This is a genomic window from Mucilaginibacter sp. KACC 22773 (assembly GCF_028736215.1).
In the GTDB taxonomy this organism is placed as follows: Bacteria; Bacteroidota; Bacteroidia; order Sphingobacteriales; family Sphingobacteriaceae; genus Mucilaginibacter.
Genome location: NZ_CP117883.1, coordinates 6919004 through 6976674, shown reverse-complemented (window position 1 = coordinate 6976674; position 57671 = coordinate 6919004). Strand labels below are relative to the sequence as shown.

Here is a 57671-nt window from a genome sequence, read left to right as displayed (position 1 = left end):
CGGCGCGGGTGCGGAAGTAACTGCTGCAGGTGTATTTGCTGATTTGATAAATTTGGGAGCGAATTAGAAGCCCCCTAACCCCCTGAAGGGGGAACTATAGTTTGATAAATTTATATGGAAGATAATAAGACATTCGAAACAACTAAACCCTCTTTGGCACCCCCTTCAGGGGGCGGGGGGGGCGTTCACGTTTTTGCCCCGGCAACGGTTGCCAACGTAGTTTGCGGCTTTGATGTGCTGGGCTTTGCCGTTAACGAGCCCGGTGACGAAGTGATTATGCGGATGACCAATAAGCCAGGCATCACTATAAGCAAAATTACCGGCGATGAGGGGCGTTTGCCAATGGATCCCGCTAAAAATACGGTGAGTGTGAGCGTTCAGCATTATTTGCAAAGCGTTGGCCGTACCGATGTCGGATTGGATATTGAACTGCATAAAAAAATGCCGATAGGTAGCGGGTTGGGTTCAAGCTCGGCCAGTACGGTTGCCGGTTTGTTTGCTATTAAAACCTTGTTAGGCGATGATAGCGATCCTGCAAAATTGCTGCCATTTGCTATGAAGGGCGAAGAGATGGCTTGCGGCCATGGCCATGCGGATAATGTTGCCCCGGCATTGTTGGGCGGTTTTGTACTTATCCGCAGTTACGAACCTTTGGATGTAGTGCGTTTGCCGCATCCGGCAGGCTTGTGGTGTGCCATTGTGTTCCCTGATGTAGATGTACCAACAAGAGAAGCCCGCCAGATAATCCGCAAAAACATCCAGATGAAGGATGCCGTAACCCAATGGGGTAATATTGCAGGGCTGGTAAGCGGCTTGTTTATGAATGATATTGACCTGATGGGCCGCAGTATGAAGGATGTATTGGTTGAACCGGTACGTTCCATGCTGATACCTGATTTTTATAAAATGCGCGAAATGGCGATGGAATTAGGCGCGGTTAGCTTTGGTATCTCCGGCTCTGGCCCCTCTGTTTTTGCCTTCACAAAAGATGAGGATACAGCGCATCGGATAACCCAAAAATTGCAGCATCATTTAACCGGTTTAAAAATAGGCTCTAATGGCTACGTATCAACTATAAATGATGCCGGGCCGAGGGTGCTGGGATAAGTCAAAAGTAAAAATTCAAAAGTAAAAAACTCACCCGTCATTGCGAGGTACGAAGCAATCCCCGATATGCCGGGCGAATAAGCTTGGTATACAACCAGTCCTAAAGAGATTGCTTCGTGCCTCGCAATGACAAGATGATAGTATATCAAAATGAAACTCTATAGTACCAATAACATCCAATCAGAAGTATCCTTTAAAGACGCCGTTTTTAACAGCATGCCGCAGGATAAAGGTTTATACATGCCCATTAGCATCCCGCGTTTAAGCGACGATTTTATCAATAACCTGGATAAATATACCCTGCCCGAAATTGCCTTTGAAGTAGCTAAAAATCTTTTAGGCGATGCGATGCCGGCTGATGATTTAAAAGCTTTGATAGATGACGCTATAAACTTTGATGCGCCGGTTGTAAAGCTGGATGATAACGTGCACGTGCTGGAGCTTTTTCACGGCCCATCTTTAGCGTTTAAAGATTTTGGCGCCCGGTTCATGAGCCGTGTAATGAGCTACTTTTTAGAGGAAGGCGAAAAACAGCTGGATGTATTAGTTGCAACAAGCGGCGATACCGGCGGTGCCGTAGCTTTAGGCTTTTTAGGCGTTCCTAATACCAGGGTTACTATCCTTTATCCTAAAGGTAAGGTAAGCGGCGTACAGGAGCAGCAATTAACCACAAACGGGCAAAACATTCGGGCACTGGAGGTTGACGGTACGTTTGATGATTGCCAGGCTTTGGTTAAACAAGCCTTTACCGATTCCGAATTGAACGAAAAATTCCGCCTGACATCCGCCAATTCTATTAATATCGCGCGTTTGGTACCGCAAACCTTTTACTACTTTAACGCTTACGCGCAGTTGCTAAGGCAGGGTGTTAAAAAAGTAATCTTCTCGGTACCCAGTGGAAACTTTGGCAATATCGGTGCCGGTTTGTTAGCCTGGAAAATGGGCTTACCTGTTGAAAAGTTTATTGCAGCTACAAACGCTAATGATACCGTTCCCGAATTTTTAAAAACAGGCATCTATCAGCCAAAACCATCTGTGGCAACCTTGTCAAATGCCATGGACGTGGGCAACCCAAGCAATTGGGTGCGCATTGCCGATCTGTTTAAAACAGATATGGATGAGCTGAAGAAATTGGTGATTGGCTTCACTTACAACGACGATGAAACCATAAAAGCCATCAATTGGGTATTTGATACTTATAATTATGTGGTTTGTCCGCATACCGCTATTGCCTGGCAGGCCTTGACAGATTATCAGCATGATCACGCCAGTGCAGATACCGCAGGCGTATTTTTATCAACCGCTCACCCATGCAAATTTCCCGATGTTTTTAGCGCCGAAATAACTGCTAAAATTGATGTGCCCACTCAGGTAAAAGAATTGGAATCAAAAACCAAACTGGCCATAGCGATAAGTAAAGACTTCGAAGATTTTAAAGGCTATTTGCTGAACGCTAAATAATAAGCGCTTAGACTTCCGATGCTATAAACTTCGGAAGTCTTGTTATTCATTCGTCAATTTTACTATTCGTAGTTATATTTGATCTGTGAAAATTACTTCAATGCGCAACAAAAAAAACATCATTCTTTTTTGTTTGATTACGCTGTCGTTTGCGGCCTGTAAAAGTCATTCTAAATTTAACCGGGACGACTGGAACGACGGCGATGGCCTTACATTTAGCTACCGCGATGGTATGGTTGACGATTTACTGCAAAATTACAAACTCAAAGGGTTAAAATACCAGGAGGTGATCCACCTGTTGCACCGCCCGCAGCAAAGCAATAAAAGCCAGATGATTTACGAAATTGAGGAACTAAGGAAGCCCGGAAAACCACACTATGTTAAACAGCTTGTCCTATCCCTTAAAGATTCAGTGGTAACCGATGCAAAAATTTACGAGCATACTGATAAGAAATGATCAACACCATCATATTCGACCTTGGCGCAGTTTTGATAGACTGGAACCCGCACTACGTTTACAAAACCATATTTGATGACGAGCAGGAAATGCACGATTTTCTGGCCAATGTTTGTACCTCCGACTGGAACGAAGAACAGGATGCCGGCCGCTCGTTACAAGAGGGTACCGATTTGCTGGTAGCCCGGTTTCCGGAACATGAGGCCAATATCAGGGCGTTTTATGGCCGGTGGATAGAAATGCTGGGTGAACCTTTTCATGGCACCGTCGAGATTTTTAAACAGTTAAAGGAGAGTAGTAAATATAAGATCTATGCGCTCACCAATTGGTCGGCAGAGACATTTCCTTTTGCACAGGCCCGGTTTGATTTTTTAAACTGGTTTGATGGTGTAGTGGTATCCGGTACTGAAAAAATGCGTAAGCCGGCACCAGAGTTTTTCCAGATATTGCTCGATAGATATAACGTTAACCCCGCCGAAGCTGTATTTATTGACGACAATTACCGTAACGTTTTGGCATCAGAAAAAATGGGCATCAAAACCATTCATTTTAAATCGGCCGACGAATTAGCGGAAGAATTGAGGGCGTTGGGTGTTTTGTAATCTATTTTAAAAAGCAATCATATCCTGATCAAATTGCGGCTTAAAAGTGTATCTTAATTGCACTAGGCCACTCGAAAAGGTTTCGGAGCCCAGGAACATCAGGTCGGTACGGCCTTTAACATCAAATAGTTGCTTGCCTGCGCCCAATATCACCGGGTGTACAGATAGTAAAAACTCATTAATTTGCTTTTTTGCCACAAATGCTGCCACCAGTTCGGCACCACCAAACAGCCAGATGTTTCCCCCTGTCTGATGCCTTATTTCGTCAACGCGACGGTCAAAATCTGCCGACCGAATGATTTCTGCATTGCCTGTTACTGAGGTTAGCGTATCAGTAAACACATACATTTTAAGCGCTGCAAACAGCCCCGGATCAGTGTCAATAAACATTTCATAGCTTTTACGGCCCAGGAATATGGCGTCTGCTTGGTTCAAAAATTCCGTCATTCCATAATCCTGATCGGCAAAACACCAGTCGTACTCGCCATTTGGGCCCTCAATGTAGCCATCAAGGCTCATGGCCAGGTTTAAAATTACTTTTCGCATGGGGGATGGATTTATGATTATTCTTCGCCCTGGTGTTTTTCCTGCCATTGCCTGGTAAATGACTTTTCGGCAACTTCTGGCATTTCCCTTAAATGGCCCCAGGTATTTTTGAAGAAAAAACGAAGGAAAAAGTTTTTCATTTTACCGCCAAAAAAATCTGTCATACTGCGTTTCAGCATTCCTTTTTTCCAGATGGCCCAGCCCCAGCGCTCTTTGGCGGTTACCAGGCCCCCGTTAACCGCGTCGCGGCGGTTAAGCAGCAGCATTTTGTGAATATCTATCTTAACAGGGCAAACCTCGGTGCAACGGCCGCAAAGGCTTGATGCGTAGCTTAAGTGTTTAAACTCCTCCATGCCGTCGGTATGCGGCGTTATAATAGCGCCAATAGGGCCACTGTAAGTAGTATTGTAAGTGTGGCCACCAACATTCTGATAAACCGGGCATACATTAAGGCAGGCCCCACACCGAATGCAATATAAGCCCTGTCGTTGCTCTTTTTGGGCCAGCAGGTTGGTGCGGCCGTTATCAAGCAGTACCACGTACATTTCTTCGGGCCCATCGGTTTCATTAGCCTGGCGCGGGCCGTTTAATATGGTATTGTAAACGGTAAGGTTTTGCCCCGTGCCGTGCGTTGACAGCATTGGCCAAAATAAGTCAAGATCGGTTATAGAGGGGATAACTTTTTCTATACCCACCACCGCGATGTGAATTCTCGGGAAAGTGGTACACAAGCGGGCATTTCCTTCATTTTCGCTGATGGCTACGCTGCCCGTATCGGCCAGCAGGAAGTTGGCGCCGGTTATGCCAACATCGGCCAGCAGGTATTTGTCCCGCAGTAATTCCCGTGCTTTGAGGGTTAACTCTTCGGCCGTGGCATCTAAAGGTGTACCGAAATGCTGATTGAATAGTTTGGCAATATCCTCCTTGCTCAGGTGCATTGCCGGGGTAACAATATGGTAAGGCGCTTGACCTAATAGCTGTACAATGTATTCACCAAGGTCGGTTTCTAATGATTCAATGTGGTTTTCCTTCAAAAATTCATTCAGATGAATTTCTTCAGTTACCATTGATTTGGACTTTACAACCGTTTTGGCTTTCGCTTTTTGTATAATGTTCAGGATTTCGCGGTTGGCCTCTTCGGCATCATTAGCCCAGATAACTTTGCCGCCCCTGCGCTGGAAATTGGCTTCAAACTCGGGCAAAAACTTGTCCAGGTTTTCCATCACCTTCCACTTAATTACATGACCTTTTTTCTTGGCGTTATCCAGATTTGCTATGCGCGATATGCCGCTTGCTGCAGCCGCGTTGTACTTATCAATGCTGTTATTGATAATACGGCGGTGGTCTGCATCAAATACCTTCTCCGCAGATGCAACCAAAAATTCCTCGGCAGTGCTTCCCATATATGCGAATTTAGGGATTTTTGGGTGAAGTTGATTAGGTGAGTGGTTGGATTAGGTTGATTAAGTTGAAAAAATAAATTGATAAAATAAAAACCGCCATTATTCCATTCCTGGCAATGACGGTTTTTTATTTTATGTAGCTTAAGATTAACTATTTCAACTCAATCAACCACTCTCCTAATCTAACTCAATCAACTATTTAGCCCCATCAACAACCGGTCTTTTATCACGATTGGCTAAGTCCCAACCGGTGTAAAACACCAATTGCGCGCGTTTGGCCAGTAACGGGAAGTTAATTTTGCTTACTTCATCGCCCGGCTGATGGTAATCGGCATGTACGCCGTTGAAGTAGAAAATGATTGGCACGCCATGTTTTGCAAAGTTGTAATGATCGCTGCGGTAGTAAAAACGGTTAGGATCATTAGGGTCATCATATTTGTAATCCAATTTCAGGTGGGTGTAAGTATTGTTTGCCTTTTCGCCAATATCGTGCAACTCCTTGCTCAACATAGCCGAGCCGATAGAATATACGTAATTTGCAGAATCTGGTTTGCCGATGTACTCTTCGCCTACACGGCCAATCATATCAACATTTAAATCGGTAATGGTATTGGCCAACGGATAAATAGGATGATCGGTATAGTATTCAGAGCCTAAAAGACCTTTCTCTTCACCAACGTTGCCTAAAAATAAAACACTGCGGCGTGGGCCATGGCCATCCTTTTTAGCTTTCGAAAACGCCCTTGCAATTTCGAGGATGCCTGTAGTGCCCGACCCATCGTCATCAGCACCATTATTTACCTTGTCTTTAGCATTTGGATCAGTTTCTAATCCAATGTGGTCATAATGAGCCGAAAATACCAGCACTTCATCTTTTAAATCGGTGCCTGGCATAAACCCTACAACGTCAACGGCTTTAACATCGGTGCGCTCATTCGAAAAATTGGCTGTAAAATCGGCCTTTGCGGTTACAACAGGTGTAGTGGCTGCTGCGGTTTTTAAATCGCCGTAAGTTTTTCCTGTTGATTTCACCAATTCATCAGCTATCGCTGTAGTTACATGAAAAACAGGCACACCGGCGTTGGCTTTGGCTGCGTCTTCTTTAATAGTTAAACGCGGGCTTGCGATGCTTCTGCCAAAACGTTTAAGTAAGGCAGTTAAATCGCCGTTGGCGGCCAAAATAATCGCGGGTTTTTTGCTTTGCAGGTTGGCAAACACTTTTAAACGGGCGGTGGTCATGCGTACGGCCACATTTGGTGTTTTACCTTCTTCGGGTTTGTCCTCGTTTATCCACAACACAACTTTGCCTGCAAGATCGGTTGATCCAATTTCGCTTTCTGTGCCGAAGCCTACAAATACTACTTCGCTGCCGCTTACATTTTTATCAGGCACAGTGCCGTTAGGTATAAAATCCTGCCCTAAAACAAATGGTTTGCCATTAACAGCAAAGGCCGATACTTTTAACGCGCTTTGTACCAGGGGTACGTTAAAGAAATACGATCCGTTTACCGGGGCCTGCAATCCTATTTTTTTAAATTCGCCCGCTATGTAGTTTGCGGCTTTCTCGGCACCAGGCTTGCCGGTTTCCCGGCCTTCAAATTCGTCGGACGCCAGGATACTTAAGTGTTTTTTGGCGTCCTCGGCCGTAATCAGCTTCCCGTACTTCATGGCAGTAGGGTTTTGCTGTGCACAGGCACTTACCGCAATCGCTGCGGAAAACGCCAGTAATGTTACTTTTTTCATGTATGATAATTAATTAAGTCAGTTTCTTTTTTAGTATCAAGTAGTAAGTATCAAGTATCAAGACAACTGCAGGTGAAATCATTAGTTACCTTTCACCTTTTACCTTTCTCCTTTTACCTTTACCCTTTCGCCTAATTTACCTTTTCGCTTAAAATTAACAGGAAATTTTCCCTACCCTGGTAGCGTGGCGGCCGCCTTCAAATTCGGTGGTGAAAAATGCTTCAATAATTTTTTTAGCCTCATCAATGCTGATGAAGCGGGCGGGGATACATACAATGTTGGCGTTATTGTGGCTACGGGCCAGCACAGCAAGTTCTTCGTTCCAGCAGATGGCGGCTCGGATGCCCTGGTGTTTGTTGGCTGTAATGGCTACGCCGTTGGCGCTGCCGCAAACCAGTACGCCCAGGTCGCACTCTCCACTTTCAACTGCCAACGCTACGGGGTGCGCAAAATCGGGGTAATCAACAGAGGTATTGGAATAGGTACCGAAATCTTTTAGCTGCTCAGCCGGAATATCGGCGGATAAAGCTTGTTTATAATCAAAACCGGCATGATCGGCGCCGATGGCAATTTTAAGCCCTTCTTTCATTGATATTGAATATTAGTAGTTTTTGCAAAGGTGCAATAAATGCGCAAATTTCAAATATGCCGATGTGCAGATTATTTGAGGGACGTGAGATTGTTACAAAGCTGCGGATGTGCAGATTTTAGATGTGCAGATTAACTTTCTTGGAGCTTAGCCGTTTTGAATGTGCAAATTTTTAAAAGATCGGGATACCCGGCTGCTATGATTGATTAATAACGGGGCAATTTTAAGCCCTCTCCAAAGGAGAAGGTTGCGTGAGGCTCTTTATATCGCCTTATCTTTGCAGCGTTCTACCACTTCAATGTAGTAATTTTCATAAAGTGGTAGTATGGTAGCCAGATCGAATTGTTTGGCGCGGGCAAGGGCATTGTTTTTAAAGGTTTCCAGGCGGGTTTCATCTTCCAGGATGTATATCGCCCGTTCGGCCATCCCGTCTACGTCGCCTACATTGTTCAAAAAGCCGGTTTCGCCGTCAACATTCAACTCCGGTAAACCGCCGGCGTTACTGCTGATAACCGGCACCTTACATGCCATAGCCTCCAGCGCTGCCAAACCAAAACTCTCGGATTGTGACGGCATCAGGAATAAATCGGCTACAGATAGAATTTCCTCAATGGCATCCTGCTTGCCTAAAAAGCGTACATTATCGGTAACACCCAGATCGCGGCATAACTGCTCGCAGCCCGAACGTTCGGGACCATCGCCCACCATGAGCAATTTTGAGGGGATGGTTTTAACCACCTGGGCAAATATTTTCACCACATCTTCGGTGCGCTTTACCTTGCGGAAGTTGGAGGTATGCACCAGTATCTTTTCGCCCGAAGGGGCTATAGCTTTTTTGAAGTGGTCTTTTGCTTTAAGGCTGAAACGGTTTAGGTCGATAAAGTTTGGGATCACTTTAATATCATTCTCTATCTCAAAGAACTGATAAGTATCCTCTCTCAGGTTTTGCGATACGGCTGTTACTCCGTCAGACTTGTTGATGGAGAAGGTAACCACCGGTTTAAAGGTGCGGTCTTTGCCAACCAGCGTAATATCGGTACCATGCAGTGTTGTAACTACGGGTATGTAAATGCCATAAGTGGCCAGGATTTGTTTGGCCATAAACGCAGCTGATGCATGCGGGATAGCGTAGTGCACATGCAGTATATCAAGTTGCTCGTGGCGTACCACATCAACCAAACGACTGGCCAGCGCCAGCTCATACGGTGGAAAATCAAACAGCGGATAATTGCTTACCGATACCTCGTGGTAAAACAGGTTTTCGGAAAAAAGGTCTAACCGTGCGGGCTGGTTATAGGTAACAAAATGTACCTGGTGTCCCCGGTCTGCAAGGGCTTTACCAAGTTCTGTAGCAACAACTCCGCTTCCGCCAAAGGTTGGGTAACAAACAATTCCGATCTTCATTGATGTGGGATAATTATCCGCAAGTTTAACAGCAATTTATGGCAAATGTGTTAACACTGTGTAAAATGATTTTGAATTTCGGACATTGGATTTGGCCTGTTATTGCAACCGCGCTACCTAATCAACGCCGCTTTTTTCGTTGCTGATTTTTGTTCCGAAATCGGCACATCATCAATCACCTGCACATCTCAAACGGCTAAGCCCTCAACGAAGTTAATCCGCATATCTGTACACCTACTTCGTATACCTGTTAATAATATCAACAATCACTTTGTTTTTTTGTAATTGAGGCAGGTAATCAAATAAAATATAGTGTTTTTCCGGGTCGCTGGTCAGGGCCATTTCCAGGTGGTTTAGCGCCTCATTGTATTCGCCTTTGGCAAACAGGTAGGCAACCATCCTGTAGTATAATTCTGCAGCTTCGGGGTTGTTTTTTATAGCTTGCGATATAATCTCGATAGCGCCAACCAATCGCTGCTGCTCATACAATATAGATGAGTAATCCAGCCAGGCGTCAATATCCAGCGGATTTAGTTCAACCACCTTTTCATAAGCTTGTTCGGCTTCGGTCATGTGGCCCAGTTTGTATTCGGCATCGGCAATGGCAAACCAGTAGTCGGCATTGGCAATATCCAAATCAAGGGCTTTTTTGTAAAAGTGCAGTGCTTCAAAATAGCGTTCTTCAAAGTCAAGCGTAACCCCGATACCAAACCAGGCATCTGCCAGTTTAGGGTCCATTTTCACCGACTTTTTATAAAAAGCCCGTGCATCATCCATTTGCTCCAGCTTTTCGTAGCACTCGCCTATGGCGCAATAAGTATCGGCATTGGGTTGCTCATACTCAAAGGTGTGGCGGTACACTTCAATAGCTTCGGCATATTTTTCCAGGTTAACCAGGGCATTACCCTTGTTAAAGTAGGCCGATGCAAAGCTGTCTTTAATCAGGATGGCGTAGTCATACGCGTCAATTGCTTTTTCAAACAAACTCAATTTAGTATAAGCGTTGCCCAGGTTGTACCAGGCCGCATAGCTATAAGGCTCGTTATCGATGTATTGCTGGTAAAACTGTACGCTTTCCTGCTGGTTGTCCATAACGTCGTAGCAAAAAGCCAGTTCATAAAGGGCATCCTGGTTTTCCATATTTTGCTTAAGGCAGAGCTTAAGATAACTTATGGCAGTATCGTAATCGCCCATGTTTTGGTAAACGTAGGCTATGTGCAGCAGTATCTCGTCGGTTTCTTCGGCCAGGCCAAGGGCTTTTTCGTAATTTTCCAGGGCCTCGCTAAAGCGCTCCATACTCTCGTACAGGTTACCGCGAATGATGTAAATATCGGCATCCGAGGCCTCCAGCATGGCTGCTTTTTCAAGCGCGGCAAAAGCTTCGGGCACCTTATTGCCTACTACCAGCAACTGGGCCTGCTTAATTAAAAATACTGCTGCAAAAGGGTGCTGATTGCGCGCATACTCTGCTACCTGTAGCGCCCTGGCCGGATCATTCTTTTCGATGTAATAGTCGATAATGTTCTCAAACGCCTGGGCATCAAAAAAGTACTGGTCTTGATTTCGAATCATTTCCTCGTACCGTTCTACCGAAAATTTGGGATCTTCAGTAAAACCAAATTCAAATTCTTCTTCCATTCAATTTTGTTTGCAGAACATCCGCTTTAGGTTAACAATTGTAATTGTCTTGTAAAGACTTATTGAAGTCAAAATACAAATAAGTAAGCAACCAATTTGCAAATAAGTTTTCAACATTCAAACATTGTTAACAACCGTTAATTACAAAGCATTGATAATTAACAGTAATCATTATAAACCCGCAATTCAAAAAATTGCTTCAAAGATTTCTACCTTTGGCAAAAGTAACAATTATGGGCCTTGATATAACAGACATTCTAAAACGTTTACATATAAACGATGTAAATGATGCTTTTAGTACAGGCAGTAACTGGGGCAGCAGCGCCGGTGCAGCAATAAAAAATATTACATCGCCGGTTGACGGCCAAAAAATAGCTTCGGTTAAATTTGCTACCGAAGCCGATTATAACCAGGTAGTTGAGCAAGCTGCCGCTGCGTTTAAAACATGGCGTACAATGCCGGCGCCCAAACGCGGCGAGATTGTGCGCCAGATAGGCGAGGCCCTGCGCGCCAATAAACAGGACCTGGGTACCCTGGTATCTTACGAGATGGGTAAAAGCCTACAGGAGGGCCTGGGCGAAGTGCAGGAAATGATTGATATTGCCGATTTTGCCGTAGGCCTGAGCCGCCAGCTGTACGGCTTAACCATGCACAGCGAAAGGCCTGAACACCGCATGTATGAGCAGTACCACCCGCTGGGAATTGTAGGCATTATATCGGCCTTTAACTTCCCGGTAGCCGTTTGGAGCTGGAACTCACTGCTGGCAATGGTTTGCGGCGATGTAAGTATATGGAAGCCATCTGAAAAAACACCTTTAACCGCTATTGCCTGCCAGCACATAGCGCAGGAGGTTTTAAAAAGGAACAACATAGCCGATGGCGTTTTGAATTTAATTAACGGCGACCGCAACATTGGCGAACTGATGGCCAATGATACCCGGATACCGCTGGTATCGGCCACCGGATCAACCCGCATGGGTAAAGCTGTTGGCGCGGCAGTTGGCGCGCGGCTGGGCAAAAGCCTGCTGGAACTTGGTGGTAATAACTCCATCATCATTACCGAAAATGCCGACCTGGATATGTCATTAATTGGTGCAGTATTTGGCGCGGTTGGCACCGCCGGGCAGCGTTGTACCAGTACCCGAAGGCTCATCATCCACGAAAGTGTTTACGATGCCTTTAAACAAAAACTGGTAAGCGCTTATGGCCAGATACGTATTGGCAACCCGCTGGATGAGCATAACCATATGGGGCCGCTTATTGATACCGATGCGGTAGCGCTTTACCTTGATTCGATTGAGAAATGTAAAGCCGAAGGCGGAAACTTTGTGGTAGAAGGCGGCAGGCTGGAGGGCGATGCCTATGCTTCGGGCTGTTACGTAAAGCCTTGTATTGCCGAGGTAGAAAACCACTATAAAATTGTACAGCACGAAACCTTTGCCCCAATATTATACCTGATTAAATATTCAACCATCGAGGAGGCTGTTGAATTGCAAAATGGGGTGCCGCAAGGCTTATCATCGGCCATTATGACCAATAATTTACGCGAGGCAGAACAATTTTTATCCTATGCTGGTTCTGATTGTGGAATTGCCAACGTAAACATTGGTACATCGGGTGCCGAAATTGGCGGCGCCTTTGGCGGCGAAAAAGAAACCGGCGGCGGCCGCGAATCGGGATCTGATGCATGGAAAGTTTACATGAGGAGGCAAACCAATACTATTAATTATTCAAAAACGTTGCCTTTAGCCCAGGGGATCAAATTCGACCTCTAATTTTTATTATTTTCTAATACTTGTACATGTTCAACTTTCGTTCATTTATTTTAAGCGGTCTTTTATTTTCGTCACTAACAATAACCGTATCGGTATCGGCCCAGGAGGCCGTGAAAAAGTCCGATCCCGAACCGCCAAAGTTCTGGCACCTGATGGATCTTAAAACTGATGGCTACTTTGGCGTCAGCTTAAAACAAGCTTATCTTTTTGTAAAAGGCAAGCAAAGTAAAACAGTGGTGGTGGCTACATTAGATAGTGGTATTGACACCCTGCAAAAAGACCTTAAAAGTATTTTATGGGTAAATAAAAAAGAAATTCCGGGCAATGGCATTGATGATGACCATAACGGTTATGTAGATGATATACATGGCTGGAACTTTTTGGGCGGCGCCGGCGGTAAGGCCGACTTTAACGAAACTACCGAGGAGGTGCGCGAGTACAATAAGCTTAAAGGCAGGTACGCAAATGTTGCCGATAGCACCGCTACCAACAAAAAGGAATTTGCTTATTGGCAGCGCGTTAAAACTGTTTATGATACAACCCTAAACAAAGCCACTACCGAAACCGCGCAGCTACAGCCTATTATGAACGCGCTGATGGCAACAAGTGGATATATTAAACAGGCGCTTAAAATAGGGGCAAGCGGCACTTTTAGGGAAGCGGATTTGGTGAACATGAAAACCGCCAACGATACTTTGAGCCAAAGTAAATATGTTTGGACAACCATATTTTCACAGGAAGGCGGTAATAAAACCAATGCCGAAATTATTAAAGATTTGAGCGAATACCTGGCCAAACTGAACAATGACCTTGCGCCCGACCTGGAAGCCCGTAAACGAATTGTTGGCGACAATGTGGATAGCATGGACCATAAGCCTTACGGTAATAACCTGTTAAAATTTGCCGATGCATCGCACGGTACAGGCGTGGCCGGGCTTATTGGCGCGGTACGTAATAACGGTTACGGAATCAATGGCGTAGCCGATAATGTGCGCATTATGGCCGTTAAAACTGTGCCTAACGGCGATGAATACGATAAAGATGTTGCCAACGCCATCCGCTACGCGGTTGATAACGGGGCCAAAATCATTAACATGAGCTTTGGTAAAAAACTATCTCCTCATAAACAATGGGTTGATGACGCGTTTAAGTACGCTGCCTCTAAAGATGTGTTGCTGGTACTGGCTGCCGGAAATGATAACGACGATATGGATAAGAACCCCGATTACCCGAATGATTTATTTGCCGATGGTTCATCAACAGATGCAGATAACCTGATCAACGTAGGCGCTTCATCAGCAAAATTGGGCGATCACCTGGCCGGCGACTTTAGCAACTACGGCAAAAAAATGGTAGATGTTTTTGCCCCCGGTGTAAAGGTTACCACTGTTGATACCGATGCGGAGTTTAACACCGAGGACGGCACCAGTTTTTCGGCACCTATAACATCAGGCATCGCAGCTCTTTTGCTGGAGTATTATCCTAGTCTGAGTGCCAAACAACTAAAACAGGTGATCCTGGCATCAGCCACCCCGCTTACCGGCACTATGGTTTACAAACCCGGCAGCAAAACAGATAAGGTTGATTTTACAACCCTAAGCAAAACCGGCGGCATTGTAAACGCCTATAAAGCATTGCAAATGGCGGCAACATTGCAGGGGGAGCGGAAGTAAAAGTTGGCTCCGGGGATTGACCCAACAGATACGGAAAAGAAAAATAAATTATGTCATTGCGAGGAACGAAGCAATCGCGAACTATGCATGCGACGGGATTGCCACGCTATCGCTCGCAATGACATAATATAACGGTGGCAGGTAAATTTTTCCGGGACCCTCCGCGCTTTTTTTTAAACCTTCGGAGGCATGTCATCCCAAAATCTTTGCCCGCTAAAAACTACTTTTTCTTATCGGCATTAATGGGTTTTACCACATTGGCTTTGCCCGATTGATAATCAGATGGTGCTTTTTTGCTGCCTTCGGCGGCAGGTTTCTTTTTTTCTTTTACGGCTTGTCTGTCCTTGCTCATGATGATTCTGTTTTATAGATGTTAATATTAGGCCAGCAAATTTGGCAGCCTGGTTTAATTTGTATTGGAAATGGTATTTAGCCGGGAGTTTCTTTTGCCCCGCCATTAAAGGAAGAAAAGGAATTGCTTTATTTTTTAAAACGCTTATCTTTGAATCGAATTACTAAAGCAATTAATTAAAGGTACTTGTTTTAAGTAATATAAAACGTTACAGCAGATTTTAAATATCAAAAAACTGCATAAATGTTTAACTTTGAAACGGTTTTTAACATACGTACATTAATATAATTACAACACAACAATAGCTACAACAATGAAAAGCTTCATTCCTACAACTACTTATGCAGTTTTAAATTATGTAATTGCCCTTTTACTAATTTCGACACTGTGGACATTTGATACCTTGCACATTGGTGGCGCGGCTTTATTTTTGCCATTAATTATAGGATGGTTACAATTGATCATGGCTATTTTTGCTAATAACAAACTGGGGTTTTTAAAGGTGTTCCCGATGAGCATGCATAATGTAAACGACGTAATTATGGGTTCGTTTTTAATGTGCTCGCCATGGGTGTATGATTTTCATTCAACAATCTGGATTCCGCAAGTGCTTTTTGGAGGCGCATTGTTCATCATGGGTATCTTTACCAAGGGTTCTCCGCTACTTAATAAAGAGCACACCTTACAACAAGGCGGTCTCACTTCAACCGATTCATTGTAATCCTGGTTAGATATATCATAAGATATTAAAAAAGGGGCACAACTTGTGCCCCTTTTTTATTCGGGAACTTTTTGTTCCTGTGCTTGTTCCCTTTCGCGCAGGTTGCGCATGATTTTGGTATATCCGCGATGCTTATGCTGATCATCATATAACGGAAATACCAGTCCGCTGCCCCAAAAACGGGTGCCATTTTTACGCATATGATAGCGTTCGTCAATGGCGCGGCCATCTTTCAGTGCTGTTTTTAATTCCTGTTCCGGTACGCCGGCTGCCACGTCTTCGGGGGTAAAAAACACATCGGCGCATTTGCCTAAAATCTCCTGTTCTTTATAGCCTAAAACCTTTTCGGCGCCGGTATTCCAGCTGTTAATGTCGCCATTGCTATCGGTAGTAATTACTGCGTAATCTTCCAGGCTTTCCAATACCTGCCTGAAAAAATCTTCGCTCATCCTAAAATAACGGTCGTCAAATAATTCGTCCTGGGTAATTGTATTATCAATAGTATGATATTCAATAAAAATGTTGCTGCTATCTACGCCACAGGCCAATTGCATTGGTTCGCGGGTAATTTTATAAAAGGTTTCGTAACCATCGGGCAGGTTGTTTAACGCCGGTTTTTGTTTTACCGGCATCATGGTAATGGTAACAGCTTCATCGGTAAGCTGACTGTTAATATTTACTAAAAGATAACCATATCCTTTTTCTATCAGGTTACCAAGCAGCTCGGGTGTAAATGGAACGCGCATTTTTTTAAGGTTAAAACTGTTCGCGTTACCCTCGCAAAAATGAAACCATTTGTTATTTATAGTTAACAGAGCTGGTTTATGTGTAGATAAAGTATTTAAAACACTTCGTTAAGCCCTAAAAAAAAGCCATTGGAACCATAGCTGCCGCGGGCATAATCAAAACACATGTTTGATCGGGTGTATTTGTTAAACAGCAACCTTAACCCAAAACCCGCGCCGGGTTCCCAATACCTGAATAATTTGATATCCCGCTGGTTATTGGCCGATTCGATATTTACAAAAGTAACGCCGCTTAGCAGTTTGTTTTTAGTTAGCGGGAAACGATATTCGGCCTCGTTGTAAACAAAGGAAGGCCCTTTGAACCGCCCTATTATAAAAGCCCGGCCAATGCGGCCGTAGGCATCGCTTGCAGTGCCGGGCAATTCAAGGTAAGGTAACGATCCGCTCAGAAGGTAGTTGGCCCAGTGCCAAAAAGCCAGCACGTTTTCTGGGTCGGTATCGCTCAGGCTCCAGTATTTCCTGAACTCGGTTTTTAGTTGCACTGCATTATGGTTGCTGCCCAGCCAGCCCTGGTTGGTACGCAAAATTATATCGGCATAAACACCTTTAAACGCCCGGTTGGGCTGATCGCGGCTGTTATACTGAAAATTTAACAGTACACCATTGGCATTGTATTTAAACGGGTAGTACCCTTTGCGGATGCTATACCTGTAGTTGTGCGTTTCTTCAACCGGGATGTTTTTGCGGTTGTCGTCGATGTTGTTATAAAGGTTAAAGCTAAGGCCGGCGCCCACATAAATATGGTCGGTTATTTTCCGGTAAATGCGTTCGTTTATTTTTAAGTAAGTATACCTGACAGGGAACTCGTTAGGGTTATCGCCAAAGTGCTGATCGCCCATATGAAAAGGGCCGTCGCCCACACTACGCCGCCCGGTGCCCAGGCCATTATCTTTGGCTATGGTTTTGCCTACCTGAAGGGTGCCCTGCAGGTTCCAGATATTTTTTGAAGTAAAGGCGTTATGTTTAAATTCAAGCGTGGAAAGGCCGTTTGTGGATATATAAGCCCCTGCATTCATGACTGATAATATGGTATTGCGCCTATCGCCAAAATATTTGCCGGCGGCCGATGTTGCGCCTATGGCAAAGCCCACACTTGGGTTGTAGGCGGCGGAGGGTAATACCGCCCAAAAAAAGTCTTTTTCCTGGAGGCTGGTATCTGCGGTAGCCGGTTTTTTACTGCTGAAAAAGGAGTTTAAAAGACCATTGGCGTCACTTTGGGTTTTTAACGAATCCTCTAAACTCATCCTGGTTTGCGCGCGAATGGCAGTTGTGGTTAGGATAAGAAAAAGTAGCGCAAGGGCAAACCTGCAAATAAGTGAAATCAATTTAGGGCATTAATTAGTGATTGCTAATATAAACTTATCATTTTGAAAATGCGCATGTTAAGCGCGATTTTGTTTGGTTTTTAGATAAACGGGCTGGTATATAAATGGGGCTTTAAAACGAAACCCGGATGCCGAATAAAAGAGGGTGGCGTTGCTTTATGCAGGCCACCCTCGGATGTTAAGTTTAACGTTGAGAAATGATTTTCGCAGGTAAAATGGAAATCTGCAAACGTACCTTAACAAGGCACAGTGGTTTAACTATTTTATTTTGTAGCTAAAAATCTCTGATTTTAAAATCACCTTGCCGCCGGTATTGGCATAAATTGCAACTACACCTATACCCTTGGCTACGTAAAACTCCTGGGTATACTGTGTTGTGTATGTGCCGTTAATTTTAACCTGCAACTCCACGTTGCTGTGAATTAGGTTTGTATAGCTTTTTCCCAGGATAACGCGCGAGATGCCTTTTTCGGCGATGGTGGTTTTTAAACGGGCGTCAATTTGGTTTTCGGCGTCGCTTAAATCAAGGGCGGTTGTCCAGCTTGTGCCGGCGGCAACATTGTCGTTAAGGTAAGGAAGGTCAAACTGTTTGTCGCTTTCATCGTCGAGCTGGATGGTGCTGTATACATGATCTTCAAAATTGAGATAAGTTTTGGTAGTACCATCGTTATCAACCGATTTTAATACATGATAATTTTTTGTGCCTATTTTTTTGATTTCGGCGGTCATCGTATTTTCGGTAGTATCAAGTGTTTCGGTATTATCGCCGGGTATTGGAGATACGGTTGTGGTGCGGTATTTCCAGGTTGAGCCGGCACTTAGCGGTTGATATGTATCGTTACCGGTGTTACCGCCGGGAGTATTGCTGTTGTCTTTTTTGCAGGCACCAAAAAATAAAATTAGCAGGGTGGTTAAGGTTAAAAGTGTCCTTTTCATTTTCGTAAATTAATTCGTGACCGTTTTCCGGTCATTTTTATGGTAAATATTTATTTGTTAAACCGGCAGCCGGGGCGCCTCCGTTTGCCGTATGTGATGCCATTGACGTGTAAAATATCCGTTACGTTACAGTGTCCCATAAATGTTTTTCGGAAAATCTGTTTTACACCTGGTGATTTATCCGGCGCATAACCGATTTTTTATTCTGTAATCTGTTGTTTATAAGTTATTTATGATGGTCGAACTTAAGCCTGCTACTTATTTAAAACAGATTGATTATTTTTTAGATAATTGCAATTAATTTAGCGTTCTGCAGCGGCGGCAGGAGGCGGTGGTGACTACTATGAGGCTTGATGAGCTTTTTAAACCCTTAAATCTGTAGGCTATTAAAGCGGCGCTTTAACGATGAAGACGTGGGCAATGCTATTAATTTTAACCGCGGGTACACCTGGTTGTTTGAGGCGGTTCAGCGGCATTTATTTACTTAACTGGTCCGGCCTGCCTGGCTATCATAACCCGAACCAATGAATTGTATTCACTATTTATTTTATAAAAGCCGCATGGTCCGTTTTGCTATTTGTATTGTTTTATTGCTGATATCCCTGCTCACCATTTTTAAGGCCTTTGAATACTCGATGTGGATGGTGTCTATCATAGCCACAGAGTTTTGCTGGGTGTTTATGCTGCTTACTTTGGCAGCGTTGTTATCGGGCTTTTTATCCCCCAGGTATCAGCTTGCGGGCACCATTACAGGCCTTATAGCATTAATTTTGTTTACAACGCCTATCATTAGGGCGTACCGTATTGCCGCGGGCCTGAATCAGGATTTTATAGCCGCATTTGGCCCGGGCGGCCCTATTGTTGATAGCGCCGGTACGCAACCGCCCTACAGCTTTTTTAATATGTTCAGGGGCAATAACGATGTTGCCTATAAAACCTATATCTACAACAAGTACCCGGATTTAAACCTAACTATGGATTATTTTCCCTCGCAAAAAAAGGGCAACAGGCCATGCGTGGTGGTTGTACATGGAGGATCATGGAACAAAGGCGACAACAAACAATTACCTGAACTGAACAGCTACCTGACCGGCATTGGTTACAATGTGGCGGCAATAACCTATCGCCTGGCGCCCAAATACCAATCGCCGGCACCGGTTGAAGATGTTTATGCCGCTATAGCTTACCTGCGCAAACATGCCGCAGCGCTAAATATAGATACCAACAATTTTGTGTTGCTGGGCCGGTCGGCCGGGGCGCAGATAGTTTTGCTTGCTGCTTATACCCAGCACGAGCCGGGTTTAAAGGCCGTGATTGATTATTATGGCCCGGCCGATATGGTTTGGGGATATTCTGTACCGGCAAGCCCCCTTATTATGGATTCGCGAAAGGTAATGTGCGATTATATTGGCGGAACGTATCAGCAGGTACCAAAAAAATTCGCGGCTTGCTCTCCGCTGGAATTTGTGAATAAGCAATCGGTACCTACTTTGATCATTCATGGAGCAAACGATGTACTGGTATCGCCCGACCATAGCAGGCGGTTGAACCTTAAGCTGGAACAAAACGGCATTAAACATTTCTATCTCAGGTTACCCTGGGCTACCCACGGCTTCGATTTTAACCTGAACGGGCCCGGCGGCCAGCTGGCCACTTATACTGTTGAACGCTTTTTAAATGCCGTCACAAAATAATGCTAACAGCAGGAATACCTTACCAGGCTCGTCAATACCGGCCTCAGCGTTATTTAGTTCCCAATCAGGCTTAATGCTTTTTTCAGGTCGGGATCGTTTTTTGTTACCACATCCAGCGGGGTATACAGCACGGCATACTTTGGTATAATACCCCTTGCATATAGCGGGTTTTTTGCAAAAGCATCTAATCGCATCCACGGAAACTCAACAACTATATGGGTATTTGGAAGCGTTAAATGTTGTAGCGTGCCCCCATTACAACCTTCCTCTGCGCCGGCTGTTTCACGGCCTATAAATGTCGCATTTTTACATTGCGCTTTTAGCGCTGCAGTAAACAGGGCAGCAGACGAAAAAGTAGCGCCATCAATTAAAACCAATAAATTCCCATTGTAATGGTTGGCCATTGCAAGCGGCAATGCGCCATATAACTTGCCGAATATTGGTTTAACACCAATGTGATACCATGAACTTTCTTTATTGCCCGGCTCAAAACCCGTTTTAAAACTTGCGGTCCGGCTTGTATCAAAGTATTTTTCAAAACTGTTTGCAGCCGGGTCAGGAATCCTCGATTTCATTTCCTTAACAATATGAAAAGGGGCATCGGCAAGGTATGATAATAGCCGGATAGCTATCCTGATATCGCCGCCGGTATTGTGCCTTAAATCAAGCACCTGGTTTTTTGTGCCCTGTTGATGGATTTGTTTGAATACCTCCTTGTAAAGCGTAGTATCGTCGTACTGAAATGTTGTTGCCTTAAAGTACGCGGTGGATTTATTTTTTAAAAAAAGCAGGGGAAGGTTGCCGGTGTTTTTTGCCTCGGCCCAGCCCGCAAAATTGTCAACCGGTTTCGGCTGGATGCTTGTATTGTTGCTGGCAGTATCCAACACTAAGTTTTTTACTACCCCTGCCTGTGTTTTAATGTTGATGTGATAGGGCCCTTTCCAGTGGTAATATTTATAACATGCATCTTCAAAGCCATCGTATTCGCTTAAAAATAATTCTTTAAATGTTTGGCCCTTGCCATCGGCGCAATACAAATCGGCCCCATGATCAATTATTTGTGCTGCCGGGATGTTATTCATACTTAAAATTTCGTCGCCGGTATTTAATTTATCAGTTTGGTGGGTTGTAACCCAGGCATGATGATCGCGAACCAATACTTCAAATGGTAAATGAGGTTCTTTATCAGCGCCTGTTTTTTTGTATCCTTCGGAATGCCTTAGCTGCGTATGTCCGCATTTTAACCTGCACAAGAAGGGGTAAATACTACTGATAAATTCGGTTTCGGTAAGCGGTCTGTCGATGGCCCCATAAGCCTGGTTATATGCCCTTTGTAAACTATCGGCTGAGGTATAAATTCCGTAAGCCGGGTGCATTTCTTTAATGGCCGCCCAAAGTACGCCAAGATCGGCCTGCATGTTTTTAACAGTAAGCTTATTCGCTGTTGTATTTGGAATTGCCAAAGCTTTAGGGCCATTTTGACGGCAAGCTGTAACTGCAATAACTAATGCCCATGGCATTAGCAGGAATAGGTTTTTCAAATTCATTGCAAAAAATATTATCTATTTACTCTTAACCCCTGATCCCGAAACCGCCTGAAATATTTTGTTTTTTCCTTCGCGCACGTCGGGCATTTCAACCATTCACCCACTCACCTTCGGCTCCCTGAACCGGCTAAAAAACACTATAGCCAACAGGCAAAGCACAGCGCCGCAAATACCATTAAGCCGCAGGCCGTAATCATGCCCCGGATCTTTACCATATACGGTTAAAAAAGCAAACAGGGCTATACCCAGTGTTTGGCCTAATTTTACAAACAGGTATTTAACGGCAAAAAACATCCCCTCACGGTTTTCGCCGGTACGCAAGGCCTCGCTTTGGGCAATCTCGGCAAGTATCGCGTTCGGGAGGATCCCTAATGAGGCCAGCGGAAAAGAGGCGCTTAAAACCAGGATATAAATTTGTACCTGGGGCGCAAATGGAAATTTACCCAAAAAAAATATCGCTACAAAAATGAGGCTCAACAAACCAAATGAAAAAAGCACAATTGTTTTTTTGCCGATTTTTTTTGACAGGTAATTAACAACAGGGTAAAACAACAGGGAAAGAAGCACCATCGACCCCATTAATATGCCACCCATTGATTTGGGCAAGGGCAGCAGTACTGTCAAAAAATATAATAAGCCACTGGATATGATGCTGAGCGACATGTAATACGAAAAATCGGATATGAGGTAGTACTTAAAATTACGGTTCTCGAAAGTTTTTTTGATAGCCGGAAAAAAGCGTAAATGTGTAGGCTTACTACTGGAGTATTTTTTTTCATCGATGGTTAAAACCGGTACCAGCATAATAAGGCCGGCAAAGCCACACAAGCCCCAGATGGTATACTGCACTGCCGAATTGCGGTCAAATACGTGGAAACTTTGCTGCACCAGGTCGGCAAAGTTATTTACCATAGCCGATATGATGATACCAATAACAAAACCCACCTGTTGAAAAGATGAAAGCTCTACTTTTTCGGCAGCGGTATCGGCCATCTCGGGTAACAGCGCGTTATACGGAATAATATAGCTGGTGGCAGCCATAAAAAAGCAAACAAGGGTAAACATGATCCAGGCCGCATTTTTCATGCTTTCCATTCGCATTACGGGATGAAAGGTAAGCGCGCAAAACACGATCGCGGGCAAAATAGCCCATTTCATGAAAGGGATACGCCGGCCTCCCGGGTTTTTACTTTTGTCGCTGAGCGAACCTATGAAAGGATCAAAAACAGCATCAACAAACCTGCCCGAGGCAACGATGATTGACATGATATTGAGCACCCCAAACACCAGCAATTGCGGCACCAGCGGAATTAAACCCGAGTTGGATGGCGGCAGGTAAAAATAAGGCAGCATCACGATAATGATATTAGTCATTACGCTCCAGCCTATCATCCCGCAGGCATATGCAAGTTGTTTTGAAAGTGGAAGTTTAGCTGCCGGCATGGTATGCAATATGCAAATATTAACTCAATGCCGCAAAGGGTGGGAGGGAAAAGGCGAAAGGTCAAAGGCAAAAGGTAGCTTCGGCGGCAGAGAGGGGGCAGATAAAAGGTGAAAGCCGAAAAGGTAGCTTCGGGTGAAGGAGATAAGCTACCGGAGGGTAGTGCTTAAATAAAGGCTCACCTTTCGCCTTTTACCTTTCGCCTTTTACCTTTGTCATGTCCTGAAAAAAGTAGACACTTTATTGTTTGTTACTTGAGGTGTTAATAAGTCGGAAACTCGTAGAGTTTTCGACTTATTAACACCCTTTTCTTTTTTTGCTTCTTTTTTTCTTTTAAAATTTCCTGTTGCTTGTTAATAACTTAAGCAGCAATATGCACCTGCTGCGGGGTTGCTAAATTCAGTGACCAGTGTGGCCGGTCCGTATTATACGACCATATCGCTTCTTTTACTGCCTTTACCGCATTGCCCTCAGATGTAAAAGCTTCATCTAAGCCATATTCCTGCTTTAGAATGCCGTTTATCCGCTCGGCTGTAGCATTTTCATAACAATGGTTCGCCTCAGTCATGCTGATCTTTATTTTGGCCTTCTTCAGCAGCTTTACATAATCCTTACTGCAATACTGAATTCCGCGATCTGAATGATGAATCAGGTCTTTGGTATCCGGGCATTGCCTGATGGCCATTTTCAAAGCATTAATAGCTCCTTTTATCTTTAAACTATCCGATAAATGCCAGCCCACGATCTTCCGTGAGTAGGCATCTGTGATCAGGAACAGATACACAAAGTCATCCTTTGTTCGGATATAGGTAATATCCGAAACCCAACCCTGGTGCGCCTTATGCAGCAGTTTATCTTTCAACAAGTTCCTGTATACCCTAAAACGATGGTAAGAATCTGTCGTTGAGATATATTTACGACGCCTCTTTACCAATAAACCGTTCCGCGCCAACAACTCAAAGAACTTATCCCGGCCAAGCTTTATTCCCGCTTGCTTCAGATCACCCTTTAAAACGGAGTACAACTTCTTGCCTCCTATACGCGGGTGACGCCTACGTACATCATGTATAAGCGACAATACCAACTGCTCATTTAACAGTTTCTTATCCGCTGACTCTACGGCTTTATAATAACCACTCCTGCTTACTTCGAAATAGCTACATAGCTCACTTAGCGCGTATCGCTTCCGGAGGAATCCGATGCTGCTGTGCCAAACTTTTTTTTTAAATCTGTCCCGTATAGTTTACCTGCCTGCCTGATCACTTCCTCTGCGCAATCTCTTGACAAATAGGCATCTGCCAAAGCTAATTTTAACTTCTTGACCTCTTTCTCTAACTCCAACAGCCGGTCTTTCTCATCTTTCGTTTCCACTCTAATTACCGTATTTAATAAATGTTGTTTCCCTAATTCTTTAAGCCATTTGTTTATCGTCTCTGCCCCACCTATGCCATAACGACGATTTGCTTCTGAGATCTGCAGACCCTCCTGTTCAATCTCATTGACTACTTTTTGTTTAAAGCTAATACTGTACCGAATTACTTTTCGCTTACTTTTTGTCATTTTTCCTGATTATTTAAGTTAACTATACTGTCAACCTATTTCAGGACAAGACACTTTCGCCTTTACCCTTTCACCTTTACCCTTTCACCTTTACCCTTTCACCTTCAACCTCCTTACAGTCCCGAATAATAATCGTAGCCTTGCTCGGCCCAGTAATCGGGCGGGCGGCTATCGCTAAAAGTCATGGTGCCTATGCGTTTCAGGTTTTTGATGCCATATTTAACCGGGATGATGAGCCTTAAGGGCGCGCCGTGTTTTGGCGGCAGCGGCTGTTCATTTACCTCGTAAGCCAGCAGGGTTTGCGGGTGCATGGCGCTCGGCATATCAATACCCACGTAATATCCTTTATCGGGCGTTGCCAGGCCTACATATTGTAGTTTTGCCTGGTCGTCTAATTTAAAGTGACTGATAAAATCACTGAATTTTACGCCACCCCAATGCGATATCTGGTCCCAGCCCTCAACGCATTTAAAATCATAAACAATATCGGTTTTTGGCAGGGCTTTAATATCGTCAATAGAGATGTTCAGCACCTCGCCCGAGTGTTTTTTTACCTGCAACCGCCAGGCGGCTATATCTATTTTGCCTTCGCTGCCAATATCTTCATTATGGCGTACGTTTTTGGCGGCCATTTCTTTGGGGTAAGTTTTTACCAGGTTATTATTGCTGAATACCCTGCGGAAGGCAAGCTCGGTTTTGTTTAAAGCCCTACGTAAAGGGGCCCGCGCCCCCGCGGTTACGGTTGCCGTTTCTTCGGGCGAATTATATAGCCATTTCCACCCACCATACGCTGCTCCGGCTGCTATAAAAAAGGTGCCAAATGATATAAAATTACGGCGGCTTATTTTTTGCTCAACCGTAAGGGGTTTTTTAGGGCCTTTATTTTTTTTATTGAACGGGGTTTTCATCGGTTTGTGGGGTTGGGGTTTCGGTAATTGGTTCAGGATCTTTCACGGTGATAACTTCAAAGCCGGATATTACCGAGCGGAAATTATTCCAGCCGGCAAGTATCACCTGTATTATATGGATCAGGAAGAAAAATACATAGCCAATAGTTAGGGCAAAGTGAAGTATGCGGGCAAAATGATAGCCGCCGCAAAGCCAGGTTAAATAATAAAACTGCACCGGTTTGTAAATAGCCAGCCCTGTTATCAGCGAGCCAAAACCCATTACAATAATTGCAGTGTACGCAATGCGCTGCGCGGCATTATATTTGTTTTGAGGCGGCGCCATTTTGCGGATGTGCAGATCATGCAGCAGCACCAGCCAGGCTTCTTTAAATGATTTTTTTTGCGGCACCAGTTCGCGCCACTCGCCCGATATGATGGTGTACAGTACGTAAACCAGGCCGTTAAGCGCAAAAGCCCACATAAACAGGAAATGGAAGGCCATCCCCTCAGATAACCGGTGGGTTATATTAAAGGCATGGTAAAACCCCTGCGGAAAAAAGCTGAAAAAAGTATGCCCAAACAGGGTGATGCTGTACTCATCATTGGCCCAGTAAATAAGCATCCCGCTCCATATCATAATGGTGAGGATGGGAAAATTTACCCAGTGCGTCCAGCGCATGACCAGCGGGTGTTTTTCTTTTATTGTTTTCATTGAGTATTATGTTTGACTTTGGAAAATTAAAGTGTTGAATGTTCAAATGAGTGTCGGCTTGTGCGATTCCTTCCTTGGGGAAGGAGGAGGCAGGGGTTAAATCAGGCGTTCAGCACCATTCTGCTTGTCGCTCGTATAACCCCTCCCTGCCTTTGCGCTCATTGTCAGCCGCACCACTCCCATTGGGAGGGAATAAAAAAAACTTTCTGAAATTCCTTGTTTGTAATCCACAACCCGTTTGTGAACAACAAAGCTTTCTTTTTAATTATTTACTCGCACCCATATCAAAGCCCGATTTTGCCGCAGCCAATATAGCACCGTTGCCGGTGTTTTGTACAAAGCCAATAACCTCATAGCCGGCAGCGCTAAAACCATTTGGCAAAGCAATATTTGCTGTGCCGGCGCCAGCTGTGTTTAATGGTACGCTTTGTAGGTTACGTACTATTTGCACGTGCGATAATGTGCGGCCGCCGTTTTCGCCACGCTGCACTTTGGTTTGCCCGTTTTTTTGCACCAGGGCCAATAGTAATGTGGTGTTCTTGCCTGCACCTTCGGCCTTGTACTGCACGGCAATATGGCCAGCGTTATTTTGCGCGTTAAGCGTTAGGCCGCCCGCCGGGGCGGCACGTAAGCCGGCGCTAATAGCATTACGCAAAGTACCTTCTTCCGATCCTACAAATTCCTTATGCCCGTTAACCACTACCTGTGGCGTATAAACCGATTGCAGGTTTAGCCAGTTAGCATATTGGTTTTGGCGTTTCGAGTAATCGGCACTGCTAAAAGGATCTTTCCAGCCCAGGCGGTTCCAATAGTCAACGTGGAAAGCCAAAATGTAAACCGGCTTATCAGCGTCTTCCTTCTGTATCCGCGCCACCAGCTCATCGGCCGGCGGGCAGCTGGAGCAACCCTCGGATGTAAAAAGCTCAATTACTGCAAATCCGTTGCCTGTAATTTCCCGATGTCTTTTGTTTGCTGCGCTATCGGAGATAGTAAATGCCAACGTTGCCAAAACCGTTACTGTAAGGCCGGCAGCGATAGCCAATATTTTAAATCGTTTCATAATCTTTATCAGTTTGATATACGTTTTTATGGCTTAGTCGGCTTGTTTTGGATATCCTTACAAAAAATTATTTTTTATTTGGCAGGCCCTATTGCAGGCAAATAAATGCGTAATTGAAATATAATCAACAGGATATATGTAAATTTAAGCAATTATAAACCGGTTTCGGGCAAGTAAAAAAAGCAATATTTTATTGTAAGGATTGGACGGCATAAACGACTAATAGAATAAAGGTTTTATGAAAATACTTATTTAATGGCTGCTGATAACCAACTTTTAAACCCCAGGCTTTGGGTTGAAACCCATGCCGATTATCTGTATGGCTATACGCTGTCGCGATTGAACGACGAAGAACTGGCTAAAGACCTGGTGCAGGAAACTTTTTTGGCCGCTTTACAAAGGGCCGATAAGTTTGAAGGCAAAAGCTCCGAACGTACCTGGCTAACAGCTATCCTTAAAAACAAAATCATTGATGTTTACCGGAAAAAATCATCGGGCTTAAAAAACACCGATGTTAAACAGGCCGAAGAGGAACAGCAGGATTTTTTTGACGAAGACAACGGGCATTGGAATAAGGCCTACCAGCCAAAGCCTTTTGGTATTGAAGACCATGACCCATTGGCAGGCAAGGAGTTTAACAGCATATTACAAAAGTGCATGCAAAAACTCCCCTCTCTTTGGATGGCTGTTTTTACCATGAAACATATTGATGATGCCAATACAGATATTATTTGCAGCGAGCTTAAAGTTACACAGGCCAACTTTTGGGTAATTATCCACAGGGCCAAATTGAACCTGCGTGCCTGCCTTCAAAAAAACTGGGTTTAAAAAATTAGCTATATGAGTCCACTAAAACATATTATATACAATTGCAGGCAGGCTACATTTTTGATTGAAAAAAAACAATACAAAAAATTAAGCTTCCGCGAATTTATCGAGCTGCGCATCCACCTGGCGGGATGCTCGGTTTGTACATTGTATAACAAGCAAAGCCGAGTTATTAACCAAATGGTGCAGCAGCTTTTTCATGACTCGATGAAAAACGAAGGGGCACATCTTGATGAGGGTTTTAAAAAAGACCTGCAACACCGTATTGACGAGGAACTGAATAAAAATTGAAATACTTTGTAAGGTATCATTAAGCCGCCCGACTAAGGTTGAAATGTTGGTATAAAACAACATGAAAACTAAAAATCAAAGTATGAAAACAATTATTTCAGGCGCATTGGCAGCAACAGTAGTTGCACTATGTTTAACCCTTAACGTGCAGGCTAAATCATTAACTCCGGCAAATTTAAAAGCACCGGTTACCGCAGTAAGCGATACCGGCAAAATGGCCAAGGGCAAAATGAAAATGGCTAAAATGGAAAAGAAAAAAATGGCCAAAATGGAAAAAAGCAAGATGAAGATGGATAAAATGAAAAAAGACACAGCAGGTAAAATGTAACCTGGTTTTGGTTTGTTGATCGTTTAGAGGGAGGTGATGCTCCCTCTTGTTTTTTAATCCTATTTTATAATTCTTAATTAATTCAATGATGAAAAAATACATTTTAATGTTAGTGCTTGCTTTTGCGGGCTTACAACTTCGGGCGCAAACAGGGCTTAATAAAGGGGACGACGCCCCCGTTTTTAGCACTACCGATAATGCGGGCAAAGCCGTTGATTTGAAAGCTTTATTAAAGGCGCATAAATCTGTGGTGTTGTTTTTTTATCGTGGCGAATGGTGCCCTTATTGTAATAAACACATTGCCCAATTGCAGGATTCTTTACAACTGCTGAGTGCAAGGGGAGCCTACGTAATTGCGGTAACTCCCGAAACTAAGGAAGGGATTGGCAAAACCGTCCAAAAAACACTTGCGTCATTTTCGATAGTGCAGGATAAAGGGTACACCATTATGAAAGATTATAAGGTTAATTATGTACTTGATGATGCCACCGTAGCTAAATACAAAGGCTTTGGCCTTGATTTAAATGTAAGTAACGGCAATACCGACCATGTACTGCCGGTGCCTGCTACCTATGTAATTAATCAATCGGGAAAAATTGCTTTTGTACATTTTAATAAGGATTATACCAGGCGGGCATCAATAAGCGATATTATGCGGGCTTTGTAATGGCAACGCTGATTGGCAGGTCATGGATAGACAGTAAACGTATCTAATGGCTTATAAAATGAGCTTATGGCGCCGGGAAGATAAAAGCATAAAATGACGCCCGATCCAGATGCCGAAGGGCCCCTTTTATCTGGTATAAACAGGCACAAATATTTGGATGCGCCTAAATTACGCGCTCAGTTTAGTGTTAACCATGATTAAATATAAAATATTGACTATCAAATATTTATAAATATTTTATCTGAAATATGTTAAGTTATGTTAACCCAATTAGATGCGTTTGACCCGTCCTGAAATAACTATACAGATTTGTGAGTTAATCCTGTAAACACTATACAGGTTCTTTTTTTAAAGATAAAGTTAAATAACTTGTTGTTTGTTTGTTGTGTTGGAATGTGGGAAACTCCTTCAGTTTTCCATATTTCAACACGTTTTTCTTTTTTTGCTTCTTTTTTTCTTTTTGCTGAACCTCCTCTTTTTGTTGATAACTCATCTGTCAGGCGGGTATGGCCAGCGGCTTTTCCTTCTCCCATTTGCCCGGGTATTCCTTCCAGCGTTTTTTCAGTACATCACCTTGTTCATGCGCCTGGCAAGGCGTCAGGTAGTCACAGCTTCCATGGGGCCTCAATTCGTTGTATGCCTTAATACTGCTATCGATCTTTTTATAAGTCTGCTCAAAGTTAACCGGGCTGATGTACAGGTCGAACTCCCCCTTGATGATGCCATTCATTCGTTCGGCCAGTGCATTCTCATACGGGTCACCCCGTTCAGTCATACTGATGGAAATAGTTTCGTTCCCAAGCAATTCCACATAATCCTTAGAGCAGTATTGGGACCCTCTGTCAGAGTGATGGGTAAGGGTTTGCCCGCTGTAACTGCGGACATCCAGGGCCATCTGTAAGGCCGCTATAGGCCCCAGCGCCAGCATATCCAGGCGGAAACAATAACCCATGATCTTACGTGAAAATGCATCTGTTATCAGTGACAGGTAGCCCCATTGGTTTTGCACCCGAATGTAAGTTATATCGCTTACCCAAAGTTCCTCCGGCCGTATAATATGCATTTCCTTTACCAGGTTGGCGTACTTATGCATCCAGTGCCGGGAATCGGTGGTGATTGCTTTTCGTTTACGCTGCCTGATCAGCAGCTTATGAGCGTCAAGCAAGTCAAACAGGTAGTCCCTGCCGATTTCTATATGATGAGAAGCCAGTTGCGGCTTAAGCAGATAAAGCATCTTTCTTGTCCCTAACCGGGGTAAAGGCTTCCTTATTTCATGAACAAGCTGCAGGATAATTTCCTCTTTGATAGAGTCATCCTGGTTTCTCCATAAGTGATCATAGTGCGCATGGCGGGTTTTGCCAAACAGTCCGCATAGAAACGCCCAGCTTAAATGCGCGTAATCCTGCTTCATTATCATGACTGCCTGGCCCCAGCTTTTTTTCTGATCTTGATCTTAAACTGATCCTCTGCTACATCAATAAGGGTATTTAAGGCACTGATCTTTAGCTGTGCATATTCCAAAGCCTTTTTTAAAGCTTCCGTTTCCGGGTCCGGCACACCAGACTGCCCTTCAGCTTTATCCTTCATCTCAAACTTTTCATGAACCGCAAGTTCGGCATTTTCTTTCAACGAGGCCTTAAGCCATTTATTTAACGTTTCTCCACTTAGTCCGTATGACTTCCTCGCTGCATAAGGTTTCAGAATGCCTTGCTCAACCTGGCGGACGACGGATCTTTTTTCTATGTCGCTTAAATGATATCCCCGCTGTTTTTCCTGGTACTCTTTCGAGCCGCGGTCGCGCATCCATTTACTCAGAGATGCCCGCGACATGCCATACTGATAGGCTATCACGCTCCGCGGAGTCCCTGATTCTATCAATTTTATGATCTCATTCCGTAGGCTGCTTTCAAAGTGACATCGCTTAGTAAGGCGAATCTGACTCGCTTTTTGTTCCGATTCTTCTTTCATACACTTTCTTTTAGTGTATAGTTATTTCAGGACGAGTCACGTTGACCCTGGTGTAATCGGGGAGTCTTGTTTAAATTTCAATAAGGCTCCCTATATTTACCAAACCATGAAAAAACTACTACTACTAATTGCATTACTATATAGTACGACAGTGTTTGCCCAGGAAAAGCTTAATCAAACGCAAAAGTTTAGCATTACCGGGCTGGTTGTAAAAGAATCAGTTATCACTATTGATTCCATTATGCAATACAAAGTGCAGGATATTGGCGAAATGAATGTGACCAATCACTTAGGTGAATTTAAACACAAGGACGAACAGCTGAAAGGCGTTTTACTGAAAGATATTTTAAGCCACACTGCATTTAAAACCACCGGCCCCAAGCTGCTGAGTACTTTTTATTTTGTTTGCCAGGGTATCGATGGCTACAAAGTGGTTTACTCATGGAACGAGCTATACAATACCGAAGTAGGCAATCATGTTTTTATACTTACAGAAAAGAATGGTATAAAAGCCGATAAGATGCCCGAAAGCCTGCAAATGAGCTCGGCTGCCGATTTTAAAACCGGCCGGAGGTATTTACATAACCTGGATAAGATCATTGTAAAGCAAGCCGAATAAACCCATGTTCGACCGGATTAACCATACCAACTATCACCAAATTTGTGATGAGCTTGCTTTAGCCGATCCTGATCTGGCTGATGTCATTAGCGCATACGGCTATCCGCCGCTTTGGTCGCGGCCCAACACGTTCGAAACCCTGGTGCATATTATCCTGGAGCAACAGGTTTCGCTGGCCTCGGCGCTATCCGCATTAAACAAAATGCGAGAGCGGGTACAGAAGATTACCCCGGCGAGGGTGCTATTACTTACCGACGAGGAATTTAAAGCATGTTACTTTAGCCGGCAAAAAACCAGCTATACCAAATACCTGGCCGAAGCTATCATCAGTGGCCAGATGGATTTAGTAGCCCTTGAACAATTACCTGACGACGTTATCCGCGCTAAACTAACCGCCCTGAAAGGCATCGGTAACTGGACAGCCGATGTATACCTGATGTTTGTGCTGCAGCACGCCAATGTATTCCCCATTGGCGACCTTGCCGCGGTGAATGCCTTAAAGCGGGTAAAAAAACTGCCAAAAGATGCGACCAGGGAAGAAGTGCTTGCCGTGGCCGAACGATGGGCGCCATATAAAACCGTGGCAAGCATGTTGTTATGGCATTATTATCTATCGGCGTCGAAGGGGAAATAAACACATTGTACAGTCGGCTCGCCACCATGCAATAAACGTCATCCCCCTTCAGAATTTTTAAAAATTCGCAACTCAGGATTACAAAAAGATCGTTTTCAAAATACTTTAGGAGTAACAAGATGAACTTCCCACACTTTGTTGGCCGAAGTCCGTCCGGTTCAAGCAGATCGCTATTATCTATGGCGTTATTATCTATCGGCGTCGAAGGGGAAATAAACACATTGTACAGTCGGCTCGCCACCATGCAATAAACGTCATTCCCCCTTCAAAATTTCGCAAAAATTCGCAACTCAGGATGACAAAAAGTTCGTTTTCAAAATACTTTAGGAAGTAACAAGATGAACTTCCCACACTTTGTTGGCCGAAGTCCGTCCGGTTCAAGCAGATCGCTATTATCTATGGCATTACTAAAAATATTAACCTAAATTTGCTAATATTTTTATCAAAATGAATTCAGAGATACTGATTATTGCCTCGGTTGTTATACTGCTGATAGCCGTTTTGCTGTTTATTAAAAAACCCAAAGCCATTGAGTTGATCTCGGCAGACGATTTGAACCGGCTGCGCTCAGAGAGCGACCAGCTTAAAATTGCTTTGGCCAAAGCCGAAGAAAAAGCCAGCGGCCTGGCGGGCGAAAAAGAAAACATTACCCAATTTTTAAAGGACGAGAAAAACCGGCTGCTGGACGAGTTACTATACGAACGTACCCAGTTAGCCGCTGCCAATAAATCGTTGGAGAACGCCCGCGCGTACTATACCTCGCAGCAGGAAAAAATGCAGGAGCAAAAAGTGGAGATAGAACAAATCCGCACGCAGTTCCAGCGGGAGTTTGAAAATGTGGCCGAAAAACTGCTGAAAGAAAAATCAAAAGAGTTTATTGATGTAAACCGCAACAATCTCGACCAGATTTTGAATCCGCTTAAAGAAAACCTGAAAGCTTTTGAAGATAAGGTAGAGAAAGTTTACAATATGGAAGCCGCCGAGCGCAATACCCTGAAAGGCGTAATAACTCAACTAATGGACCTGAACAAACAGATAAGTGACGAGGCGCAGAATTTAACCAGGGCGCTTAAAGGCGACAACAAAAAGCAGGGCAACTGGGGCGAAGTGATTCTGGAGCGGGTGCTGGAGAGGTCGGGCCTGGTGAAAGACCAGGAGTACCGCATACAGGCTGCCATGCAGGCCAATGACGGCACCCGCTATCAGCCCGATGTAATTATCGACCTGCCGGATGAAAAACACCTGGTTATCGACTCTAAGGTTTCGCTGATAGCTTACGAAAGGCTGATAAGCGCCGAAACCGAAGAAGACCGTAAGCTATTTGCCAAAGCGCATGTAGAATCAATTAAAAACCATATCGGTGGTTTATCGGCCAAAAAATATCACGACCTGTATAAAATAAACTCGCCCGATTTTGTACTGCTTTTTGTGCCGATAGAATCGTCGTTCAGTATAGCTGTGCAGCTGGATGGCGAGCTGTTTAACTATGCCTGGGATAAAAAAGTGGTGATAGTAAGCCCATCTACCCTGCTGGCTACCCTGCGCACTATTGCCAGCATGTGGAAACAGGAGCGCCAAAACCGTAACGTATTGGAGATAGCCCGCCTTAGCGGCGATATGTACGATAAATTTGTGGGCTTTTTAGGCGATATGGATAACATTGGCAAAAACATTACCTATACCCAAAATGCCTATAACAGCGCGGTAAATAAACTATCAGACGGCCGCGGAAACCTGACCACCACAGCCGAAAAAATCAAAAAGCTGGGCGCAAAAGCCGATAAAAAAATTGACAACAAGTATTTGGGGGAGGAGAGCTGAAAGCCGAAGGCTAAAAGCGCAAAGCCGAAGGCAGAAGCGAAAGGCAGAAAAAAAATAAGCAAATTCCGCCTGGGCGCTCCGGCTTTAGGCCTTCGGCTTTGCGCTTTCAGCTTACGAAAAAATCCACCCCGTAACAGAAGGTGGATTTTTTTGATATATATATGTTGAAACTTTGCCCGTAACCGGGAAACTTAGTTGGTCATTTTAGCGATATTGAAGCTCTCGAAGGCCATTTTTTGATTGTATTCGTTGGCAATGCCTTTATAATTAATCAGGTCGACGATGGTACCGATAAAACAAAAGCCTGCGGTAAAAAAGTATACAATGCCCATTCCAATCTGGTCGGTCATAAAACGTTGAATACCTGATACACCAAGGAAACCCGCAAGTGTAGCTAACAAAATATCCTGGGGGTTGCGGCGTTTGCTGGCGTAAACACCCATAAAATAACGTTGCTGGTTTTCGGTTAAAGCGGCGGTGGCCTGTTGTACAAAAGAAAATTCTTCAGGAGTCATTCCGTCGAACATCATATATGAATTTGGGTAAGTGCTCATTTTAGTAATGATTAAAGTTTGTGTTTGTTTTGATGATATAAAGGTACATCAGTACATAAAAAACACCTACGGGATATAGGTTAGCAGGGCTAACAAGTCGGTGAAACCGTAGGTTTTAGCGGTGAAAAAGAGCCTCACCTAAATCCTCTCCAAAGGAGAGGACTTTAAAAAGCAGATTGGTTTCCTTTGCAAGTCAAAAGCCCTCTCCTTTGGGGAGGGTTGGGTGAGGCCTTGCCAAAACATATATCCTATGAAATATCACCAGCACGGCCGGTATGCCCAGCCAATGCGCATGAAATGAATTGGAAATTTGCCCGTGAAACAGGTAGATAATGGAATGCCCCAAACCGCAGCCGGGGCACCAGGTTATCCCCATCAATTTTAAAGGGCACAATGTAAAGTGCGATGTGGCCTGTGGCGAGGTAAACGCCAGGCACAGCATTGCGGTAATCCAGAAAATGAGTTCAAAATAGTTGCGAAAAAGCCGTTTAATCAACCTTGTTTGATTTATTGGTAAACAGTAAAGATACCGCAAACGCCAATAAAACGCCAACTAACAAAGCACCAAAGATGCGGCCGGATGATTCCTTAAGGATATCATTCATGGATACACCACTGTAGCTAACATATAAAATCGTGGCAAAAACGGTTACAATACCGCCGGCAATCAATATTTTAAAGCTTTGTATCAGCGCTTCAAAAAATCCCATCTGGCCGTTACAATCATTTTGGCGATAACTATAAATGCCAATTAATAAGCCAATGGCCGGGATAATAAACGAAAAGTATTCAAGCGTGGCTACTTTGTCGCCGGTTGGTGTAATTCCCGAGGCGTGCATAACATACATCCAGATTCCGCTTAATATGCCAATAATAACGCCCCAAATAATTGCATTCTTCATGATATATAAATTTTGGTTTAAAAAATTTAGGTTGAGCTACGGGAGAAATAATACCCTAATTTATCATTAAAAAGTAAATAAGCCATCATATTGTTTGCATTGTTTTATACTATTTATAGCTGTTTATTTAAAAAGGCTTTTTTGCTTACATTTGCAGCAGTTTGAACATCCGTGATATATTAGATAGGTATAAAGCTGATGACCGGATTAAAGCATTAGCGCTTGCGCTTAATGCGTCAAAAAATCCAAGGGTACAGCTGCGTGGTTTAGTCGGATCGAGTGATGCGGCCATGGCGGTAGCATTATATTTTTTGCAGCACAAGCACATGGTGTTTGTGTTGCCCGAGCGCGAGGAAGCCGGGTATTTTCAGGCCGACCTGGAAAACCTTACAGGGAAAGAAGTATTGCTTTTCCCCTCATCATACCGCAAACCATTTGAATTTACCCAGCCCGACAGCAGCAATGTACTGGCACGTGCCGAAGTACTCAACGAACTTAACCATGCTTCGGAATTTGGCCAGCTGATAGTTACCTACCCCGAGGCCCTGGCCGAAAAGGTGATTGACCGGGCATCCCTCGAAAAAAACACCCTTGAAATTGCAGTAAGCAATAAACTCAGTATCGAGTTCATCAACGAGTTTTTAATTGAGTACGATTTTGAGCGCGTTGAATTTGTGTACGAGCCGGGGCAGTTTTCTGTGCGTGGCGGCATTGTAGATATCTTTTCATTCTCGCACAACCTGCCTTACCGGGTGGAGTTTTTTGGCGATTTTATTGAATCTATCCGCACGTTCGAGATTGAAAGCCAGCTGTCTGTAGAGCAGGTAAAAACTATTACCATTGTGCCCAATGTACAATCTAAATTTTTAACCGAGAGCAATATCTCGCTGTTGGAATATGTAGAGCCGGGCACCCAGGTTTGGATTAAGGATGTACAGTTTACATTGGATATCATTCAAAGTGGCTTTAAAAAGGCTACCAATTTGTGGAAAGCATTATCTGCAGACGAAAAAAACCAAAACCCGGATTGGATTGATCCTAAATTTGGCTTCACCGACGAGAAACTGATTGCCGACCAGCTGTTTGATTTCCCGGTTGTGGAGTTTGGGAAACAGTTTTTTTATCAGCCAAGCGCATCAATCAATTTTGACATGCGCCCGCAGCCGTCATTCAATAAAGATTTTACGCTGCTGATCCATAACTTTAAAAATAACGAAGCGGAAAAGATTGAAAATTTTATCCTCACCGATTCATCGCGCCAGGTTGAGCGTTTATATGCCATACTGGATGATTTGGATAAAACGGTAAAATTTACCCCAATAAGTATCTCAATCCGCGAAGGTTTTGTTGACCACGAGCAAAAGCTGGCATGCTACACAGATCACCAGATTTTTGATCGTTATTATAAATACAAGCTCAAAAAAGGCTATCAGCGCTCGCAGGCCATCACCCTAAAGGAACTGCGCGACCTGAAGCCAGGCGATTACGTTACCCATATTGATCACGGCATAGGCAAATATGCCGGGCTGGAAAAAGTGGAGGTAAACGGCAAGCAACAGGAAATGATCCGCCTGATTTATGCCGATAACGATCTATTATATGTAAACATCAATTCGCTAAACCGAATTAGCAAATACAGTGGGAAGGAAGGCACCGTTCCACGCATGAACAAGCTGGGAACCGATACCTGGGAGCGCCTGAAGAAAACAACAAAAAAAAAAGTTAAAGATATAGCCCGCGACCTGATTAAGCTTTACGCCCTGCGCAAAGCCCAACATGGCAATGCCTTTTCGCCCGATAGCTACCTGCAAACCGAACTGGAAGCCTCCTTTTTGTACGAGGATACTCCCGACCAGGAAAAAGCCACCGCCGACTTTAAAAAAGATATGGAATCGCCGCATCCTATGGACAGGCTGATTTGTGGCGATGTGGGCTTTGGCAAAACTGAAGTAGCCGTTCGTGCTGCCTTTAAAGCTGTTGCCGATAGCAAGCAGGTGGCCATATTGGTACCTACCACCATTTTAGCGGCCCAGCACTACAAAACATTTACCGATAGGCTAAAAGGATTCCCGGCCAATATAGATTACATTAACAGGTTTAAAACCAGCAAGCAGATTAAAGATACTTTAGAGAAGCTCAAGGACGGCAAGGTAGATATCATTATAGGTACCCACCGCCTGGTAAGCAAGGATGTAAAGTTTAAAGACCTGGGGCTGATGATTATTGACGAGGAGCAAAAGTTTGGTGTAAGCACCAAAGAGAAGCTGAAGCAAATGCGAGCCAATGTAGATACACTTACGCTTACGGCTACACCGATACCACGCACCCTGCATTTTTCGCTAATGGGCGCAAGGGATTTATCCATTATATCAACACCACCACCCAACAGGCAGCCGGTAGTTACCGAGTTGCATGTATTTAACGATAAACTGATAAAAGAAGCTGTTGAGTTTGAAATTGAGCGCGACGGCCAGGTTTTCTTTATCCATAATCGCGTTGCCGATTTGCCGCAATTAGGTGGCATGATTCACAAACTGGTACCTAAAGCCCGGATAGGTATTGCCCACGGCCAGTTGGAGGGCGATGCGCTTGAGGATGTGATGCTGAAATTTGTGAACCACGAGTACGATGTGTTAGTGGCTACTACCATTATTGAGGCCGGCCTGGATATCCCGAACGCCAATACTATTATCATCAACTACGCCCATATGTTTGGCCTGAGCGATTTGCACCAGATGCGCGGCCGCGTAGGCAGGAGCAACAAAAAAGCTTATTGCTACCTGCTAAGCCCGCCACTGTCAACCCTCACCAGCGAGGCCCGCAAGCGCCTTAGCGCCATTGAGGAGTTTAGCGACCTGGGCAGCGGTTTTAACGTAGCCATGCGCGATTTGGACATCCGCGGCAGCGGAAATCTTTTAGGGGCAGAGCAAAGCGGCTTTATTGCCGAAATAGGCTTCGAGATGTACCATAAAATTTTGGACGAAGCCATCCAGGAATTAAAGGACGATGAATTTAAAGGCGTATTCCCGGATGATAAGCCACGCCCATATATTTCCTTCACCCAGATAGATACCGACCAGGAGATCCTGATCCCGGATGAATATGTTACCAATTTGTCCGAGCGTTATAATTTATACACCGAGCTATCCAAACTGGAGCGGGAAGTTGAACTATCGGCCTTTCAGCAGCAATTGCATGACCGTTTTGGGCCTATACCGCCACAGGTACATGACCTGCTGAATACCATGCGCCTGCAATGGATGGGCAAGGCTATCGGTTTTGAAAAAATTTCGTTAAAAAAGAATGTGCTGCGCGGGTACTTTATCACCAATCAGCAATCATCCTACTTTGAAACCGAAGCATTCCACAATGTGCTGGCTTTTGTACAGGCCAACCCAAGGCGTACTAATTTAAAAGAAGTTAAAAACACACTAAGGTTAAGTGTTGAAGGTGTGCATAGTATTGACCAGGCGCTGGTGTTTTTGAATGAGATGGCGGGGTTGGTTGGGGTGTAACCAACAAGTCTTGTCTATATAATTTGCTGGAAATCTGGCTTCACCGCCGTTGCTGCTTTTCCTGTTTGCAGCTTTTTCATTTGGCACGTACAATCCATCGGTTAAATAACTTTTAGTTATCGGACATTGCATAATGTGATGAAAATTCGGGCATTTGATTATGGAGTTTTGCCATGTCAAAAAGAAGAAACATGAACATACAACCGTCATTAATCTCGCCAACAGGGTTCATTTTGAACACCAGTGAAAATATCCGGAGAGTCATTTTTATAACCTGCATCCTCCTTTGTATTACACCTTATATTAGCCCGGCCTTAGCGTTGGTTATGGGCCTGGCTGTTGCCCAGTTCACCGGGCACCCTTATTTACACATAAATCATAAGGCCACACACCTGCTCTTACAAATTTCTGTAGTGGGTTTAGGTTTTGGCATGAATGTACATAGCGCCTTACAGGCTGGGAACGAGGGCATATTATTCTCTATAGCTTCTATCACATGTACATTTATATTTGGCCATTTTATAGGAAAATGGTTAAACATTGAAAAGAAAACATCTTATCTTATATCTTCAGGTACCGCCATATGCGGCGGAAGCGCTATTGCAGCTATATCGCCCGTGATTAAGGCCGAAGAGAAGCAAATATCCGTTGCCCTTGGTTGTGTATTTATCCTCAATTCGGTAGCCCTGTTTGTTTTTCCGGCAATAGGGCATCACTTTAACCTTACTCAAACGCAATTTGGCTTATGGTGCGCTATTGCGATACATGACACCAGCTCGGTGGTTGGCGCTGCGGGTAAATATGGTAGCCATGCGGTGGAAGTGGCCACCACGGTAAAACTTACAAGGGCTTTATGGATTATACCGGTTGCTTTTATGTCGGCCTTTATTTTTAAAAACAAGTCAAAAAAAGTTAGCATTCCTTATTTCATTGCCTTATTTGTACTGGCAATGGTCGCTAATACTTATATCCCGGTTATAAAGCAGGTTCGTCCGTATATAATTACGATTGCCAAAGCCGGCTTAACACTCACGTTATTCCTTATCGGCGCCGGATTATCCGGAAAAGTACTTGCTTCTGTTGGCTTCAGGCCGCTACTTCAGGGTGTCGCCCTATGGGTTATCATTTCTGTTACTGCATTGTATGCGGTTACGAACCTGGCTTAATTTAGTGAAGCGCTTGTAGATTTAATCATTGGGGTTGATGATGTTCCTGTTTGTTTTTATAACTAACTTTATATCAGCCTGTAAATTTAAAATCTACTTATGAAAAGGAATAAATTCATTGCCGCTGTTTTGACATTTGCCGCGGTTCCGTTTGCACCGTTTGCGGCCATTATCTCAAAGAAAAGCTTAATCCGCGTTAACAAGGGCTTTAAAATACAGGCCGGCGAAGGCCGGATACATGGGCATATTAAATTAAAAGGGGTAAACTCAAATATTTTGGATGTGAAGATATCCGGGAAAGATACCGATGGCGAATTGGCTATTTTTGAGCAAACCAGCTTGTCGCAGGGCAGAGGAACGCCATTGCATATCCACCCTACACAGGATGAAATATTTTATGTATTGGAAGGATCGTATTTTTTTAAGGTAGGCGAGGATAAATTTCATTTAACTACTGGCGAAAGCATCTTTTTGCCAAAGAATGTGCCGCATGCCTGGACCCAGGTAAGCGACAAAGGAAGGATGACGGTAACTTTGCAACCAGCCGGTAAGCTTGAAGAGTTTTTTGTGGCCATGCAATCGCTTGATCATGAACCATCGGACACCGAGCTTGCAAAAATTTTTTCCGATCACGAAATGCAGTTGCTCGGCCCCCCGCTTAAGGTTGAATAGGTTAGCATTCAAAAGCGGTAATATCTGCAGCTATTAGTGCAAAATAAGCTCAAAAGCCAGCCCCGGGATATACTCAACAAGTTGAAAAGTAATTGAACTTATCGGGAAACAAGGCCCAAAAATGCTTTGTTTTCCAGAAAACGGAAACCAAAATCGTTAAAACCCTGTTTTTGCCATTTTAAATCGCTTAGAACTATTGGCATAGCTATTGAATTGTTAGCAATGTTCTTTCATAGTTAAACGAATTTTTCTCATAAAGTTAGTTAGGCCGTTCAACCAAACAATTAACTTTGCCTTATCCATATCTGACCCATGAACTTAACTTATCAAATAAGGCTTTTCAGCCACCTTAATGTTAATGAACTATACCAACTACTCCGCCTGCGCAGCGAAGTGTTTGTGGTAGAACAAAACTGCGTGTTTTTGGACCAGGATAATAAAGACCAGCAATGCTATCATCTTTTATTGTACGCCGACGGCAAGCTGGCAGCTTACAGCCGGCTGGTTCCTGCTGGCATATCATACCCTGAAGTTTCTATAGGGCGGGTTGTTACTTCGCCGGCTTTCAGGGGAACCGGTCTTGGCAGGAAAATTATGGAACTTGCTATTCAAAGCTGCTATGATGTGTTTGGCCCGGCAGCTATCCGCATTGGCGCGCAAACTTACGCCCTTTCGTTCTACCAGTCGCTCGGCTTTGTTTCGGAAGGCGAGGTGTATGACGAAGATGGTATTGAGCATATTGAAATGGTGCGGAGTTTATCCAAATAACTTTAAACCCGGCACCTGGCAGGGATAGTTAGCTGTTCAACACGGCAAATGAAATAACATTTTTATAATTGTTTAAACAACAATCATAAAAGAGCGGGGAAGCGTTGCTGTTATTGTAGTTTTATATGTTATAAATGCATCAAATTTTTATTTATCCTAAAAAGATATATATTTGTTAATAATTGTTAAAAAAACAATTATTAATTATCAACCTCAAAAATTAAACCTGATGTTTTTTAAGCGTATTTTGCCTGCAATATGCCTGGCACTGTTGTTTGTTGCCCATTTGGCCCATGGCCAGGGAGCCCCCGTATTGAGTGTAAAAAAAGCCCAAACCTTAGCTGCAAATGCGAAACTTGGTAAGCCAATCAGCAAAGATCTTTTTGGCGTTTTTTTTGAAGACCTGAGTTACGCGGCCGATGGCGGACTTTACGCCGAACTGATACAGAACAGATCATTCGAGTACAGCGCGAGCGACAGGAAAACATGGAACCCCCTAACAGCCTGGGAGTACACCACCGAAGGATTTGGTTACGGCACAATATCTGTAGAAACGGCAAAACCCCTGCACTTCAATAATCCGCACTATGTGTTGCTAAATATCGACGACGCCGGCCAGCAAGGCGTTGGCATTACCAATGCCGGGTATGATGGTATCTGTATCAAAGCTGGCCAAAAATATGACTTCTCTGTATACGTAAGGCAAATTTCGGCCAAACCTGTGGCCATGCAGGTGGAGCTGCGCGGAGACAATGGCGCAGTATGCGGTACATTTTCATTCCAAACCCAGGCTGGGGCGTGGAAAAAATACACGGGAACCATTACTGCCACAGCAAGCTCCGATTCGGCAAGGCTTACGATACTTGCCAGGCAGCGTTCGGTTTTAGCTATCGATGAAGTTTCTCTTTTTCCGCATAATACTTTTAAAAATGAAACCAACGGGCTGCGGGCCGATCTTGCCCAGGCCATAGCCAATCTTCAGCCCAAGTTTCTCCGTTTTCCGGGTGGCTGCCTGGTACACGGCGATGGCATTAATAACATATACCGCTGGAAAAACACCATCGGCCCTGTCGAGCAACGGGTTCAACAGCGCAACATCTGGAATTACCATCAAAGTACAGGCCTTGGCTTTTATGAATATTTTAGGTTTTGCGAGGATATTGACGCCAAACCACTGCCGGTATTGGCGGCCGGGGTAAGCTGCCAAAATTCGGGCGGAACCTGGAAGATTGGCGGAACCGGGCAAAAAGGACTCTCCCTGGCCGCAATGAAAGGCTATATTCAGGATGTGTTGGACCTGATAGAATACGCCAATGGGCCCACTACATCGGTTTGGGGCGCTAAACGGGCTGCCGCAGGCCATCCAAAACCTTTTGGCCTGCAATATGTGGGTATTGGTAATGAGGACAAACAAACCAACGATTTCAGGGACCGCTTTAAAATGATATATGATGCCGTACGCGCAAAACATCCCGAAATTACTATCGTAGGCACAGTAGGCCCCGCGCCATCGGGTGAAGATTATGACCTTGGCTGGAAGTTTGCCGACCAGCTATCGGTACCTGTTGTTGACGAACATTTTTACGAAAAGCCCGAATGGTTCCTGAAAAACAGTAGCCGGTATGACAGCTACCGCCGTCCAAAATCAAAGGTGTACATTGGTGAATATGCATCATGGGGCAACACCCTCATTAACGCGCTTTCGGAAGCCGCTTTTATGACCAGCCTTGAGCGTAACGGCGATATTGTGCAAATGGCGTCTTACGCGCCGCTGCTGGCCAATCTTAAGCATACCTCATGGAATCCCAACCTCATCTACTTTGATAACAAAACCCTGGTGCCTACGGTAAATTACTATGTCCAGCAATTATTTGCGGTTAACCAGGGCGATGTATACATTCCCGGTATTATATCACTTAACCGGCCCGGCGCCCGTGCCGACTCGACCCTGGCTGCATCATGCGTGCAAAACAGCGAAACCGGCGATGTTATTTTAAAAATAGTGAACGCCGGCCCACAGGCTGCAACTGCCATGGCAAAGCTTTCGGGCCTGGGTATGTTGGCTGCTAACGCCAAGATTGATGTACTGCAAGGCCAGCCTTCTGATAAAAACACCATCGATCAGCAAAAAAACATCATCCCCTCCCACGCCGAAATCGGCGTAGCACAACTGAGCGGTTACGTAGTGCCGCCTTATTCATTAAGTGTTATACGCATCAGTTTAAAAGGGAATTAATATAATGCTTTTACCTTCAGGGCAGCCCCCTGCACCTATAAGTTCTTTTTCGCGGCCGCAAGCCTCCGGGCTTGCGTGCCTGCCCGTTAAGCAAGCGCCCATGTTTTTGCCCTGCACAGGCGCAATTTTATTTTCAATGGCTTCGTTTACGGCTATGCCGGTTATAAAATTTTGGAAACCTTTCGCCGGTTTAAGGTGTGATTGGTCCGCGACAGATGCAAATATCGCGGCTAAAATAAAGACTGGCACTTTATTTTTATTTAAAAATCACCGTATCCGGTGAGGTAACAAAATGATAATTCTCAACAGATGTGTAATCATTTTTAATTGTAATTTAGCACTTAAGCACTTGCTAACCACATTATAACCCATCTTCCATGAAAATTGTATATAAAGCCGCGTTATCGCTGTTTTTTATTTTCACTGTTATTGCCGGCCATGCGCAGTCCATTAATCCGGCACTGTTAAAAAGTCAATGGAAAGCGGCCTGGATCACTGTGCCCGGCGAATCGTTGCGGGATTATGGGGTATACTATTTCCGCAAAAATATCAACATCAAAGATAAACCGGCCACATTTAATGTGCATGTATCTGCCGATAACCGTTATAAACTGTACATAAACCAAACACTGGTATCATTAGGCCCGGCCCGCGGCGACACGTATTACTGGAATTATGAAACTGTAGACCTGGCGCCATATCTTAAAGCAGGCGATAATGTTATTGCTGCCGTGGTTTGGAACGATGGGGACTACCGCCCCGAAGCGCAGATCTCTATCCAGACGGGATTTATTATGCAGGGCGATGGCGAGGCCGAAGCCATTGTTAATACCGATAAAAGCTGGAAAGGCATTCGCGATAAAGCTTATAAACCCATTGTTGGTGTTGGATATGGCACTTATTATGTAGCCGGCCCCGGCGAGCGTGTAGATATGAACGCCGGTATTAACAACTGGAACGCCGAAAACACAGACATAAGCGCCTGGAAAAATGCCGTTAAAATAGATAACGGCAACCCCAAAGGCACCGTGAACGCCTTTGGATGGATGCTGGTACCTTCGTCTATCCCGCCGGTTGAGCTAACCTACCAGCGCATCCCGGTATTACGCAAGGCCGAAGGGATTACCGCGCCCAAAAGCTTCCCGGCAACTAAAACAGCTATAACCATTCCTGCAAATACCACAGTTACCTTTTTGCTCGATCAAACTTTTTTAACCAATGCTTTTGTATCGCTCAATTTTAGCGCGGGCAAAAACGCAGGTATCAGTCTGAGTTATGCCGAAACATTATTTACCAAACTGCACGGACCCGGGGGGCTTGAAAAAGGTAACCGCGATGATGTGGAGGGTAAAATATTTTCGGGCCGCCGGGATAGTATCGTGTCTGATGGTAGCGCGGGTCAGTCGTTTAATACGCTTAGTTTTCGCACGTTCAGGTATATCGAATTAAAGATAACAACTGCCGGGCAACCTTTACAGGTAGACGACATATACGGCACCTTTACCGGCTATCCTTTTAAACTGAACGCGAAGCTTGAAGGTACAGCCGAAATGAAAAAAATGCTGGATATTGGCTGGCGCACAGCCCGGCTTTGCGCAGGTGAAACTTATTACGACTGCCCGTATTATGAGCAGCTGCAATATGTGGGCGATAGCCGCATCCAGGCACTGGTATCGTACTACAACAGCGGCGATGACCGGCTGGTGCGTAACGCTATTAACCTGATGGACCACTCGCGCATTGCCGAAGGGGTTACCTTAAGCCGCCACCCTTCATTTTCGCCACAAATTATCTCCACATTTTCTTTATGGTACATCGGTATGCTGCATGATTATTGGATGTACCGGCCCGATAGCGCTTTTGTGCAAAGCAAATTACAGGGCGTAGAGGATATATTGGCATTTTTTAGGAAATATCAACAGCCTGGTGGCTCATTAAAAAACACCCCTTACTGGAACTTTGCCGATTGGGTTGCCGATAAAGGCTGGGACTTTGGCGCCGCCCCCAAAAGCGTAAACGGCTCCTCGGCTTTGTTAGATCTGCAATTGATGTGGGCTTACCAGCAAGCCTCGCAAATGGAGGCCAAATTTGGCATACCCATCATTTCGCAATATTATCATGATATGGCCAATTTATTAAAAGCCACCATCCAACAAAAATATTGGGTAGCCAGCAGGCAATTATACTCCGATGTGGAAGATCAGCAATTGTTTTCCCAGCATACCAATTCACTTGCAATTTTAACAGGTATGGTAACCGGCAATGAAGCATCTGCCCTTGGCAAAAAGCTAATGACCGATACTACGCTTACCCAATGCACCATCTACTTTAAATATTACCTGCACCAGGCGCTAATTAAAAGCGGCTATGGCAATGATTATTTAAAATGGCTTGATATATGGCGAAAGAACATCGCAATGGGACTTACCACCTGGGCGGAAACATCTGACCTGGAACATAACCGCTCCGACTGTCATGCCTGGGGCGCCAGCCCCAATATTGAATTTTACCGTACCGTTTTAGGCATTGATAGCTATGCGCCCGGTTTTAGCAAAATAAAAATTGAACCGCACTTAGGCAATCTAAAAATAATAGGCGGAGAAATTCCTCACCCTAACGGCAAAATCGTGGTAAAATATGAGCTAAAAAAAGGAAAATGGGATATAGAGGTCGTATTGCCCCCAAACACAACGGGCGTTTTTATCTGGAAAGGGCAAAAATACCTTGTTAATTCAGGAAAAAACAAGATAATTGTATAAAACAGATCAAAAAACATGATTAATATCATATTTTCTTAGGAAAATAGTAATAAATATAGCACTTTTGCATCGTTTTTACTGCTTTGGAGTAAAAAACGTTAGGTTTCTGTTTGAAAAGTAAAAAGCAATACTAACTTTACTTTTATAATGTTTATTAGTTATTGTATTAGTTACACTTGCGTTAATTACACATTTTTAACAATCAATTATTATTAAAAATGTGATATTTACGCGCTAAGTTGTTAAATCGACGGTTAGCCCTGAGTCGAAATTTGTAAGTAAAGAAACAAGCAAGCTTTGAGTTGGGCATTCTGCTAAATACTTCCGGCTTAACACCAGGTAGCTAAATTCAATAAAGATGGGCCATCATTAAATGCGATATTAATTTTACAGCCAATGATGGCATCATCAAAACTTAAAAACAAACAACACCGATGAAAAACACTCCATCCCAGTTAAAAATTCTTTCAATCGATATTGGTGGCTCACATATTAAAGCCACAATTTTAAACATTAAGGGCGAGCTAAAAATGGAGTACGACAAAGTTGCTACGCCCGCGCCGGCCAGCCCCGAAAATGTAATTAAAGCTATCCAGACACTGGTAAAGAAATTTCCCGGTTACGACAGGATTTCGGTGGGCTTTCCTGGTTATGTAAAAAACGGCGTAATTAAAACAGCCCCTAACCTAAGTACTAAGCTATGGGCCGATTTTGACCTTGCCAAAAAACTAACCGATGTATTAGGCAAACCTACACAGGTAGTAAATGATGCCGACATGCAGGGTTTGGGCGTAGTAAAAGGCAAGGGGCTGGAAATGGTAATTACCCTTGGCACCGGTTTTGGTACCGCATTACTTATGGATGGCCATTTGCTACCCCATTTTGAACTGGCGCACCTGCCTATAAAAGAAGGTAAAACCTACGATCAGTATATTGGCGAAAGGGCCTTTGAGAAAGAGGGTAAAGAGAAATGGAACAAGCGCATACAAAAGGTTTTTGAGATTTTAAAAACCGTATTCAATTACGATACTTTATATATAGGAGGCGGCAACTCTGACGAGTTAACGTTTAAACTGGATAAAAACATGAAAATTGTAACCAATGCCGATGGCATTAAAGGCGGTGCGCGGTTATGGTTAAATGACGACGACAGTAAAACCAAACGCGCTATAGCAACCCCAACGACATAACATACAATACCCAAAAAGATAATGGAAAACACACAGGACATAGAAAAATTAGCAATAGATACCGTACGGATCTTATCGGCAGATGCAGTGCAAAAAGCAAATTCGGGCCACCCCGGCACAGCCATGGCACTTGCACCTATGGGCCACGTTTTATGGTCGCAATTTTTAAACTACAACCCTAAAAACCCGGATTGGGCAAACCGCGACAGGTTTATACTTTCATGCGGTCATGCTTGTATGTTGCAGTACAGCTTTTTGTACTTAACCGGATATGATTTAAGTTTAGATGATATCAAAAACTTTCGCCAGCTAAACAGCAAAACTGCCGGTCACCCGGAGTATGGTTTGGCCCCTGGTATTGATGTTACTACCGGTCCGCTGGGACAGGGCTTTGCAAATGGTGTTGGCTTTGCCATTGCGCAAAAACACCTGGCAGCACGCTACAATAAACCCGGTTATGATCTTTTTAACTACCACGTTTACGCTATTGTGAGTGATGGCGATATGATGGAAGGCGTAACCTCTGAGGCCGCTTCATTAGCCGGCCACCTGGAGTTAGGCAACATTATTTATTTATATGATGATAACCACATTTCGATAGAGGGTGCTACTGATATTACTTTTAACGAAGATGTGAGCGCGCGTTTCCGTTCATACGGCTGGCATGTACAGGATTTGCCGGACGTTAACGATACCCACGCTTTAGAGCTTGCTTTAGTTAATGCCAAGGCCGAAGCGCAAAAACCATCCTTGATCCGTGTGCGTTCATTAATCGCTTATGGCAGCCCTAATAAATCGGGTACTGCAGGTTCGCACGGTGCGCCGCTTGGTGCCGATGAAATTAAACTGGTTAAAGAGTTTTTTGGCTTCGATCCGGATAAATCATTCAACGTGCCTGATGATGTGTTAAAATATTACCATGATAAAGGAGCGCGCGGTGGTGCATCCGAAGAAAAATGGAACAAGCTATTTGCTGATTATAAAAAAGAATATCCTGAATTAGCCGCCGAATATGAAACCGCGTTTAAAGGCGACCTGCCCGAAGGCTGGCTTGATAAATTGCCGGTATTTAAAGGATCTGATCCTAAAATGGCTACCCGCCAGGCATCTGGTAAAGTATTAAACGCCATTGCGGCAAGCTTGCCTAACCTAATTGGCGGCGCGGCAGATTTGGCCCCATCAACAGAAACCAACCTGAAGGGTTTTGACTCGTTCACATCCGAAAACAGGAGCGGCCGAAACTTCCACTTTGGTATCCGCGAGCATGCCATGGGCTCGGCATTAAATGGTATGGCTTTAACCAAAGGTGTACTGCCTTTTGGCGCAACCTTTTTGATGTTCTCTGAATATATGCGCCCGCCAATCCGTTTGGCTGCCATTATGAAAGTGAGCCCGATATTTGTTTACACCCACGATAGTATAGGTTTAGGCGAGGATGGCACAACCCACCAGCCGGTTGAGCAATTGGCCTCCCTGCGCTCTATTCCCAACGTAACCACCATCCGCCCGGCCGATGCCAACGAAAGTGCGCATGCGTGGCGTGTGGCTATCCAGAAAAAAGATGGCCCTACTATATTGGTATTTACCCGCCAGGGCTTACCTATCCTCGATCAGGATAAATACGGTAAGGCAGAAAACCTGGAAAAAGGTGCTTACATCCTATCTGAAGCCAGCAAAAATCCCGACCTGATATTAATTGCAACAGGATCGGAAGTTGCCTTGATTATGGATGCGCAGGTAAAACTGGAAGCAGAAGGTATATCAACCCGCGTGGTAAGTATGCCATCATGGGAATTATTTGAAAAACAGGATGCAGCCTACAAAGAGTTGGTATTTCCTAAAGCATACCGCAAACGTTTGGCTGTTGAAATGGCATCGCCAATGGGCTGGCACAAATATACCACCGACGAAGGCGATATGCTGGGCATGACCACCTTTGGCGAATCGGCCCCGGCCGATGACCTGTACAAGCATTTTGGTTTTACAGTTGATAACGTGATTAAGAGAGCGAAAGCTTTGTTATAGTAGCAAGTAGTTAGTATCAAGTATCAAGATTTTTTTTGCCGCTTGATACTAACTGTCGTTTCTACCTGAAGCGGTCTTGATACTTGATACTAAATACTTGATACTCAAAAATGAATTGGGATAGTAGTTTAATTAAAAACCTTGCGTGGTCGTCAGAGATCATTAATGCCGCGGGCAAGCAAAAGGTAGCGCAACAAATTGCCGCTAAGGTAAAGGATGGCGATGTACTGGGCGTTGGTTCGGGTTCTACGGTGTACATGGCTTTGTTGGCTATTGCGGATAGGATCAAGGCCGAGAAGTTAAACGTTTTAGCTATCCCTACATCGCTGGAGATCTCGATGTTTTGTACCAAATTGGGTATCCCGCTTACTACTTTGTTTGAACACAAGCCCGACTGGCTGTTTGATGGTGCCGACGAGGTTGACCCAAACAACAGCCTGATTAAAGGACGTGGAGGAGCGATGTTTAAGGAGAAACTGCTGATAGCATCCAGCGCCGTTAACTATATTATTGTAGATGACTCCAAAATAGTGGATAAGATTGGTACCAACTTCCCTATCCCTATAGAGGTATTTCCGCAGGCTTTGCTGCATGTGGAAGCGGAACTGGAAAAACTGGGAGCCAACAGCATAGTGATCAGGCCGGCCAAAGGCAAGGATGGTCCAATTATATCCGAAAACAATAACATGGTTTTGGATTGCCGCTTTGATGAAGTACCGTTAAGCCTCGAAAAGGATATAAAAGGGATTACCGGCGTTATCGAGAGCGGATTATTTATGGGGTACAACCTGGAAATTTTGGTAGCATCGAATAATTAACATTGTTACGCTGGTGTAACCGAATGATGATATTTAGCTTACAATAAATAGAATATTAACAAAGAACTTTACAAAACGGATCAAACGAATACATTTGCAGGAAATATCTATTAAGTTCATAGGCATTCGCAAATCTGAAATTCAATCCAATAAAAAATATAATATTAAAAACCGACCAATATGGCAACCAACAATGTAAAACAGATACATGATTTCGGACAGAGTATCTGGCTTGATTTCATCGATCGCGAAATCATCGCATCCGGAAAACTGCAAAAACTAATTGACGAAGATGGCGTAAGAGGCGTAACTTCAAACCCGGCTATTTTTGAAAAAGCGATAACCGGCAGTTCTGATTATGACAATGATATCAGGGAGCTTTCGGCAACTACCGATGATAACGAAGAACTATTTTTTGGTTTGGCCATAAGCGATATTCAGCAAGCTACCGCCCTGTTTAAAGGGGTGTATGATGAATCAAACAAAGTTGACGGATATGTTAGCCTGGAAGTTTCTCCGTTTTTGGCTTTAGATACCGAAGGCACCGCCAAACAAGCCGAAGAACTTTGGAGAAAAGTTGACCGTGAAAACGTAATGATCAAAATCCCTGGCACTAAACCGGGTTTGGCTGCTATCCAGCAATCCATTGCAAAAGGCATCAACATTAACGTTACCCTGCTTTTTGGTTTGCAGCGCTATGAAGAAGTAACCGAAGCTTATATTGCCGGTTTAGAGGAGCACTTAGCTGCAGGCCATAAAATTGCACATATATCGTCAGTTGCCAGCTTCTTTTTAAGCCGCATTGATGTTATTGTTGATCCGCTGTTGGAAGCAAAAGGCGCTAAAGACCTGCAAGGTGAAGTTGCTATCGCATCGGCTAAAAAAGCATACGAAATTTACAAAAGGGTGTTCAGCACCGAAAGATGGCAAAAACTGGCCGCACAAGGCGCACAGCCACAGCGTTTACTTTGGGCAAGCACAGGCAGCAAAAACCCTGCTTTTAAAGATACCAAATACGTTGAGGCTTTAATTGGCCCGGATACTGTGGATACCGTTCCATTAGAAACTGTTGAAGCTTTCCGTGATCATGGTATTGCTGCAAACACGCTTGAAGCTGGTTTAGATGAGGCAACCGCCACTTTGACCAAATTGAAAGATTTAGGTATCGATCTTGACGCCATCACCCAGCAATTGGAAGACGAAGGCATCGAAAAATTCAATAAACCATTCGAGAAACTGTTGAAGGCTATCGAAGATCAAAAAAGTAAAGTAGCCTAAACGGCTTTATGGAAACCGCAAACGTAAAGATCCTTTTTTTCGACGTAGGAGGTATTTTATTGTCGAACGGGTGGGGGCACGAGGCGCGCGAGGAAGCAGCCAAAAGGTTTAACCTTGATTATGCCGAAGTAAACGCCCTGCACAATTTCATTTTCAATGTATATGAAATTGGCAGCATCACTTTAGATGAGTACCTGGATACGGTAATATTTAACCATCCCCGCGATTTTGTAAGGGAAGATTTTAAGGATTTTATTTATTCTACCTCCTATGAGCTGCCGGGTATGCTGGCCTGGCTTAAAGAGTGGAAAAAAGATTGCGGTTTCCGTATTATATCCCTTAATAACGAGGGTAAAGAGTTAAATGATTACCGAGTGCGTAAGTTTAAACTGCATGATGCATTCGATGCGTTTGTATCATCGTGCGAGGTAAAAATGCGCAAGCCCGATCCGGGCATCTGGCAACTGGCCATGGGTATTGCCCAGGCATCGCCGCAACAATGTGTGTACTTTGACGACAGGATGATGTTTGTTACCACAGCCCAAAAATTGGGCATCCGCTCGTTTCAGCATACAAGTTTCGAGACCACCAAAAAAATATTAGAAGACCTTAAAAAAGAAAACCTCAAATAACATGAGCGCAACAACAGATAAATATGCTTTTGGCATGATAGGCTTAGGCGTTATGGGCCGCAGCTTACTACTTAACATGGCCGATCATGGCTTTGCAGTAGCCGGGCATGATAAGGACGCCGCAAAGGTATCATCATTAAATGATGAGGCCGGCGATAGGGCCGCTAAAGGCTTTGGCGATGTAAAGGAATTTATTCAAAGCCTTACCACACCACGTGCCATTATGATGCTGGTACCAGCCGGTAAAATTGTAGACGCCGTAATTGAGGAACTTACTCCGCTATTGGAGAAAGGCGATATTTTAATTGATGGCGGTAACTCGCACTTTACCGATACAAACCGCCGTGTTGAGCAACTGGAGGCTATTGGCCTGCACTTTTTTGGCATGGGTGTATCTGGCGGCGAAGAAGGTGCCCGCCGCGGCCCAAGCATGATGCCGGGTGGCGATAAAGATGCCTACGCGGTAATGAAACCTATATTTGAAGCCATTGCCGCTAAGGTTGATGGCGCACCATGCGTAACCTACATTGGTCCCGGCGCTTCTGGTCACTTTGTTAAGATGGTGCATAACGGCATTGAGTATGGAATGATGCAGTTACTTGCCGAAACCTACGAAGTAATGAAAAAGGGCCTTAAGCTTGACAACGATGCCATGCAAAAGGTATTTGCTCAGTGGAACGAAGGGCGCTTACAGTCTTTCCTGTTGGATATCACCAAAGATATCTTTGCGTTTAAAGCTCCCGGAACCGATCATTTATTATTAGACGATATTAAAGACGAGGCCCGTGCCAAAGGTACAGGTAAATGGACGTCGCAGGTGGCCATGGATTTGCAGGCACCTATTCCTACTATTGACAGTGCGGTATCCATGCGCGATATGTCGAAATATAAAGCGTTGCGCGTAAAAGCCGCCGGCCTGTATGCCAAAGAGCCTATCAGCTTAGATGGCAGCACCGACGAAATAATTGCCGATTTAGAGCAGGCTTTCTATTTCACCATGATCATCAGCTACGCCCAGGGCATGCACTTATTATCAAACGCATCAGCCGAGTACAAATATGATTTGCACCTGGGCGAGATTGCCAAAATATGGAGGGGCGGCTGTATTATCCGGTCGAAATTCCTGAACGATATTTTTGAAGCTTACGAGAAGGATGCCAAACTTGAGCACTTGCTGTTAGATAGTAATGTACAATCGCTGGTTGAAGGCGCTTTGCCAGGCATCAGGAAATTACTGTCAAAAACAATTGCTGCAGGTATTGCTACTCCTGCGTATACTGCTTCTTTAAGTTATTTTGATGCTTTCCGCAGCGAAAGGATGCCATCAAACCTTACCCAGGCACAACGCGATTATTTTGGGGCGCATACCTACGAGTTGATAGGCAAAGAAGGAACCTTCCATACACAATGGACCAAAGCCGAAGACTAAACATAAACTATTAAAAGCTGATCACAATGAGCGCAAGCACAAAATCAGACCCTACCATATTCATTATTTTTGGGGGAACGGGCGATTTAAATTCCCGTAAAATTGCCCCGGCACTCTATAACCTGTTTTTAGATGGATGGATGCCCAAACAATTTTCAATTATTGGTACCGGTCGTACAAAATTAACCGACGAACAGTTCAGGGAAAACCTGCATAACGATATCAACCAGTTTTCGCGCAGCGGCAAAGCCGACGAAAAACAATGGGCCGAGTTTGTAAAAAACATCTACTACCAGGTATCAGATGCTAACGACTTTGAAACCTATAAAGAATTTGGCAAACGCATTGAAAAACACAATGCCGAATGGAAAACCAAAGCTAACGTATTGTTTTACCTGGCAGTAGCGCCAAACTTTTTCCCAATCATTGCATCCAACATATCAAAAGCCAAATTGGCCGAAGATAAAAAACGGGTGCGTATCATTATCGAGAAACCATTTGGCCACGATTTGGAAACAGCCAAAGAGCTGAATGCGTTATTGAAGAGCATTTTTGACGAGTGCCAGATCTATCGTATTGACCACTACCTTGGTAAAGAAACCGTTCAGAATATCATGGCGTTCCGCTTTGCCAACTCCATTATGGAGCCGCTGTGGAACCGGAATTATATTGAGCACGTACAGATTTCGGTTACCGAGCAATTGGGCGTTGAAGAGCGCGGCGATTACTACGATGGTTCTGGTGCCATGAGAGACATGATTCAAAACCACCTGCTGCAATTGCTTTGCCACATAGCCATGGAGCCGCCGGTTAGCTTTAGCGCCGATGAGGTACGCGACCGCAAGGTTGATGTATTAAAGGCCATGCGTAAGTTTACACCCGAAGATGTACGTAGCTCGGCCGTTAGGGGCCAGTACGGCAGCGGATGGATGAAAGGAAAAGAAGTTGCCGGCTACCGCGAGGAGCCAAAAGTTAATCCTGAGTCAAATACAGAAACTTTTGCAGCTATCAAATTCTTTATTGATAACTGGCGCTGGCAGGGAGTGCCATTCTATTTACGTACAGGTAAAAGAATGCACCAGTCATCATCGGTTATCACTATCCAGTTTAAAGATGTTCCGCATTTGATATTCCCTACCGAAGCAGCCGAAAGCTGGCAGCAAAACAGGCTCATCATCAGCATTCAGCCCGAGATGAGTATCCGTTTGCAGGTACAGGCCAAGCGCCCGGGAATTGATATGGTGTTGAATGTGGTTGATATGGTGTTTGATTATAAAGGCACCTATACCAACCAGGCACCCGAAGCTTATGAAACCCTGATACTGGATACCATGATGGGCGATCAAACCCTGTTTATGCGTGGCGACCAGGTAGAAGAGGCATGGGCACTGGTTATGCCGATACTAAGCACCTGGCAACATAAAAAGAGCCTGAACTTCCCTAACTATTCTGCCGACTCATGGGGACCCGAAGCCGCCGAAGCATTAATTGCACGCGATGGCTTTAATTGGTTCACTTTACCGGTGAATGGGAAGAAATAGTAATTGGTCTGGGATCTGAGGTCGGAGGCCGGTGGAGAGAGGTCTGAAAATGAAATATTCTGTTTTTGCTTTCAGAACTCAGACAACAGACCACACGCCTCTGATCTCAGACCACCGAAAAAATAGCATATGAATTTAAATATCTTTAATACAGCTGATGAAGTGCTGATGGCGCTGGCAGATTATTTTGTTAAAATAGCCGATGCATCCATCTCCGCGAGGGGTAAATTTACCGTAGCGCTTTCGGGAGGCAGCTCGCCTAAAAAATTGTATGAGCTGCTTGCTTCAACCAGTTATGCCGACCAGGTAGACTGGACAAAGGTTTATTTCTTTTTTGGTGATGAGCGCAATGTGCCCCAAACCCATAAGGATAGTAACTACCTGATGGCCAAAACTGCCCTGTTTGATCCTTTGCTGATAAGCCCGGCCAATATATTTGCGGTTGATACCACATTTGAACCCGCCGATGCCGCTGCAAGATATTGGGACATGATAGCTACATTTTTTGATGAAGACGAGCTGAGCTTCGACCTGGTACTTTTAGGCTTAGGCGATAACTCGCATACCGCATCGCTATTTCCGCATACCCCGGTATTGCACGATACCACGCCGGGTGTCAAAGAAGTTTGGCTGGAAGATCAGCAGGTTTGGCGTATCACCCTGAATGCGCCGCTGATTAATGATGCGCGTTACATAGCGTTCCTGGTTTATGGCGAGGGCAAAGCAATTGCCGTACACCATGTATTGGAAGATGACGAAGATATTGAAGAATACCCTGCCCAGCTGATAGATTCAATAGTTGGCGAAACGGAGTGGTTTTTAGATGAACCCGCCGCCGCAAACCTGCAGGAACTGGAGTAAATAGAATTTTTTCGATCAGAATTAATAAGGCCGATAGATTAACCATCTACCGGCCTTTATTTTTACTTTGATATTTGCGGCGAAACGAATGTTTTAGGCCGGGGAATGGTGTGCGATCTTAGTGTATACATAAAGTGTTAAATAAAAACACAAATTCAATAAATAAAGGCGTAAAATTTATTTTTATTTATTATTTTATTAATAATTACAAATAAAATGACTGAATAATTAAGAATATTCAAATCTTATTGAAAATTTCTTGTGTTATTTATCATAATTGACGAAATAAATAGAAACACGAAGTTGTTTTTATCAAAATTTGTTTGATGAATTAACTTTTGAATAACAAAAGTTTAATAAAAGATGCTTTTTGTGTGAATTATACACTTTGTTGGTGTCTGTTTATTGCATTTATTCAAATTAAGTCGCCAAAAAAATATAAATCACATAATATAGGCCCCTGATTTAGCCGCTATTTTACTTCATTGCTAAAAATCAACTCCTCATTTGTAATGCAAATGTTACAAGCTATCTTGTTATTTAACAACTATTAACTATTTAACTGATTAAAGTATGAAAAAAAGTTTTCTCAAAAACTTGATGGGGATACTATTGGCATTATTTTGCCAATATGCGTACGCCCAAAACCGAACCATTACCGGTACTGTTACAAGCAAGGATGATGGCTTACCTGTTCCCGGTGTAAGTGTTACCGTAAAAGGTACAC

55 protein-coding genes (2 of these 55 running past the window's edge) are annotated in these 57671 nt (G+C 44.1%); 31 read left to right on the top strand and 24 right to left on the bottom strand.

Going from position 1 to position 57671, the window contains the following annotated elements:
* From thrA to PQ469_RS28895, 5 genes are all read left to right on the top strand, one after another.
* Positions 1 to 67: the end of a bifunctional aspartate kinase/homoserine dehydrogenase I gene (thrA, locus tag PQ469_RS28915; RefSeq protein WP_274210757.1), read on the top strand. The gene continues 2384 nt to the left of window position 1, outside the view; only the last 67 of its 2451 coding nucleotides appear in the window; the start codon falls outside the window, past its left edge; it ends in the stop codon at positions 65 to 67.
* Between the two features lie 47 nt (positions 68 to 114).
* Positions 115 to 1107, top strand: coding sequence for a homoserine kinase (locus PQ469_RS28910; RefSeq protein ID WP_274210756.1), 993 nt, complete (start codon positions 115 to 117; stop codon positions 1105 to 1107).
* Between the two features lie 150 nt (positions 1108 to 1257).
* Positions 1258 to 2568, top strand: a complete 1311-nt coding sequence (gene thrC, locus PQ469_RS28905; protein ID WP_274210755.1) for a threonine synthase — start codon at positions 1258 to 1260, stop codon at positions 2566 to 2568.
* A 100-nt stretch (positions 2569 to 2668) separates the two neighbouring features.
* Entirely contained in the window at positions 2669 to 3025 is a 357-nt protein-coding gene (locus PQ469_RS28900) for a hypothetical protein (protein WP_090638224.1), read from the top strand.
* Positions 3022 to 3627, top strand: coding sequence for an HAD family hydrolase (locus tag PQ469_RS28895; protein WP_274210754.1), 606 nt, complete (start codon positions 3022 to 3024; stop codon positions 3625 to 3627). The genes PQ469_RS28900 and PQ469_RS28895 overlap by 4 nt, the downstream gene beginning before the upstream one ends.
* Before the next feature lie 6 nt (positions 3628 to 3633).
* Here the strand turns inward: PQ469_RS28895 and PQ469_RS28890 are convergent, their stop codons facing one another.
* The 6 genes from PQ469_RS28890 to PQ469_RS28865 all read right to left on the bottom strand — a co-directional run bounded on the left by PQ469_RS28890 (position 3634) and on the right by PQ469_RS28865 (position 10950).
* Positions 3634 to 4173 carry a dihydrofolate reductase family protein gene (locus PQ469_RS28890; RefSeq protein ID WP_274210753.1) on the bottom strand — a complete coding sequence of 180 codons (540 nt, stop codon included), beginning with the start codon at positions 4171 to 4173 and terminating at the stop codon, positions 3634 to 3636.
* Between the two features lie 17 nt (positions 4174 to 4190).
* Positions 4191 to 5576: a LutB/LldF family L-lactate oxidation iron-sulfur protein gene (locus tag PQ469_RS28885; RefSeq protein ID WP_274210752.1), complete on the bottom strand. Its 1386-nt coding sequence runs from the start codon at positions 5574 to 5576 to the stop codon at positions 4191 to 4193.
* Between the two features lie 195 nt (positions 5577 to 5771).
* Positions 5772 to 7319 carry a M28 family peptidase gene (locus PQ469_RS28880; protein WP_274210751.1) on the bottom strand — a complete coding sequence of 516 codons (1548 nt, stop codon included), beginning with the start codon at positions 7317 to 7319 and terminating at the stop codon, positions 5772 to 5774.
* A 154-nt stretch (positions 7320 to 7473) separates the two neighbouring features.
* Positions 7474 to 7908, bottom strand: a complete 435-nt coding sequence (rpiB, locus tag PQ469_RS28875) for a ribose 5-phosphate isomerase B (RefSeq protein WP_274210750.1) — start codon at positions 7906 to 7908, stop codon at positions 7474 to 7476.
* A gap of 261 nt (positions 7909 to 8169) precedes the next feature.
* Positions 8170 to 9312 (bottom strand): N-acetyl-alpha-D-glucosaminyl L-malate synthase BshA, encoded by a 1143-nt coding sequence (gene bshA / locus PQ469_RS28870; protein ID WP_274210749.1) that lies wholly within the window; start codon positions 9310 to 9312, stop codon positions 8170 to 8172.
* Positions 9313 to 9546: 234 nt separating this feature from the next.
* Positions 9547 to 10950, bottom strand: coding sequence for a tetratricopeptide repeat protein (locus PQ469_RS28865; protein ID WP_090638257.1), 1404 nt, complete (start codon positions 10948 to 10950; stop codon positions 9547 to 9549).
* Between the two features lie 233 nt (positions 10951 to 11183).
* Here PQ469_RS28865 and amaB point away from each other — a divergent pair, with 233 nt between their 5' ends.
* Positions 11184 to 12725: an L-piperidine-6-carboxylate dehydrogenase gene (gene amaB / locus PQ469_RS28860; protein ID WP_274213850.1), complete on the top strand. Its 1542-nt coding sequence runs from the start codon at positions 11184 to 11186 to the stop codon at positions 12723 to 12725.
* A gap of 26 nt (positions 12726 to 12751) precedes the next feature.
* Positions 12752 to 14398, top strand: a complete 1647-nt coding sequence (locus tag PQ469_RS28855) for a S8 family serine peptidase (RefSeq protein ID WP_274210748.1) — start codon at positions 12752 to 12754, stop codon at positions 14396 to 14398.
* Between the two features lie 220 nt (positions 14399 to 14618).
* Here the strand turns inward: PQ469_RS28855 and PQ469_RS28850 are convergent, their stop codons facing one another.
* A complete protein-coding gene (locus PQ469_RS28850) occupies positions 14619 to 14750 on the bottom strand; it encodes a hypothetical protein (RefSeq protein WP_255369735.1) in 132 nt (43 codons plus the stop codon).
* A 313-nt stretch (positions 14751 to 15063) separates the two neighbouring features.
* On the opposite strand from PQ469_RS28850, the gene PQ469_RS28845 reads away from it, so the two are divergent.
* Positions 15064 to 15471 (top strand): SPW repeat domain-containing protein, encoded by a 408-nt coding sequence (locus PQ469_RS28845; protein WP_090638272.1) that lies wholly within the window; start codon positions 15064 to 15066, stop codon positions 15469 to 15471.
* Positions 15472 to 15527: 56 nt separating this feature from the next.
* Here the strand turns inward: PQ469_RS28845 and PQ469_RS28840 are convergent, their stop codons facing one another.
* The 3 genes from PQ469_RS28840 to PQ469_RS28830 all read right to left on the bottom strand — a co-directional run bounded on the left by PQ469_RS28840 (position 15528) and on the right by PQ469_RS28830 (position 18538).
* A complete protein-coding gene (locus PQ469_RS28840; protein ID WP_274210747.1) occupies positions 15528 to 16217 on the bottom strand; it encodes a PAS domain-containing protein in 690 nt (229 codons plus the stop codon).
* 95 nt (positions 16218 to 16312) lie between these two features.
* Positions 16313 to 17521 carry a BamA/TamA family outer membrane protein gene (locus tag PQ469_RS28835; RefSeq protein ID WP_274210746.1) on the bottom strand — a complete coding sequence of 403 codons (1209 nt, stop codon included), beginning with the start codon at positions 17519 to 17521 and terminating at the stop codon, positions 16313 to 16315.
* A gap of 339 nt (positions 17522 to 17860) precedes the next feature.
* Positions 17861 to 18538: a hypothetical protein gene (locus PQ469_RS28830; RefSeq protein ID WP_274210745.1), complete on the bottom strand. Its 678-nt coding sequence runs from the start codon at positions 18536 to 18538 to the stop codon at positions 17861 to 17863.
* Positions 18539 to 19062: 524 nt separating this feature from the next.
* Between PQ469_RS28830 and PQ469_RS28825 the strand changes: the two genes are divergently transcribed.
* On the top strand, positions 19063 to 20232 hold the full coding sequence (locus tag PQ469_RS28825; RefSeq protein ID WP_274210744.1) for an alpha/beta hydrolase: 1170 nt from the start codon (positions 19063 to 19065) through the stop codon (positions 20230 to 20232).
* A 53-nt stretch (positions 20233 to 20285) separates the two neighbouring features.
* Here the strand turns inward: PQ469_RS28825 and PQ469_RS28820 are convergent, their stop codons facing one another.
* The 7 genes from PQ469_RS28820 to PQ469_RS28790 form a co-directional block, all read right to left on the bottom strand.
* Positions 20286 to 21779 (bottom strand): S41 family peptidase, encoded by a 1494-nt coding sequence (locus PQ469_RS28820; RefSeq protein WP_274210743.1) that lies wholly within the window; start codon positions 21777 to 21779, stop codon positions 20286 to 20288.
* Positions 21780 to 21875: 96 nt separating this feature from the next.
* Positions 21876 to 23222 carry an MFS transporter gene (locus PQ469_RS28815; protein ID WP_274210742.1) on the bottom strand — a complete coding sequence of 449 codons (1347 nt, stop codon included), beginning with the start codon at positions 23220 to 23222 and terminating at the stop codon, positions 21876 to 21878.
* A 359-nt stretch (positions 23223 to 23581) separates the two neighbouring features.
* Positions 23582 to 24421: an IS3 family transposase gene (locus PQ469_RS28810; RefSeq protein ID WP_274213817.1), complete on the bottom strand. Its 840-nt coding sequence runs from the start codon at positions 24419 to 24421 to the stop codon at positions 23582 to 23584.
* Complete coding sequence (locus tag PQ469_RS28805) at positions 24391 to 24780, bottom strand: transposase (protein WP_274209199.1); 390 nt, start codon at positions 24778 to 24780, stop codon at positions 24391 to 24393. Before PQ469_RS28805 ends, PQ469_RS28810 begins: the two co-directional genes overlap by 31 nt.
* Before the next feature lie 113 nt (positions 24781 to 24893).
* Entirely contained in the window at positions 24894 to 25688 is a 795-nt protein-coding gene (locus PQ469_RS28800; protein WP_274210741.1) for a molybdopterin-dependent oxidoreductase, read from the bottom strand.
* On the bottom strand, positions 25669 to 26382 hold the full coding sequence (locus PQ469_RS28795; RefSeq protein ID WP_274210740.1) for a cytochrome b/b6 domain-containing protein: 714 nt from the start codon (positions 26380 to 26382) through the stop codon (positions 25669 to 25671). The genes PQ469_RS28800 and PQ469_RS28795 overlap by 20 nt, the downstream gene beginning before the upstream one ends.
* A 265-nt stretch (positions 26383 to 26647) precedes the next feature.
* Complete coding sequence (locus PQ469_RS28790) at positions 26648 to 27442, bottom strand: DUF1223 domain-containing protein (protein ID WP_274210739.1); 795 nt, start codon at positions 27440 to 27442, stop codon at positions 26648 to 26650.
* 255 nt (positions 27443 to 27697) lie between these two features.
* Between PQ469_RS28790 and PQ469_RS28785 the strand changes: the two genes are divergently transcribed.
* The 4 genes from PQ469_RS28785 (at position 27698) to PQ469_RS28770 (ending at position 29556) form a co-directional block, all read left to right on the top strand.
* Positions 27698 to 28270, top strand: coding sequence for a sigma-70 family RNA polymerase sigma factor (locus PQ469_RS28785; protein WP_274210738.1), 573 nt, complete (start codon positions 27698 to 27700; stop codon positions 28268 to 28270).
* 12 nt (positions 28271 to 28282) lie between these two features.
* A complete protein-coding gene (locus PQ469_RS28780; RefSeq protein WP_090638303.1) occupies positions 28283 to 28561 on the top strand; it encodes a hypothetical protein in 279 nt (92 codons plus the stop codon).
* Positions 28562 to 28643: 82 nt separating this feature from the next.
* Entirely contained in the window at positions 28644 to 28889 is a 246-nt protein-coding gene (locus PQ469_RS28775) for a hypothetical protein (protein ID WP_143065338.1), read from the top strand.
* An 85-nt stretch (positions 28890 to 28974) separates the two neighbouring features.
* A complete protein-coding gene (locus tag PQ469_RS28770) occupies positions 28975 to 29556 on the top strand; it encodes a peroxiredoxin-like family protein (RefSeq protein WP_274210737.1) in 582 nt (193 codons plus the stop codon).
* Between the two features lie 299 nt (positions 29557 to 29855).
* Here PQ469_RS28770 and PQ469_RS28765 read toward each other — a convergent pair whose 3' ends face one another.
* From PQ469_RS28765 to PQ469_RS28755, 3 genes are read right to left on the bottom strand one after another with little or no spacing between them, the layout of a single operon-like run.
* Positions 29856 to 30089 carry a hypothetical protein gene (locus tag PQ469_RS28765; RefSeq protein ID WP_274209700.1) on the bottom strand — a complete coding sequence of 78 codons (234 nt, stop codon included), beginning with the start codon at positions 30087 to 30089 and terminating at the stop codon, positions 29856 to 29858.
* Positions 30053 to 30967: an IS3 family transposase gene (locus PQ469_RS28760; protein ID WP_274209701.1), complete on the bottom strand. Its 915-nt coding sequence runs from the start codon at positions 30965 to 30967 to the stop codon at positions 30053 to 30055. Before PQ469_RS28760 ends, PQ469_RS28765 begins: the two co-directional genes overlap by 37 nt.
* 2 nt (positions 30968 to 30969) lie before the next feature.
* On the bottom strand, positions 30970 to 31524 hold the full coding sequence (locus tag PQ469_RS28755) for a hypothetical protein (RefSeq protein ID WP_274209702.1): 555 nt from the start codon (positions 31522 to 31524) through the stop codon (positions 30970 to 30972).
* A 106-nt stretch (positions 31525 to 31630) separates the two neighbouring features.
* Here PQ469_RS28755 and PQ469_RS28750 point away from each other — a divergent pair, with 106 nt between their 5' ends.
* From PQ469_RS28750 to PQ469_RS28740, 3 genes are all read left to right on the top strand, one after another.
* Positions 31631 to 32143 (top strand): molybdopterin-binding protein, encoded by a 513-nt coding sequence (locus PQ469_RS28750; protein WP_274210736.1) that lies wholly within the window; start codon positions 31631 to 31633, stop codon positions 32141 to 32143.
* 4 nt (positions 32144 to 32147) lie between these two features.
* Positions 32148 to 32777, top strand: a complete 630-nt coding sequence (locus PQ469_RS28745; protein WP_274210735.1) for a DNA-3-methyladenine glycosylase family protein — start codon at positions 32148 to 32150, stop codon at positions 32775 to 32777.
* Between the two features lie 447 nt (positions 32778 to 33224).
* Positions 33225 to 34598 (top strand): DNA recombination protein RmuC, encoded by a 1374-nt coding sequence (locus tag PQ469_RS28740; protein WP_274210734.1) that lies wholly within the window; start codon positions 33225 to 33227, stop codon positions 34596 to 34598.
* 191 nt (positions 34599 to 34789) lie between these two features.
* On the opposite strand, the gene PQ469_RS28735 is transcribed toward PQ469_RS28740, so the two are convergent.
* From PQ469_RS28735 to PQ469_RS28725, 3 genes are all read right to left on the bottom strand, one after another.
* On the bottom strand, positions 34790 to 35152 hold the full coding sequence (locus PQ469_RS28735; protein WP_274210733.1) for a TM2 domain-containing protein: 363 nt from the start codon (positions 35150 to 35152) through the stop codon (positions 34790 to 34792).
* A gap of 193 nt (positions 35153 to 35345) precedes the next feature.
* Entirely contained in the window at positions 35346 to 35648 is a 303-nt protein-coding gene (locus PQ469_RS28730) for a DUF2752 domain-containing protein (RefSeq protein ID WP_274210732.1), read from the bottom strand.
* Positions 35641 to 36054, bottom strand: a complete 414-nt coding sequence (locus PQ469_RS28725) for a DUF4199 domain-containing protein (RefSeq protein WP_090651488.1) — start codon at positions 36052 to 36054, stop codon at positions 35641 to 35643. The genes PQ469_RS28730 and PQ469_RS28725 overlap by 8 nt, the downstream gene beginning before the upstream one ends.
* Positions 36055 to 36215: 161 nt before the next feature.
* Here PQ469_RS28725 and mfd point away from each other — a divergent pair, with 161 nt between their 5' ends.
* The 5 genes from mfd to PQ469_RS28700 all read left to right on the top strand — a co-directional run bounded on the left by mfd (position 36216) and on the right by PQ469_RS28700 (position 44411).
* On the top strand, positions 36216 to 39569 hold the full coding sequence (gene mfd, locus PQ469_RS28720) for a transcription-repair coupling factor (protein ID WP_274210731.1): 3354 nt from the start codon (positions 36216 to 36218) through the stop codon (positions 39567 to 39569).
* 173 nt (positions 39570 to 39742) lie between these two features.
* On the top strand, positions 39743 to 40735 hold the full coding sequence (locus PQ469_RS28715) for a YeiH family protein (RefSeq protein WP_274210730.1): 993 nt from the start codon (positions 39743 to 39745) through the stop codon (positions 40733 to 40735).
* A 99-nt stretch (positions 40736 to 40834) separates the two neighbouring features.
* Positions 40835 to 41407, top strand: a complete 573-nt coding sequence (locus tag PQ469_RS28710) for a cupin domain-containing protein (RefSeq protein WP_274210729.1) — start codon at positions 40835 to 40837, stop codon at positions 41405 to 41407.
* A 312-nt stretch (positions 41408 to 41719) separates the two neighbouring features.
* Positions 41720 to 42175, top strand: coding sequence for a GNAT family N-acetyltransferase (locus PQ469_RS28705; RefSeq protein WP_090651492.1), 456 nt, complete (start codon positions 41720 to 41722; stop codon positions 42173 to 42175).
* A 229-nt stretch (positions 42176 to 42404) separates the two neighbouring features.
* Positions 42405 to 44411, top strand: a complete 2007-nt coding sequence (locus PQ469_RS28700) for an alpha-L-arabinofuranosidase C-terminal domain-containing protein (protein WP_274210728.1) — start codon at positions 42405 to 42407, stop codon at positions 44409 to 44411.
* Here PQ469_RS28700 and PQ469_RS28695 read toward each other — a convergent pair.
* Positions 44397 to 44660: a hypothetical protein gene (locus PQ469_RS28695; protein WP_274210727.1), complete on the bottom strand. Its 264-nt coding sequence runs from the start codon at positions 44658 to 44660 to the stop codon at positions 44397 to 44399. The genes PQ469_RS28700 and PQ469_RS28695 overlap by 15 nt on opposite strands.
* A gap of 128 nt (positions 44661 to 44788) precedes the next feature.
* Here PQ469_RS28695 and PQ469_RS28690 point away from each other — a divergent pair, with 128 nt between their 5' ends.
* The 10 genes from PQ469_RS28690 to PQ469_RS28645 form a co-directional block, all read left to right on the top strand.
* Positions 44789 to 47170 carry an alpha-L-rhamnosidase-related protein gene (locus tag PQ469_RS28690; protein ID WP_274210726.1) on the top strand — a complete coding sequence of 794 codons (2382 nt, stop codon included), beginning with the start codon at positions 44789 to 44791 and terminating at the stop codon, positions 47168 to 47170.
* A gap of 434 nt (positions 47171 to 47604) precedes the next feature.
* Positions 47605 to 48360, top strand: coding sequence for an ROK family protein (locus PQ469_RS28685; protein WP_274210725.1), 756 nt, complete (start codon positions 47605 to 47607; stop codon positions 48358 to 48360).
* Positions 48361 to 48381: 21 nt separating this feature from the next.
* Positions 48382 to 50385 (top strand): transketolase, encoded by a 2004-nt coding sequence (tkt, locus tag PQ469_RS28680; RefSeq protein WP_274210724.1) that lies wholly within the window; start codon positions 48382 to 48384, stop codon positions 50383 to 50385.
* Positions 50386 to 50495: 110 nt separating this feature from the next.
* Entirely contained in the window at positions 50496 to 51203 is a 708-nt protein-coding gene (rpiA, locus tag PQ469_RS28675) for a ribose 5-phosphate isomerase A (RefSeq protein WP_274210723.1), read from the top strand.
* A 180-nt stretch (positions 51204 to 51383) separates the two neighbouring features.
* Complete coding sequence (gene tal / locus PQ469_RS28670) at positions 51384 to 52481, top strand: transaldolase (protein WP_274210722.1); 1098 nt, start codon at positions 51384 to 51386, stop codon at positions 52479 to 52481.
* 8 nt (positions 52482 to 52489) lie between these two features.
* Positions 52490 to 53113, top strand: a complete 624-nt coding sequence (locus PQ469_RS28665; protein ID WP_274210721.1) for an HAD family hydrolase — start codon at positions 52490 to 52492, stop codon at positions 53111 to 53113.
* Between the two features lies 1 nt (position 53114).
* Complete coding sequence (gene gndA / locus PQ469_RS28660; protein WP_274210720.1) at positions 53115 to 54542, top strand: NADP-dependent phosphogluconate dehydrogenase; 1428 nt, start codon at positions 53115 to 53117, stop codon at positions 54540 to 54542.
* Between the two features lie 26 nt (positions 54543 to 54568).
* Positions 54569 to 56083 (top strand): glucose-6-phosphate dehydrogenase, encoded by a 1515-nt coding sequence (zwf, locus tag PQ469_RS28655; RefSeq protein ID WP_274210719.1) that lies wholly within the window; start codon positions 54569 to 54571, stop codon positions 56081 to 56083.
* Positions 56084 to 56212: 129 nt separating this feature from the next.
* Positions 56213 to 56944: a 6-phosphogluconolactonase gene (gene pgl, locus PQ469_RS28650; protein ID WP_147055103.1), complete on the top strand. Its 732-nt coding sequence runs from the start codon at positions 56213 to 56215 to the stop codon at positions 56942 to 56944.
* A 573-nt stretch (positions 56945 to 57517) separates the two neighbouring features.
* Positions 57518 to 57671, top strand: the start of a protein-coding gene (locus tag PQ469_RS28645) for a SusC/RagA family TonB-linked outer membrane protein (protein ID WP_274210718.1). 3080 nt of this gene lie beyond the right edge of the window; only the first 154 of its 3234 coding nucleotides appear in the window; its start codon is at positions 57518 to 57520; its stop codon lies beyond the right edge, outside the window.

Coding starts and splice junctions, on each gene's coding strand:
- PQ469_RS28910 (WP_274210756.1), top strand. CDS start 115: ATGGAAGATAATAAGACATTCGAAACAACTAAACCCTCTTTGGCACCC.
- thrC (WP_274210755.1), top strand. CDS start 1,258: ATGAAACTCTATAGTACCAATAACATCCAATCAGAAGTATCCTTTAAA.
- PQ469_RS28900 (WP_090638224.1), top strand. CDS start 2,669: ATGCGCAACAAAAAAAACATCATTCTTTTTTGTTTGATTACGCTGTCG.
- PQ469_RS28895 (WP_274210754.1), top strand. CDS start 3,022: ATGATCAACACCATCATATTCGACCTTGGCGCAGTTTTGATAGACTGG.
- PQ469_RS28890 (WP_274210753.1), bottom strand. CDS start 4,173: ATGCGAAAAGTAATTTTAAACCTGGCCATGAGCCTTGATGGCTACATT.
- PQ469_RS28885 (WP_274210752.1), bottom strand. CDS start 5,576: ATGGGAAGCACTGCCGAGGAATTTTTGGTTGCATCTGCGGAGAAGGTA.
- PQ469_RS28880 (WP_274210751.1), bottom strand. CDS start 7,319: ATGAAAAAAGTAACATTACTGGCGTTTTCCGCAGCGATTGCGGTAAGT.
- rpiB (WP_274210750.1), bottom strand. CDS start 7,908: ATGAAAGAAGGGCTTAAAATTGCCATCGGCGCCGATCATGCCGGTTTT.
- bshA (WP_274210749.1), bottom strand. CDS start 9,312: ATGAAGATCGGAATTGTTTGTTACCCAACCTTTGGCGGAAGCGGAGTT.
- PQ469_RS28865 (WP_090638257.1), bottom strand. CDS start 10,950: ATGGAAGAAGAATTTGAATTTGGTTTTACTGAAGATCCCAAATTTTCG.
- amaB (WP_274213850.1), top strand. CDS start 11,184: ATGGGCCTTGATATAACAGACATTCTAAAACGTTTACATATAAACGAT.
- PQ469_RS28855 (WP_274210748.1), top strand. CDS start 12,752: ATGTTCAACTTTCGTTCATTTATTTTAAGCGGTCTTTTATTTTCGTCA.
- PQ469_RS28850 (WP_255369735.1), bottom strand. CDS start 14,750: ATGAGCAAGGACAGACAAGCCGTAAAAGAAAAAAAGAAACCTGCCGCC.
- PQ469_RS28845 (WP_090638272.1), top strand. CDS start 15,064: ATGAAAAGCTTCATTCCTACAACTACTTATGCAGTTTTAAATTATGTA.
- PQ469_RS28840 (WP_274210747.1), bottom strand. CDS start 16,217: ATGCGCGTTCCATTTACACCCGAGCTGCTTGGTAACCTGATAGAAAAA.
- PQ469_RS28835 (WP_274210746.1), bottom strand. CDS start 17,521: ATGAGTTTAGAGGATTCGTTAAAAACCCAAAGTGACGCCAATGGTCTT.
- PQ469_RS28830 (WP_274210745.1), bottom strand. CDS start 18,538: ATGAAAAGGACACTTTTAACCTTAACCACCCTGCTAATTTTATTTTTT.
- PQ469_RS28825 (WP_274210744.1), top strand. CDS start 19,063: ATGAATTGTATTCACTATTTATTTTATAAAAGCCGCATGGTCCGTTTT.
- PQ469_RS28820 (WP_274210743.1), bottom strand. CDS start 21,779: ATGAATTTGAAAAACCTATTCCTGCTAATGCCATGGGCATTAGTTATT.
- PQ469_RS28815 (WP_274210742.1), bottom strand. CDS start 23,222: ATGCCGGCAGCTAAACTTCCACTTTCAAAACAACTTGCATATGCCTGC.
- PQ469_RS28805 (WP_274209199.1), bottom strand. CDS start 24,780: ATGACAAAAAGTAAGCGAAAAGTAATTCGGTACAGTATTAGCTTTAAA.
- PQ469_RS28800 (WP_274210741.1), bottom strand. CDS start 25,688: ATGAAAACCCCGTTCAATAAAAAAAATAAAGGCCCTAAAAAACCCCTT.
- PQ469_RS28795 (WP_274210740.1), bottom strand. CDS start 26,382: ATGAAAACAATAAAAGAAAAACACCCGCTGGTCATGCGCTGGACGCAC.
- PQ469_RS28790 (WP_274210739.1), bottom strand. CDS start 27,442: ATGAAACGATTTAAAATATTGGCTATCGCTGCCGGCCTTACAGTAACG.
- PQ469_RS28785 (WP_274210738.1), top strand. CDS start 27,698: ATGGCTGCTGATAACCAACTTTTAAACCCCAGGCTTTGGGTTGAAACC.
- PQ469_RS28780 (WP_090638303.1), top strand. CDS start 28,283: ATGAGTCCACTAAAACATATTATATACAATTGCAGGCAGGCTACATTT.
- PQ469_RS28775 (WP_143065338.1), top strand. CDS start 28,644: ATGAAAACAATTATTTCAGGCGCATTGGCAGCAACAGTAGTTGCACTA.
- PQ469_RS28770 (WP_274210737.1), top strand. CDS start 28,975: ATGATGAAAAAATACATTTTAATGTTAGTGCTTGCTTTTGCGGGCTTA.
- PQ469_RS28765 (WP_274209700.1), bottom strand. CDS start 30,089: ATGGGAGAAGGAAAAGCCGCTGGCCATACCCGCCTGACAGATGAGTTA.
- PQ469_RS28760 (WP_274209701.1), bottom strand. CDS start 30,967: ATGAAGCAGGATTACGCGCATTTAAGCTGGGCGTTTCTATGCGGACTG.
- PQ469_RS28755 (WP_274209702.1), bottom strand. CDS start 31,524: ATGAAAGAAGAATCGGAACAAAAAGCGAGTCAGATTCGCCTTACTAAG.
- PQ469_RS28750 (WP_274210736.1), top strand. CDS start 31,631: ATGAAAAAACTACTACTACTAATTGCATTACTATATAGTACGACAGTG.
- PQ469_RS28745 (WP_274210735.1), top strand. CDS start 32,148: ATGTTCGACCGGATTAACCATACCAACTATCACCAAATTTGTGATGAG.
- PQ469_RS28740 (WP_274210734.1), top strand. CDS start 33,225: ATGAATTCAGAGATACTGATTATTGCCTCGGTTGTTATACTGCTGATA.
- PQ469_RS28735 (WP_274210733.1), bottom strand. CDS start 35,152: ATGAGCACTTACCCAAATTCATATATGATGTTCGACGGAATGACTCCT.
- PQ469_RS28725 (WP_090651488.1), bottom strand. CDS start 36,054: ATGAAGAATGCAATTATTTGGGGCGTTATTATTGGCATATTAAGCGGA.
- PQ469_RS28715 (WP_274210730.1), top strand. CDS start 39,743: ATGTCAAAAAGAAGAAACATGAACATACAACCGTCATTAATCTCGCCA.
- PQ469_RS28710 (WP_274210729.1), top strand. CDS start 40,835: ATGAAAAGGAATAAATTCATTGCCGCTGTTTTGACATTTGCCGCGGTT.
- PQ469_RS28705 (WP_090651492.1), top strand. CDS start 41,720: ATGAACTTAACTTATCAAATAAGGCTTTTCAGCCACCTTAATGTTAAT.
- PQ469_RS28700 (WP_274210728.1), top strand. CDS start 42,405: ATGTTTTTTAAGCGTATTTTGCCTGCAATATGCCTGGCACTGTTGTTT.
- PQ469_RS28690 (WP_274210726.1), top strand. CDS start 44,789: ATGAAAATTGTATATAAAGCCGCGTTATCGCTGTTTTTTATTTTCACT.
- PQ469_RS28685 (WP_274210725.1), top strand. CDS start 47,605: ATGAAAAACACTCCATCCCAGTTAAAAATTCTTTCAATCGATATTGGT.
- tkt (WP_274210724.1), top strand. CDS start 48,382: ATGGAAAACACACAGGACATAGAAAAATTAGCAATAGATACCGTACGG.
- rpiA (WP_274210723.1), top strand. CDS start 50,496: ATGAATTGGGATAGTAGTTTAATTAAAAACCTTGCGTGGTCGTCAGAG.
- tal (WP_274210722.1), top strand. CDS start 51,384: ATGGCAACCAACAATGTAAAACAGATACATGATTTCGGACAGAGTATC.
- PQ469_RS28665 (WP_274210721.1), top strand. CDS start 52,490: ATGGAAACCGCAAACGTAAAGATCCTTTTTTTCGACGTAGGAGGTATT.
- gndA (WP_274210720.1), top strand. CDS start 53,115: ATGAGCGCAACAACAGATAAATATGCTTTTGGCATGATAGGCTTAGGC.
- zwf (WP_274210719.1), top strand. CDS start 54,569: ATGAGCGCAAGCACAAAATCAGACCCTACCATATTCATTATTTTTGGG.
- pgl (WP_147055103.1), top strand. CDS start 56,213: ATGAATTTAAATATCTTTAATACAGCTGATGAAGTGCTGATGGCGCTG.